52 protein-coding genes, 2 tRNA genes and 2 pseudogenes (1 of these 56 only partly in view) are annotated in these 56,511 nt (G+C 71.0%); 33 read left to right on the top strand and 23 right to left on the bottom strand.

Annotation, left to right across the window (positions count from 1 at the left end; genetic code table 11):
• Positions 1–625 (bottom strand): annotated as a pseudogene (locus ACZ6H8_RS05385) (ABC transporter ATP-binding protein); its annotated part reaches 44 nt to the left of the window's first position; the annotation flags it as partial.
• Positions 626–708: 83 nt separating this feature from the next.
• Positions 709–1,845, bottom strand: a complete 1,137-nt coding sequence (locus ACZ6H8_RS05380; RefSeq protein WP_464145229.1) for an NYN domain-containing protein — start codon at positions 1,843–1,845, stop codon at positions 709–711.
• 177 nt (positions 1,846–2,022) lie between these two features.
• On the opposite strand from ACZ6H8_RS05380, the gene ACZ6H8_RS05375 reads away from it, so the two are divergent.
• From ACZ6H8_RS05375 to ACZ6H8_RS05365, 3 genes are all read left to right on the top strand, one after another.
• Positions 2,023–2,946: a DUF2510 domain-containing protein gene (locus ACZ6H8_RS05375; RefSeq protein ID WP_464145227.1), complete on the top strand. Its 924-nt coding sequence runs from the start codon at positions 2,023–2,025 to the stop codon at positions 2,944–2,946.
• Between the two features lie 101 nt (positions 2,947–3,047).
• Complete coding sequence (locus ACZ6H8_RS05370; RefSeq protein WP_464145225.1) at positions 3,048–3,326, top strand: Fe-S cluster assembly protein HesB; 279 nt, start codon at positions 3,048–3,050, stop codon at positions 3,324–3,326.
• A gap of 140 nt (positions 3,327–3,466) precedes the next feature.
• Positions 3,467–4,300 carry an aldo/keto reductase gene (locus tag ACZ6H8_RS05365; protein WP_464145223.1) on the top strand — a complete coding sequence of 278 codons (834 nt, stop codon included), beginning with the start codon at positions 3,467–3,469 and terminating at the stop codon, positions 4,298–4,300.
• Between the two features lie 118 nt (positions 4,301–4,418).
• Here ACZ6H8_RS05365 and dnaB read toward each other — a convergent pair.
• Both dnaB and ACZ6H8_RS05355 read right to left on the bottom strand, forming a co-directional pair.
• Positions 4,419–5,762, bottom strand: a pseudogene (gene dnaB / locus ACZ6H8_RS05360) (replicative DNA helicase); the annotation flags it as partial.
• Positions 5,763–6,010: 248 nt separating this feature from the next.
• Positions 6,011–6,628: a TetR/AcrR family transcriptional regulator gene (locus ACZ6H8_RS05355; RefSeq protein ID WP_464145220.1), complete on the bottom strand. Its 618-nt coding sequence runs from the start codon at positions 6,626–6,628 to the stop codon at positions 6,011–6,013.
• A 113-nt stretch (positions 6,629–6,741) separates the two neighbouring features.
• On the opposite strand from ACZ6H8_RS05355, the gene ACZ6H8_RS05350 reads away from it, so the two are divergent.
• Complete coding sequence (locus ACZ6H8_RS05350) at positions 6,742–9,279, top strand: MMPL family transporter (protein ID WP_464145218.1); 2,538 nt, start codon at positions 6,742–6,744, stop codon at positions 9,277–9,279.
• Between the two features lie 174 nt (positions 9,280–9,453).
• Here the strand turns inward: ACZ6H8_RS05350 and ACZ6H8_RS05345 are convergent, their stop codons facing one another.
• A complete protein-coding gene (locus tag ACZ6H8_RS05345) occupies positions 9,454–10,296 on the bottom strand; it encodes an HAD family hydrolase (protein WP_464145216.1) in 843 nt (280 codons plus the stop codon).
• Positions 10,297–10,466: 170 nt separating this feature from the next.
• Here ACZ6H8_RS05345 and ACZ6H8_RS05340 point away from each other — a divergent pair, with 170 nt between their 5' ends.
• The 3 genes from ACZ6H8_RS05340 to ACZ6H8_RS05330 all read left to right on the top strand — a co-directional run bounded on the left by ACZ6H8_RS05340 (position 10,467) and on the right by ACZ6H8_RS05330 (position 14,449).
• The gene (locus tag ACZ6H8_RS05340; RefSeq protein WP_464145214.1) at positions 10,467–11,183 is read left to right on the top strand and encodes a GntR family transcriptional regulator; all 717 of its coding nucleotides are present in this window, start codon (positions 10,467–10,469) and stop codon (positions 11,181–11,183) included.
• 108 nt (positions 11,184–11,291) lie between these two features.
• Complete coding sequence (nagE, locus tag ACZ6H8_RS05335) at positions 11,292–13,208, top strand: N-acetylglucosamine-specific PTS transporter subunit IIBC (protein WP_464145212.1); 1,917 nt, start codon at positions 11,292–11,294, stop codon at positions 13,206–13,208.
• Positions 13,209–13,258: 50 nt separating this feature from the next.
• Positions 13,259–14,449: an ElyC/SanA/YdcF family protein gene (locus ACZ6H8_RS05330; protein ID WP_464145211.1), complete on the top strand. Its 1,191-nt coding sequence runs from the start codon at positions 13,259–13,261 to the stop codon at positions 14,447–14,449.
• A gap of 196 nt (positions 14,450–14,645) precedes the next feature.
• Here the strand turns inward: ACZ6H8_RS05330 and ACZ6H8_RS05325 are convergent, their stop codons facing one another.
• The 3 genes from ACZ6H8_RS05325 to ACZ6H8_RS05315 are packed head-to-tail and all read right to left on the bottom strand — an operon-like array spanning position 14,646 to position 17,810.
• The gene (locus ACZ6H8_RS05325; RefSeq protein WP_464145209.1) at positions 14,646–16,166 is read right to left on the bottom strand and encodes a tripartite tricarboxylate transporter permease; all 1,521 of its coding nucleotides are present in this window, start codon (positions 16,164–16,166) and stop codon (positions 14,646–14,648) included.
• Position 16,167: 1 nt separating this feature from the next.
• Positions 16,168–16,794, bottom strand: coding sequence for a tripartite tricarboxylate transporter TctB family protein (locus ACZ6H8_RS05320; RefSeq protein WP_464145207.1), 627 nt, complete (start codon positions 16,792–16,794; stop codon positions 16,168–16,170).
• Positions 16,791–17,810 (bottom strand): tripartite tricarboxylate transporter substrate binding protein, encoded by a 1,020-nt coding sequence (locus tag ACZ6H8_RS05315; protein WP_464145322.1) that lies wholly within the window; start codon positions 17,808–17,810, stop codon positions 16,791–16,793. Before ACZ6H8_RS05315 ends, ACZ6H8_RS05320 begins: the two co-directional genes overlap by 4 nt.
• Positions 17,811–17,979: 169 nt before the next feature.
• Between ACZ6H8_RS05315 and ACZ6H8_RS05310 the strand changes: the two genes are divergently transcribed.
• Positions 17,980–19,215, top strand: a complete 1,236-nt coding sequence (locus ACZ6H8_RS05310; RefSeq protein ID WP_464145205.1) for a sensor histidine kinase — start codon at positions 17,980–17,982, stop codon at positions 19,213–19,215.
• Complete coding sequence (locus ACZ6H8_RS05305) at positions 19,212–19,922, top strand: response regulator transcription factor (RefSeq protein WP_464145204.1); 711 nt, start codon at positions 19,212–19,214, stop codon at positions 19,920–19,922. The genes ACZ6H8_RS05310 and ACZ6H8_RS05305 overlap by 4 nt, the downstream gene beginning before the upstream one ends.
• 59 nt (positions 19,923–19,981) lie before the next feature.
• Here the strand turns inward: ACZ6H8_RS05305 and rplI are convergent, their stop codons facing one another.
• The 5 genes from rplI to ACZ6H8_RS05280 form a co-directional block, all read right to left on the bottom strand.
• Positions 19,982–20,434 (bottom strand): 50S ribosomal protein L9, encoded by a 453-nt coding sequence (rplI, locus tag ACZ6H8_RS05300; RefSeq protein WP_464145202.1) that lies wholly within the window; start codon positions 20,432–20,434, stop codon positions 19,982–19,984.
• Positions 20,435–20,447: 13 nt separating this feature from the next.
• On the bottom strand, positions 20,448–20,702 hold the full coding sequence (gene rpsR / locus ACZ6H8_RS05295; protein WP_092503972.1) for a 30S ribosomal protein S18: 255 nt from the start codon (positions 20,700–20,702) through the stop codon (positions 20,448–20,450).
• A gap of 33 nt (positions 20,703–20,735) precedes the next feature.
• On the bottom strand, positions 20,736–21,281 hold the full coding sequence (locus tag ACZ6H8_RS05290) for a single-stranded DNA-binding protein (RefSeq protein WP_464145201.1): 546 nt from the start codon (positions 21,279–21,281) through the stop codon (positions 20,736–20,738).
• A complete protein-coding gene (gene rpsF, locus ACZ6H8_RS05285; protein WP_464145199.1) occupies positions 21,281–21,661 on the bottom strand; it encodes a 30S ribosomal protein S6 in 381 nt (126 codons plus the stop codon). Before rpsF ends, ACZ6H8_RS05290 begins: the two co-directional genes overlap by 1 nt.
• 156 nt (positions 21,662–21,817) lie before the next feature.
• Positions 21,818–23,287, bottom strand: a complete 1,470-nt coding sequence (locus ACZ6H8_RS05280; protein WP_464145321.1) for a CCA tRNA nucleotidyltransferase — start codon at positions 23,285–23,287, stop codon at positions 21,818–21,820.
• Between the two features lie 90 nt (positions 23,288–23,377).
• Here ACZ6H8_RS05280 and ACZ6H8_RS05275 point away from each other — a divergent pair, with 90 nt between their 5' ends.
• Genes ACZ6H8_RS05275 through trxA form a run of 5 tightly spaced genes read left to right on the top strand, consistent with a single transcriptional unit; the run spans position 23,378 to position 28,826 of the window.
• Positions 23,378–25,402 (top strand): DUF6049 family protein, encoded by a 2,025-nt coding sequence (locus tag ACZ6H8_RS05275; RefSeq protein ID WP_464145198.1) that lies wholly within the window; start codon positions 23,378–23,380, stop codon positions 25,400–25,402.
• Positions 25,399–27,114 (top strand): murein biosynthesis integral membrane protein MurJ, encoded by a 1,716-nt coding sequence (gene murJ / locus ACZ6H8_RS05270; protein ID WP_464145196.1) that lies wholly within the window; start codon positions 25,399–25,401, stop codon positions 27,112–27,114. The genes ACZ6H8_RS05275 and murJ overlap by 4 nt, the downstream gene beginning before the upstream one ends.
• A 14-nt stretch (positions 27,115–27,128) precedes the next feature.
• Positions 27,129–27,512, top strand: a complete 384-nt coding sequence (locus ACZ6H8_RS05265) for a hypothetical protein (protein ID WP_464145194.1) — start codon at positions 27,129–27,131, stop codon at positions 27,510–27,512.
• 52 nt (positions 27,513–27,564) lie between these two features.
• On the top strand, positions 27,565–28,500 hold the full coding sequence (gene trxB / locus ACZ6H8_RS05260; protein ID WP_464145319.1) for a thioredoxin-disulfide reductase: 936 nt from the start codon (positions 27,565–27,567) through the stop codon (positions 28,498–28,500).
• A 14-nt stretch (positions 28,501–28,514) separates the two neighbouring features.
• Complete coding sequence (gene trxA, locus ACZ6H8_RS05255; RefSeq protein WP_464145191.1) at positions 28,515–28,826, top strand: thioredoxin; 312 nt, start codon at positions 28,515–28,517, stop codon at positions 28,824–28,826.
• Positions 28,827–28,904: 78 nt separating this feature from the next.
• Here the strand turns inward: trxA and ACZ6H8_RS05250 are convergent, their stop codons facing one another.
• The 8 genes from ACZ6H8_RS05250 to rpmH all read right to left on the bottom strand — a co-directional run bounded on the left by ACZ6H8_RS05250 (position 28,905) and on the right by rpmH (position 35,467).
• Positions 28,905–29,894, bottom strand: coding sequence for a ParB/RepB/Spo0J family partition protein (locus ACZ6H8_RS05250; protein WP_464145189.1), 990 nt, complete (start codon positions 29,892–29,894; stop codon positions 28,905–28,907).
• Complete coding sequence (locus tag ACZ6H8_RS05245) at positions 29,891–30,724, bottom strand: ParA family protein (protein WP_464145188.1); 834 nt, start codon at positions 30,722–30,724, stop codon at positions 29,891–29,893. Before ACZ6H8_RS05245 ends, ACZ6H8_RS05250 begins: the two co-directional genes overlap by 4 nt.
• 1,886 nt (positions 30,725–32,610) lie before the next feature.
• The gene (gene rsmG / locus ACZ6H8_RS05240; protein ID WP_464145186.1) at positions 32,611–33,240 is read right to left on the bottom strand and encodes a 16S rRNA (guanine(527)-N(7))-methyltransferase RsmG; all 630 of its coding nucleotides are present in this window, start codon (positions 33,238–33,240) and stop codon (positions 32,611–32,613) included.
• Complete coding sequence (locus tag ACZ6H8_RS05235; protein ID WP_464145184.1) at positions 33,237–33,716, bottom strand: Jag family protein; 480 nt, start codon at positions 33,714–33,716, stop codon at positions 33,237–33,239. The genes rsmG and ACZ6H8_RS05235 overlap by 4 nt, the downstream gene beginning before the upstream one ends.
• Complete coding sequence (gene yidC / locus ACZ6H8_RS05230; protein WP_464145181.1) at positions 33,713–34,693, bottom strand: membrane protein insertase YidC; 981 nt, start codon at positions 34,691–34,693, stop codon at positions 33,713–33,715. Before yidC ends, ACZ6H8_RS05235 begins: the two co-directional genes overlap by 4 nt.
• Positions 34,694–34,715: 22 nt before the next feature.
• Positions 34,716–35,003, bottom strand: coding sequence for a membrane protein insertion efficiency factor YidD (gene yidD / locus ACZ6H8_RS05225; RefSeq protein WP_464145178.1), 288 nt, complete (start codon positions 35,001–35,003; stop codon positions 34,716–34,718).
• Positions 35,000–35,323, bottom strand: a complete 324-nt coding sequence (rnpA, locus tag ACZ6H8_RS05220) for a ribonuclease P protein component (RefSeq protein WP_464145175.1) — start codon at positions 35,321–35,323, stop codon at positions 35,000–35,002. Before rnpA ends, yidD begins: the two co-directional genes overlap by 4 nt.
• Before the next feature lie 6 nt (positions 35,324–35,329).
• Positions 35,330–35,467, bottom strand: a complete 138-nt coding sequence (rpmH, locus tag ACZ6H8_RS05215) for a 50S ribosomal protein L34 (protein WP_072314745.1) — start codon at positions 35,465–35,467, stop codon at positions 35,330–35,332.
• A 296-nt stretch (positions 35,468–35,763) separates the two neighbouring features.
• Here rpmH and dnaA point away from each other — a divergent pair, with 296 nt between their 5' ends.
• From dnaA to ACZ6H8_RS05130, 17 genes are all read left to right on the top strand, one after another.
• Positions 35,764–37,173 (top strand): chromosomal replication initiator protein DnaA, encoded by a 1,410-nt coding sequence (dnaA, locus tag ACZ6H8_RS05210; protein ID WP_464145172.1) that lies wholly within the window; start codon positions 35,764–35,766, stop codon positions 37,171–37,173.
• A gap of 589 nt (positions 37,174–37,762) precedes the next feature.
• A complete protein-coding gene (gene dnaN / locus ACZ6H8_RS05205; RefSeq protein ID WP_464145168.1) occupies positions 37,763–38,905 on the top strand; it encodes a DNA polymerase III subunit beta in 1,143 nt (380 codons plus the stop codon).
• 12 nt (positions 38,906–38,917) lie between these two features.
• A complete protein-coding gene (gene gnd, locus ACZ6H8_RS05200) occupies positions 38,918–39,805 on the top strand; it encodes a phosphogluconate dehydrogenase (NAD(+)-dependent, decarboxylating) (protein ID WP_464145164.1) in 888 nt (295 codons plus the stop codon).
• 13 nt (positions 39,806–39,818) lie between these two features.
• Positions 39,819–40,928, top strand: coding sequence for a DNA replication/repair protein RecF (gene recF, locus ACZ6H8_RS05195; protein ID WP_464145162.1), 1,110 nt, complete (start codon positions 39,819–39,821; stop codon positions 40,926–40,928).
• Complete coding sequence (locus ACZ6H8_RS05190; RefSeq protein WP_464145158.1) at positions 40,925–41,422, top strand: DciA family protein; 498 nt, start codon at positions 40,925–40,927, stop codon at positions 41,420–41,422. The genes recF and ACZ6H8_RS05190 overlap by 4 nt, the downstream gene beginning before the upstream one ends.
• Before the next feature lie 98 nt (positions 41,423–41,520).
• Entirely contained in the window at positions 41,521–42,930 is a 1,410-nt protein-coding gene (locus ACZ6H8_RS05185; RefSeq protein ID WP_464145155.1) for a four-carbon acid sugar kinase family protein, read from the top strand.
• 183 nt (positions 42,931–43,113) lie between these two features.
• Positions 43,114–45,099 (top strand): DNA topoisomerase (ATP-hydrolyzing) subunit B, encoded by a 1,986-nt coding sequence (gyrB, locus tag ACZ6H8_RS05180; RefSeq protein WP_464145153.1) that lies wholly within the window; start codon positions 43,114–43,116, stop codon positions 45,097–45,099.
• Between the two features lie 59 nt (positions 45,100–45,158).
• Positions 45,159–47,810 (top strand): DNA gyrase subunit A, encoded by a 2,652-nt coding sequence (gene gyrA / locus ACZ6H8_RS05175; protein ID WP_464145151.1) that lies wholly within the window; start codon positions 45,159–45,161, stop codon positions 47,808–47,810.
• Positions 47,807–48,211, top strand: coding sequence for a DUF3566 domain-containing protein (locus ACZ6H8_RS05170; RefSeq protein WP_464145149.1), 405 nt, complete (start codon positions 47,807–47,809; stop codon positions 48,209–48,211). Before gyrA ends, ACZ6H8_RS05170 begins: the two co-directional genes overlap by 4 nt.
• A gap of 67 nt (positions 48,212–48,278) precedes the next feature.
• A tRNA-Ile gene (locus ACZ6H8_RS05165) sits at positions 48,279–48,355 on the top strand.
• An 11-nt stretch (positions 48,356–48,366) separates the two neighbouring features.
• Positions 48,367–48,439: transfer RNA gene (locus ACZ6H8_RS05160), tRNA-Ala, on the top strand.
• A 211-nt stretch (positions 48,440–48,650) separates the two neighbouring features.
• On the top strand, positions 48,651–49,586 hold the full coding sequence (gene folP / locus ACZ6H8_RS05155; RefSeq protein WP_464145147.1) for a dihydropteroate synthase: 936 nt from the start codon (positions 48,651–48,653) through the stop codon (positions 49,584–49,586).
• On the top strand, positions 49,579–50,325 hold the full coding sequence (locus tag ACZ6H8_RS05150) for a dihydrofolate reductase family protein (protein WP_464145145.1): 747 nt from the start codon (positions 49,579–49,581) through the stop codon (positions 50,323–50,325). Before folP ends, ACZ6H8_RS05150 begins: the two co-directional genes overlap by 8 nt.
• A gap of 216 nt (positions 50,326–50,541) precedes the next feature.
• On the top strand, positions 50,542–51,093 hold the full coding sequence (msrA, locus tag ACZ6H8_RS05145) for a peptide-methionine (S)-S-oxide reductase MsrA (protein WP_464145143.1): 552 nt from the start codon (positions 50,542–50,544) through the stop codon (positions 51,091–51,093).
• Positions 51,094–51,177: 84 nt separating this feature from the next.
• Complete coding sequence (locus ACZ6H8_RS05140; RefSeq protein WP_464145141.1) at positions 51,178–51,996, top strand: MurR/RpiR family transcriptional regulator; 819 nt, start codon at positions 51,178–51,180, stop codon at positions 51,994–51,996.
• Positions 51,997–52,087: 91 nt separating this feature from the next.
• Positions 52,088–52,534, top strand: a complete 447-nt coding sequence (locus tag ACZ6H8_RS05135) for an NUDIX hydrolase (protein WP_464145138.1) — start codon at positions 52,088–52,090, stop codon at positions 52,532–52,534.
• Positions 52,513–53,916 (top strand): threonine/serine exporter family protein, encoded by a 1,404-nt coding sequence (locus ACZ6H8_RS05130; protein ID WP_464145136.1) that lies wholly within the window; start codon positions 52,513–52,515, stop codon positions 53,914–53,916. The genes ACZ6H8_RS05135 and ACZ6H8_RS05130 overlap by 22 nt, the downstream gene beginning before the upstream one ends.
• Before the next feature lie 79 nt (positions 53,917–53,995).
• Here the strand turns inward: ACZ6H8_RS05130 and ACZ6H8_RS05125 are convergent, their stop codons facing one another.
• A complete protein-coding gene (locus ACZ6H8_RS05125) occupies positions 53,996–54,517 on the bottom strand; it encodes a hypothetical protein (RefSeq protein ID WP_464145134.1) in 522 nt (173 codons plus the stop codon).
• Between the two features lie 130 nt (positions 54,518–54,647).
• Here ACZ6H8_RS05125 and ACZ6H8_RS05120 point away from each other — a divergent pair, with 130 nt between their 5' ends.
• Together ACZ6H8_RS05120 and ACZ6H8_RS05115 are read left to right on the top strand one after the other, a co-directional pair.
• Entirely contained in the window at positions 54,648–55,181 is a 534-nt protein-coding gene (locus ACZ6H8_RS05120) for a peptidylprolyl isomerase (protein WP_464145132.1), read from the top strand.
• 40 nt (positions 55,182–55,221) lie between these two features.
• Positions 55,222–56,076, top strand: a complete 855-nt coding sequence (locus tag ACZ6H8_RS05115; RefSeq protein ID WP_464145130.1) for a rhomboid family intramembrane serine protease — start codon at positions 55,222–55,224, stop codon at positions 56,074–56,076.
• A gap of 27 nt (positions 56,077–56,103) precedes the next feature.
• On the opposite strand, the gene ACZ6H8_RS05110 is transcribed toward ACZ6H8_RS05115, so the two are convergent.
• Positions 56,104–56,511: phosphotransferase (locus ACZ6H8_RS05110; RefSeq protein ID WP_464145127.1), on the bottom strand; the 408-nt coding region annotated here is incomplete at its 5' end.

The raw sequence follows: 56,511 nt of genomic DNA, 5'->3' as shown, positions 1-56,511 counted from the left end.
GTGCCGCGACCTGCTCGTCGTGCGTGACGAGCACGAGCGTGCGGCCACGGCCGACGGTCGCCTGCAGCAGCGCCGACATCACCTCGCCGCTCGTCACCGAGTCGAGGGCGCCGGTGGGCTCGTCGGCGAACACGATCGACGCCCCCGTCACCTGCGCACGCGCGATCGCGACGCGCTGCGCCTGCCCGCCCGAGAGCTGGCCGATGCGGCGATCCTCCATGCCAGCGAGCCCCAACGAGCCGAGCCACATCGCCGCCTCCTGCACGGCAGCGGCGCGCTTCGCCCCGACGAGCATGAGCGCGAGCGCCACGTTCTCGACGGCGGTGAGCTCGGGCACGAGCATGCCCTCCTGGAACACGAAGCCGAAGCGCTCGCGGCGCAGCCGGGTGCGCTCGGCATCCGACAGCCGCGCGACGTCGACGACGCCCGTGGGCGTCGCGAGGTGCACGGCACCCACGTCGGGCGTCACGATGCCCGCGAGGGCATGGAGGAGGGTCGTCTTGCCGGAGCCCGACGCCCCCATGATCGCGACGGCCTCGCCGGGCGCGATGTCGATGTCGACGCCCGCGAGGGCTGTCGTCGGTCCATACGTCTTGCGGAGTCCCCGCGCACTGATCGCCTGCATGGTGCAAGCCTCGCCGCGCGGGTGCTGCCGCCGCGTCGGGCGAGCGGACGAGGTCGCCCACGCGACCTCATCCGCTCGGAGGATCAGTCCTTGGACCGCAGGCGGATGAGGCGGGCCTGCCCTGCCTCGCGCATCTGCGTGAGCTGCTCGTGCGCGACGACGAAGTCGGTGAAGGTGCGGTAGCCGAGCGTCTTCTCGTTGAACGACGGATCCATGCGCTTCATCTGCGCCTTCACGACGTTGGCGTGCAGCCACTCGTCGTCGTCCTTGGCGTGGCTCACGCGCAGCGCACGCTCGAGCAGCGCCGCGGCGGCCTCCTCGGCGTCGCCGATCGGGTCGGCGCCGTCCTCGTCGTCGTCATCGTCGAACTCGACGATGTCGCGCTCGGCCGGGCGTGCGGGCTCGACGGGCGGCTTCGTCTGCGCGGCAGGCTGCGTCGTCTCGTCGGTGCCGGCGGCTGCGGGCGCGGCCTCCGCCTCCTGCTCGGCCTTCGGCCTGCGGCGGCGACCCCCGGTCCTCGGCTCGTCGGCCTTGGCCTCGCCCGACTTCGCGTCGTCGGCCTTCGACTCGCTCGGCTTCGCGTCGTCGGCCTTCGCACCCTCCGTCTTGGCGGGCTCTGCACGGCCAGCACCCCGCGGCGGGATGACGGGGCGCTCGACGCCCGGCAGGTCGTCGTAGTCGGCGAACTCGTCGCATGCGGCGGCGAGCGACTTCGACGTCGAGCCGGCCACGCCGATGCCGACGACGAACCGGCCGAGCCGCTTCGCCTTCTGCGCGAGGGCGATGTAGTCGGAGTCGCCAGCCACGATCACGACGTGCGTGATGTCGGGCAGGCGGAAGAGGTCCTCCATCACGTCGACCGCGAGGCGGATGTCGGCGCCGTTCTTGATGCCGCGCGTCGTCGGGAACAGCTGCACGAGGTCGACGGCGCGCGAGAGCAGCTGCTGCCGATAGCCGGCGTTCACCGCCACCGACCAGTCGGCGTACGCCTTCGAGATCACCGGGGTGCCGAACGACGCCGCGTAGTCGAGGATCGCGCCCACGTCGACCGTCGCCTGCTCCATCCGCGTCACGAGCGCGGCATCCGACGACCCGCGCTGCACCGACTTCACGCGCTGCTGGTGGAAGGTACCCCTGCCGTGCAGCTGGTCGTATCGCGAGATCACGATGTTGTCGAAGTCGATGTAGACGGCGACGCGTGAGTCTGCCGGATCGATCATGGTGCCCCTTTCGGCGACCACCAGTGTCGCATCGTCGCCCGCGCCTCGTCGCCGCGACGCCCGGCGAGGCGACTCGTGCCCTCCCAGCGCCGCCGGAGTAGCATCCCCTCGGGCCGTCGGGCAGCGGACGGCCGTCTCGACGTCGCGCAGGCGACGATGCGCATGAGGAGACTCGACGTGAGCACGACCCCCGCCGGCTGGTACCCCGACCCCGAGCGCGAGGGCGCCACGCGCTGGTGGGATGGCGCGCAGTGGGCGCCGTCGCAGGATGCCGCAGGCACCGACGACCGCTTCCGGCCGAGAGACGACGCCGACGCGTCCGGCACGGCAGACACCGCCGGCACCGGCCCGGCCGACGCCGTCGCGCCCGGCACCGCAGACGACGGCCAGTGGTCGCCCACGCCCGGCAACGACTGGGGTCAGCAGTCGTTCACGGCATCCGAGCCGAGCTGGAGCGCGCCCGCCGCATCGGCATCCGCACCGTCGTACGGCCAGGGCACCGACGCATCGTGGGGTCAGCAGGATGCGACGCCCGCATGGCAGCAGGGCACGACGCCCGCGTGGCAGCAGCAGGCGCAGCCGACGCCGCAGTACGGCGCACCCCAGGACGCCTCGCAGGGCGCGCAGCAGTGGAACCAGTACGGCCAGCAGCCGAAGAAGAGCCGCACCGGCCTGTTCGTCGGCATCGGCGCAGGCGTGCTGCTGCTGCTGGTCGTCGTCGGCGGGCTCGGCATCTGGGGCATCTCGAACCTCATCGGCGGCGCCCCGGAGCCGGTCGCGCAGGGTGGGGGCACGGGTGGCGGCGACCTCGAGATCGGCGAGACGTACCGTGTCTCGGTGCCGGTGGGCACGACGACGCAGCTCGAGCTCGTCATCACCGAGCCCGGCTCGTACGCCATCGCTGCGAACACGGCCAACGACGAGGACCCCGTGCTCACGCTCGTCTCGGCGACCGGCGAGGAATGGCGCGACGACGATGGTGGCGGCTACCCGAACTCGCTCATCGAGGAGGATCTCGACGCGGGCACCTACGTGCTGACCGTCGAGGAGTACCAGAACGACGACCCGCTCGAGGTCGACGTCTCGGTGACGCGCCGCTGACGCGAGCAGCAGGCGCGACACGCCCGAGGTCGGCGCCGCGGGGTTGCATCGTGCGCCGATCCTCGGCATCGTGGCGTGCTCGCGATCCGAGAGGAGCATCCATGCTCACCCTGACCGAGACCGCCCAGACCGTCATCACCGGCATCGTCGGCCAGTCCGACGACGCCGAGACCGGAGGCCTGCGCATCAGCGGCGCCGACGGCGACCAGCTGAACGTGGGCGTCGCGCCCGCCCCGGCCGAGGGCGACCAGGTGCTCGACGCCTCGGGCGCCCGCGTCTTCCTCGATGACGCGGCCACCGCCGCGCTCGCCGACAAGGTGCTCGACGCAGCACCCGACGACGCCGGCCGCGTGACGTTCACCATCGCGCAGCAGGTCTGACCGGGCCGTCGGCTCGCGCCGACGTCCGCGACGAAGGGGGCACGGACCGATGGTTCGTGCCCCCTTCGCGTGCCGTGGCACGTCGCGGCCGTGATGCGCGAGCCCTGTCGCTCGCCCCCGCCACACGGCAGCATGGAGCCATGCTGCGCATCCCCACCGTGCCCCTCGCCGACGGCACCGCCTTCCCTGAGCTCGGCTTCGGCACCTACAAGCTCGACGGTGACGACGGCATCGCCGCCATCCGCTCCGCGATCGACGTCGGCTACCGGCTGCTCGACACCGCAGTGAACTACGGCAACGAGGCCGAGGTCGGCGAGACGGTGCGCTCCAGCGGCGTGCCTCGCGACGAGATCCTCGTGACCTCGAAGGTGCCCGGCCGCGACCACGGCTACGACGAGACGCGCGCGAGCGTCGCAGGCTCGCTCGAACGCCTCGGCCTCGACCGCATCGACCTGCACCTCATCCACTGGCCGAATCCCTCGGTCGACCGCTACGTCGACACGTTCCGCGCGCTCGTCGCGCTGCGCGACGAGGGCGTGCTGGGCTCCGTCGGCGTCTCGAACTTCACGGAGGAGATGCTCACGCGCGTCGCCGACGCCACGGGCGTCATGCCCGCCGTCAACCAGGTCGAGCTGCACCCGTACTTCCCGCAGTCGCACCTGCGTGCCTTCCACGCCGAGCACGGCATCCGCACCGAGTCGTGGAGCCCCCTCGCTCGTCGCAGCGAGCTGCTCACCGAGCGGGTCGTCGCCGACGTCGCAGGCACGCACGACGTCACGCCCACGCAGGCGGTGCTGCGCTGGCACACGCAGCTGGGCACGACGCCCATCCCCAAGTCGGCGAACCCAGAGCGGCAGCGAGAGAACGCCGACGTCTTCGGCTTCACCCTCACGGACGACGAGGTGCGCGCCATCTCGGGCCTCGCCCGCGGACGCCTGTGGGACGGCGACCCGGAGCGGCACGAGGAGATGTAGCGGCCGCCGCGCGCTAGAAGCCGCCGCCCGGAGGCGGGCCGCCGATGCCGCCCTGGCCGCCCCCCATGCCGCCCGGCGGCATGGGGGGCGGACCGCCACCGAAGGACGGGCCGTCGCTGGCCATGTCGACGAAGCGCGACAGGTGACCCTGGAACGACACCGCGATCGTCGCCGTCGGACCACCACGGTGCTTGCCCACGATGATGTCGGCCTCGCCGGGGCGGATGTCTGGCGCGTAGGCGTCCTCGCGGTGCAGCAGGATCACCATGTCGGCGTCCTGCTCGAGCGAGCCCGACTCGCGCAGGTCCGAGACGGCAGGCTTCTTGTCTGCACGCTGCTCCGGACCACGGTTCAGCTGCGACAGGGCGACGACCGGCACCTGCAGCTCCTTCGCGAGCAGCTTGAGCGATCGCGAGAACTCCGAGACCTCCTGCTGCCTGGACTCGACCTTCTTGCCGCTCGTCATGAGCTGCAGGTAGTCGACGACGACCATGCCGAGGCCGATCTGCTGCTTCAGGCGACGGCACTTCGCGCGGATCTCGACGAGCGTGAGGTTGGGGCTGTCGTCGATGTAGAGCGGTGCGTCGTTGATGCGGCCGCGCACCTGCGCGAGCGTCGTCCAGTCGCGCGGCTCGATCGTGCCCTTGCGCATCTTGTGGTGGTGGATGCTCGACTCGGCCGAGAGCAGCTTCATCGCGATCTCGGACTTCGACATCTCGAGCGAGAAGAAGCACGTGGGCACGTCGGCCTTGATGGCCGCGGCGCGGGAGAAGTCGAGCGCGATCGTCGACTTGCCGAAGCCTGGACGCGCCGCGACGATGATGAGCTGGCCGGGATGGAAGCCGTTCGTGAGCTCGTCGAGCTGGCGGAAGCCGGTGGGCACGCCCGTCATCTGCCCGTCGAGACCCTTCGCGGCCTCGATCTCCTCGATGGCCGACACCATCGCGACCGACAGCGGCACGTAGTCCTCGGACTGCTGGCCGCCGTTCACGGCGTACACCTCGGCCTGCGCGTTGTTGACGAGGTCGACGACCTCGCCCTCGGCGTTGTAGCCCATCTGCACGATGCGCGTGCCGGCCTCGACGAGGCGTCGCAGCACGGCCTTCTCGGCGACGATCGTCGAGTAGTAGCCGGCGTTCGCCGCGGTCGGCACGACCGACGTCAGCGAGTAGAGGTACTCGATGCCGCCGACGCGCGACAGCTGGGCGGCCTTCTGCAGCTCGTCGGAGACGGCGATGACGTCTGCGGGCTCGCCGTGGGAGTAGAGCGACAGGATCGCCTCGTAGACGAGCTCGTGCTTCGGCAGGTAGAAGTCGGGACCGCGGACGACCTCGATGCAGTCGGCGATCGCATCCTTCGAGAGCATCATGCCGCCGAGCGCGGACTGCTCGGCGAGGACGTCGTGCGGGGGCGTGCGGTCTCGGCGATACTCGTCGACGCCCAGCTCTGCAACGTCGGTCACTGCGCCTCCCGCTCTGCCTCGTTCGCGTCGAACACGTCACTGTAGGAGCCGGGCGTGCAGGTCACCAAGCCGAGCCTGTTGACGACACGCGGTGCGCCTGTGGACGAGATGTGGACAACTGTGGGTGCAACCGCCCACATCGACGCCCGTCCTGTGGAGAACTCTGTGAGAACTCTTCGCCGAATGCGCCATTACCACCCTGTGACCGGGCGTTTCAGTTTCCACAGGAGGCCGGTGGAAACTGACCTTCAGTGCACGTCGAGGGTTGGGTCTGTGAGTGCGACCGGGATGAGGGATGTGGACAGCAGGGTCCAGATCCACGCCGCAGCCTGCGTCGGCGCGGGGCGCGGGCGCATGTGGAGCCACGTCGCGACCGCCGCGATCGCCGCGCCGGACACCGCGGCGACCTCGAGGTCGACCGGCACGACGGTGCCCGGCACGCTGCCCGAGCGACGCGCCTGCTCGACGCCCTCGCGGACGATGCCGTCGATGCGGTCGCGCATGCGCGCCGTCGCGAGCGACGAGCCGTGCGGGCCCAGCACGCGACGGAACAGCGAGGCGTTGGCGCTCGCGTGCTCGAGGAAGACCGTGAGGGTGTCGAGGATCTGCGCCTCGTCGGGCGCGACGCCCGCACCCTGCGCGAGCCGCGTCGCCTGCGACCGCTCGGCCGCCTCGTCGACGGCGCTGTCGATGGCGTCGGCCAGCAGCGTCTCCTTGTCGGCGTAGTGCTGGTAGAAGCTCGATCGGTGCACGCCGGCGCGCGCAGCGATGTCGGCGACGGAGATCGCGTCGAGGGATCGCTCGCGCGCGAGGGCCAGCAGCGCCTGCTGCAGGCTCTGCCGGGTGCGCGCGATCCTGGGGTCCACGGCGACGATCCTGTCATGTCTGCGACAGGTGTCGCTTCTCCGACACGTGTCGGATAGCATCGGGGAGGCCCGACGTCGTGCCGTGCATCCGCTTCCGCCGTCGAAAGGCATCCATGGCACTCCTCCTCGCCCGCCTGGGGCGCTTCGCCGCCCGTCGTGCATGGGTCGTGATCGTCACGTGGGCCGTGCTGCTCGCCGCCGGCGTCGCCGCGTTCCTCGGATTCGGCGGCACGCTCGCGACGAACGTCACGATCCCCGGCACGCAGACGCAGCAGGTCGGCGACGAGATCGCAGAGGAGCTCGGTGGCCAGAGCACCGGCACCGCCAACGTCGTCTTCTCGACCGACGACGGCGGCGCCCTGACCGACGCGCAGCGCACCGGCATCGCCGACCTGCTCGCCGAGATCGGCGACGTCGACTCCGTCGAGACGACGGTCGACCCGTTCGAGACCCAGCAGCAGCGGGCCGACCAGGCGACGCAGCTCGACGACTCCGCCGCGCAGCTCGAGTCGGGGCAGGCCGAGCTCGACGCCGGCCAGGCGCAGCTCGACGCGGGCCAGGCCGAGCTCGACGCGAACGCCACGCAGCTCGAGGCGGCGCTCGCGCAGGCGGCGGGCACGCCCGCCGAGGCGCAGCTGCTCGCGCAGCAGCAGCAGCTGCAGGCCGGTCAGGCCCAGATCGACGACCAGCAGGCGCAGCTCGACGCCGGCCAGGCGGAGCTCGACGCCGGCGCCGAGCAGCTCACAGCCGGTCGGACGCTGCTCGAGGCCTCCGACGCCCTGCAGTTCGTCGCAGACGACGACAGCGCCGCCATCGGCATCATCCAGTTCGACACGAGCGCCTACGAGGTGCCGGCCGAGGACAAGGCGGCGATCGTCGAGCTCATCGACGGTGCCGACATCGACGGCGTCACGGTCGACGCCTCCGCGGAGCTCACCACGAACGTCTCCGACCTCGTCGGCCCCGCCGAGATCATCGGCGTCGTCGTCGCCGCCATCGTGCTGCTCATCATGCTGCGCGCGCTGCTGCCTGCGATGCTGCCGATCGTCTCGTCGCTCATCGGCATCGGCGTCGGCGTCACCTCGGCGCTCGCGCTGTCGGACGTCGTCGAGATGACCTCGATCACGCCCGTGCTCGGCGTCATGCTCGGCCTCGCCGTCGGCATCGACTACACGCTGTTCATCGTCAACCGGCACCGCACGCAGATGCGGCGCGGCCTCGACGTGCGCGAGTCCGTCGCCCTCGCCAACGGCACGTCGGGCACCGCCGTCGTCTTCGCCGGCGCCACGGTCGTCATCGCGCTGCTCGCGCTCAACGTGACCGGCATCGGCTTCCTCGGCGTCATGGGCTCGGTGGGCGCATGGTGCGTCGCCGTCGCCGTGCTCGTCGCGATCTCGCTGACGCCCGCCGTCCTGTCGCTCATGGGCGACAAGGTGCTCACGCGCAAGGAGCGCGCCCGCGTCGCAGCCGACCCGGTGCAGGAGTCGCACCCGAAGCCGATGCGCTCCGGCGTCGCCGTGCTGCGGGTCGTCCTCGCGGTCGCGGCCCTCGCGGTCATCGCCATCCCCGCCTTGTCGATGCGCCTCGGCCTGCCCGACGGCTCGGCGGAGCCGCAGGACTCGACGCAGTACGCCGCGTACCAGACGACCGCCGACGAGTTCGGCGAGGGCCTGAACGGTCCGCTCGTCGTCTCGGCGCGACTCGACGCCCCGCTCGAGGACGACGAGATCGTCACGACGCAGGCGGCGATCGCCGAGGAGCTGCTGGGCATCGACGACGTCGAGGCCGTCGCACCCGTCGGCGTCGGCGAGGACGACGACTTCCTCGTCTTCCAGCTCGTGCCCGCCGAGGGCCCCGCGAGCGTCTCGACCGAGAACCTCGTGCACGCGCTGCGCGACGCCACCCCGATCGACGGCGTCGAGTCGTACGGCGTCGCAGGCACCGCGAGCGGCAACATCGACCTGTCGGAGACGATCGGCGACGCGCTGCCGACGTACGTGGCGATCGTGATCGGGCTGTCGTTCCTCATCCTGCTGATCGTGTTCCGGTCGATCCTCGTGCCGCTCGTGGCGACGATCGGCTTCGCGCTGTCGCTGTTCGCGGCGCTCGGCGCCGTGACGGCCGTGTACCAGTGGGGCTGGCTCGGCGAGCTGTTCGGCGTGCACGACCCCGGCCCTGTGCTGAGCTTCGCGCCCGTGGTGATCACCGGCGTGCTGTTCGGCCTCGCCATGGACTACCAGCTGTTCCTCGTCTCCGGCATGCGCGAGGCGTTCGTGCACGGCTCGCGGGCGAAGGAGGCGGTCGTCGCGGGGTTGCGGAACGGCGCACCCGTCGTCACGGCGGCGGCGATCATCATGATCTCCGTCTTCGGCGGCTTCGTCTTCTCGCACATGGCGATGGTGCGGCCGTTCGGCTTCGGCCTCGCCATCGGCGTGCTGTTCGACGCGTTCGTCGTGCGCATGCTGCTCATCCCAGCCGTCATGCACCTGCTGGGCCGCTCGGCGTGGTGGATCCCGCGCTGGCTCGACCGCATCCTGCCGAACGTCGACGTCGAGGGCTCGAGCCTCGAGCGCGACGCCGGCCGCACGCCGCACCCGACGACCGCGGAGCTCGCGGCCGCCGAGGTGCGCTCGGCGCCCACGAAGGACTGACGGATGCGCGAAGGGCCCCGACCGGATGGTCGGGGCCCTTCGTCACGACCCCGCGGATGTGCGTTTCGCAGGCGATCAGGGTGGTCTGAGGGGCATCTTCCCTCGAACCCCCGGGATCGCCTGCGAAACGCGATCCGAACGGGGCGGGCGCGGCTGACGCAGCGCGGCGGGACGTCAGCGCGTCAGCAGCCGCTCGATCGCCTCGACGACGCCGTGCTCGACGTTCGAGCCTGCGACGTGGCGCGCACGCTCGCGCACCGTCGGATGCGCGTTGGCCATCGCGAACGAGTGCTCGGCGGCGTCGAGCATCTGCAGGTCGTTGAGGTAGTCGCCGAACACGGCCGTCTGCGACGCGTCGATGCCCAGGCGATCCTGCAGCGCACGCACTGCGACGCCCTTGTCGATCGTCCGGGACATGATGTCGACCCATCGGTGGCTCGACACGACGATCTGGTGCGTCGCCGAGAAGGCAGCGAGGCCCGCGGCGACCGCGACGGCGTCGTGGAAGTCGATGACGGCGAGCTTCAGGATCTCGTCGTCGTGCTCGAGCACGTCGTCGACGACCTCGAGCGCCGAGAAGTACTGCCCGGCCGCAGCGACGAACGCCTCGTCGCTGCGTTCGGCGACCGCGCCGCGCTTGCCGCACAGCACGATGCCGAGGTCGGCGCCGTCGGCCGCGAGTCCCCGCAGGGTGCGCACGATCGCGGCGGCGCCCTCGCGCTCGATCGTCACCGACGACAGCTCGACGCCGTCCTGCATGACGATCGAGCCGTTCTCGGCGATGACGACCATGCCCTCGATCGCCGGCTCGAAGAGATCGTGCAGCGCCGCGTACTGCCTGCCGCTCGCAGGCGCGAACACGATGCCGCGCTCCCGCAGCCGCTCGAGCTGGCTCCAGAGCCGGTCCGGCACGGCACCGTGCTCGTCGAGCAGCGTGCCGTCCATGTCGGAGACGATGAGGCGGATGTCGGCGTCGTCGAACGGATGGGCGGTCGCGAGGGCGTCGGTGGACGTCATGGAAGGTGCGTGCTCCTGGCTGCAGGTCGGGGGCCCGTGGCCCGTGGAGGGTCTGCGCCGTCGCAGCCTGAGGTCTGCATCCATGGTCGCATGCGCGATCCACGCCGGCCCCGACACGTTCGAACGTCATCCATGTCGTCCTCACGGGCGACGGTGGGATGCTGGTCGGCATGGCACGGGTGAGCGGGGCGACGGCGCTGCAGGGCGTGCGCGACCGCGTCGCCGCGCTCGCGCCCGGCGAGCTGCTGCCGGCCGAGCGCACCCTGGCTGCGGAGCTCGGCGTCGCCCGCATGACGGTGCGCGCCGCGATCGACGTGCTCGAGCGCGAGGGTCTCGTGCGCACGCGTCGCGGCGTCGGCACCGAGCGCCTCGCTCCCCCGGTGTCGCTGCAGGTGCGACTGCGGTCGTTCGCGAGCGCCGTGCGCGAGCACGGCATGCGACCCGAGACGCGGGTGCTGTCGTATGCGCGCAGCACCGAGCGGCCCGCGGAGGTGTCGGCGCACCTCGCGCTCGCCGACGACGCCGAGACCGTGCATCTGCGCAGGCTGCGCCTCGGCGACGACCGGCCGCTCGCGCTCGAGGACGCCTGGCTGCCCGTTGCCCTCGTGCCCGAGCTCGACAGGGAGGCCGCCGAGGGCAGCCTGTACGAGCTGCTCGAGCGGCTCGACCTGCTGCCGACGGAGGGCGTCGAGGTCGTGACCGCGGCGCTGCCGAGCGCCGAGGAGGTCGAGGTGCTCGAGATCGCCCCGACGTATCCCGTGCTGCGGCTCTCGCGCACGGCCGTGTCGGATGGCGTGCCCGTCGAGTACTCGCGCGTCACGTTCCCCGCCGACCGGTACGAGCTGACCTTCCCGCTCGCCGAGCGGCTCACGCTGCCGCTGGGCTGACGCCTCTCGGAGAGCGAGACCGGATCGAGACCTGCGCTGGTCTAGACCACGGGTGCGACCGCGGGTAGAGTCCCTGCAATCCCCCTCCCCTTCCCATGGAGTCGCACCATGAAGTTCCTTCAGAGGCTCGGCAAGTCGCTCATGCTGCCGATCGCCGTCCTGCCCGTCGCGGCGATCCTCTCCGGCATCGGATTCTGGATCGACACCGCCGCGGGCGAGAACGTCGCATCCGCGTTCTTCGCAGCCGCGGGCGGCGCGCTGCTCGACAACCTCCCGCTGCTCTTCGCCATCGGCGTCGCATTCGGCATGGCGTCGAAGTCGGACGGCACGGCAGCCCTCGCCGGTCTCGTCTCGTACCTCGTCATCACGCGCCTCCTCGACCCCGCGACCGTCCAGGGCCTCACGGGCGCCGCAGACGTCGCCGACGTGAACCCCGCCTTCGGCAACATCGAGAACGCCTTCATCGGCATCCTCGCGGGCCTCATCGGCGCCTTCTGCTTCGACCGCTTCAAGGACGTGCAGCTGCCGACGGCGCTGTCGTTCTTCTCCGGCAAGCGATCCGTCGCCATCGTCACCGCTGGTGCGTCGCTCGTCGTCGCGCTCGTGCTGTTCTTCGTCTGGCCGCTCGTCTTCGGCGGCCTCGTCGCCTTCGGCGAGCTGCTGCTGGGTCTCGGCCCCGTCGGCGCGGGCATCTACGGCTTCTTCAACCGCCTGCTGATCCCCACCGGCCTGCACCACGCGCTCAACTCGGTGTTCTGGTTCGACGTCGCCGGCATCAACGACCTCGGCAACTTCCTCAACAACACCGGCACGTACGGCGTCACCGGCCAGTACATGACGGGCTTCTTCCCCATCATGATGTTCGGCCTCCCCGGCGCTGCCCTCGCGATGTACCTCACCGCGAAGACCACCCGTCGCAAGGTGACCGCCGGCATCCTCATCGCGTCGGCATTCGCATCGTTCTTCGTCGGCGTCACCGAGCCGCTCGAGTTCGCCTTCATGTTCCTCGCACCGCCGCTGTACGTGCTGCACGCCGCGTTCACCGGCATCTCCATGGCGATCGCCGCCATGCTGCCCGTGCGCATGGGCTTCGGCTTCTCGGGCGGATTCATCGACCTCGTGCTCAACTGGGTGAACCCGTTGGCGCAGAACCCGTGGATCATCCTCGTGATGGGCGTGGCCTGGTTCGCCATCTACTTCGTCGTCTTCTACTTCCTCATCAAGCGCTTCGACCTGAAGACCCCGGGCCGGGAGGACGAGGAGATCGGCGTCGAGGGCGGCTCGGGCCCGTCGAAGTTCACCGCGCAGGCGGCCGCCATCCTCGCCGGCCTCGGCGGCAAGGACAACGTCGTCGACCTCGACAACTGCGCCACGCGCCTGCGCATGGAGATCGCCGACGTGTCGAAGGTCGACGACGCCGCCATCCGCCGAGCGGGTGCCGCTGGCGTCATGAAGCCCGGCGGCAGGTCGGTGCAGGTCATCTACGGCCTCGAGGTGCAGTTCGTGAAGGATGCGATGGAGGACCTCATCGCCGGTCGCGTCGAGACGCCGTCTGCCGCGGAGGTCGATGCCGCGGTCGAGTCCTCGGGCGGCTCCGGCGCCTCGACGGTCGCGACCGCCACGGTGCTCACGCTGCGCCAGCCCGTCGAGGGCGCCATCGTGCCGCTGAGCCAGGTGCCCGATGCGACCTTCGCAGACGGCATCATGGGCCCCGGCGTCGCGATCGAGCCGACGGGCGACACCGTCGTGGCACCCGCAGACGGCACCGTCGCGCACGTGTTCCCCACGGGCCACGCCGTCGCGCTCGTGCTGTCCGACGGCGTCGAGCTGCTCGTGCACGTCGGCATCGACACCGTCGAGATGGGCGGATCGGGCTTCGAGACGCTCGTCGCGGTCGGCGACGAGGTCACCGAGGGCACGCCGCTGCTGCGCTTCGACCTCGCAGCCATCCGCGCAGCCGGCCACCCCACCGTGACGCCCGTGATCGTGCTGAACGGCGGCGACACCGAGCTGCGACTGCGGTAGCCCAGCTCGCCGCGAGGCCCCGCCACCCGAACCGAACCGGAGGAGAGAGCATGCGCTCGACCATCACCCGAATCGATCGACGGAGGCGGGGCCTTCGCGCGTCGCTCGCGATCCCGCTCGTCGCCGCGACCGCCATCGCGCTCGTCGGCTGCTCCGACGACGGGGGCGGCGCCGGCGCCGAGCAGACCGACGGCGAGCCGAGCGTCGAGGAGCTCTTCGACGCCGTCGACAACGCCTCGCCCACCTCCGAGCGCGTGCAGGCGCTCACCGACATCGCGATGCACTACTACTGGGACGGCGGCGACCTCACCGAGGTCGAGGAGGAGTTCTTCCAGGGCGTCACGCTGCATGGCGACTACGACGTCGTCGCCGAGGCGATGGGGCAGGCCGTCGAGATCGACCCCTACGACCTCGACCTGCGCTACGGGCTCGCCTCGGCGCAGCTGCTGCAGGACGACGTGGAGGCCGCGATCGCCACGCTCGACGAGATCGTCGTGCTCGACCCCGACGCGTACGACGCGCACCTGCGCGCCGCCGCGTACAGCCGCGCATCCGGCGACGAGGACGGCTACCTCGCCCACGTGGTCGAGCTGCAGCGCATCGACCCCGAGCGTGCCGCCGACGACATCGCGAGCCTCGACGCTGCTGCATCCGCTGCCGACCTCGCGCTCGTCGAGGACGTGCCGACCGACCTGCCGGAGCAGGGCCACGCGTTCGTCGTGCTCGGGTACGCGCTCGCCGACGACGGCTCGATGGAGCAGACGCTGCTCGACCGGCTCGACGTCGCGCTCGAGGCGGCCGAGGCGTACCCGGACTCGACGCTCATCGTCTCCGGCGGCGTGCCGCAGGAGGGCGTGACCGAGGCGAGCGCCATGACCGAGTGGCTCGTCGAGCAGGGCGTCGACGAGGACCGCATCGTGCAGGAGGCCCTCGCGACCGACACCGTCGAGAACGCGATGTTCTCGCTGCGTCTCGCCGCCGACCACGACATCGAGACCGTCACGGTCATCTCGAGCGCATCGCACATGCGTCGCGCCATCACGATCTTCGACGAGGTCGCAGGCTCCCTCGGCCCGGCCATGGGGCTCGACGTCACGGGTGACGAGCTCACGAACGTCGTCGCGATGGACTACGACTCCGCCGAGGAGGCCGCCGAGGTCACGCCCCAGGAGCAGCTCGTGATCTACCGCGACCTGCTGCGCGCCTCCGGCGTGTGGGCCTTCCCCGGCCTGCAGCGCTAGCAGCGCCGTGGGAGCGGGTGCCATCGGCGTCCGCTCCCACAGGTGCGAGCGCGAAACCCAGCCCGCGCGGCGCAGGTCGTGCCGCTCGCGCGCCGGGGCAACGACCCCCTGCTCCAACCCGAGGCCTCCCACCCGCTCCCTGAGGGGCGGGTTGTCGGCGCAGCGCACCCAGCGGGGTGGGAGGCAGCAGCGCGCGTCAGGCGTCGACGAGCTCCCGCCTCGCCCGGCGACGCGCGACGACGCGGCTCCGCACCGTGGCGGCGAGCACGATCGCCAGCACCGCGTACAGCACGACCGGGATGGGGCTCTGCACGAGCACCGTCAGGTCGCCGTCGGCGCTGAGCGCAGCGTCGCGCAGGCTCGTCTCGGCGAGCGGGCCGAGCACCATGCCGATGATGAGCGGCGCGAGCGGCACGTCGAGCGCGCGCATGAGGAACCCGACGATGCCGATGCCCAGCAGCATGAGCAGGTCGAACGTCGAGCCGCTCGTCGCGTAGATGCCGAGCCCGCAGAACACCGCGATGCCCGCGTACAGGTACGCGCGCGGGATGCGCAGCAGCTTCGCCCACACCATCGCGAACGGCAGGTTGATGATGAGCAGCACCACCATCGCGATGAAGAAGCTCGCCAGCAGCGCCCACACGAGATCCGGTGCGCGATCGAAGAGCAGCGGCCCCGGCTGCAGACCGTACTGGCGGAACGCCGCGAGCATGATGGCCGCGGTCGCCGAGATCGGCAGCCCCAGCGACAGCAGGGCGCCCATGGCCATGCCCGTCGTCGAGTTGCCTGCCGCCTCGGGGGCCGCGAGGCCGCGGATCGCGCCCTTCCCGAACTGCGGATCCTTGCGACGCGCATCCAGACGCTTCTCGACGCCGTACGCGAGGAACGTGGGGATCTCCGAGCCACCGGCGGGCACGACGCCGAACGGCAGGCCGATCGCGGTGCCGCGCAGCCACGCAGGCGCCGCCTCGCGCAGCTCCCGCTTCGACAGCCACGGCCGCCCCTTCGGCTCGACGATCCTGCCGTCCTTCAGGTGGCGCGCGAGGCACGCGACGTAGATGACCTCGCCGAGCGCGAGGATCGCGACCGTCACGGTGACGAGCGAGATGCCGTCGAACAGCTCGGGCACGTCCATCGTGAATCGCGGCGCGCCCGAGATGCCGTCGATGCCGATCACCGCGATGCCGAGGCCCACGCACAGCGCGCCCAGACCCTTCAACGCGTCGTCGGTCACGACGGACGACGTCGTGACGAACGCGAACAGCGCGAGCGCGAAGAACTCGGCAGGGCCGAAGCTCGCCGAGAACGACGCGAGCGCCGGCGCGAGGAACACCACGGCGATCGAGGCGATGAAGCCACCGACGAACGCGCCGATCGCCGCGGTCGCGAGCGCCTGCGCCGCCCGACCGTTCAGCGCCATCTTGTGGCCCTCGAACGTCGACGCGATCGCCGATGCCTGGCCGGGCGTGTTCATGAGGATGCCCATGGTGGAGTCGCCGAACAGCCCGCCGAAGTAGACGCCGGCGAACATGATGAACGCCGCGGTCGGGTCGAGCGAGAACGTCACGGGCAGCAGCAGCGCCACCGCCATCGACGAGCCGAGGCCGGGCAGGACGCCGACGGCGGTGCCCAGGAGGCAGCCGACGACGACCCAGATGAGGTTCTGCCACGTGAGGGCTCCTGCGAACCCGTCGGCGAGGAGTGCGAGCACGTCCATGTCAGAACCCCCATCCGACGATGCCGGAGGGCAGCGACAGCTCGAGCAGCATGTCGAACGCGATGTAGCTGAGCGAGCTCACCGTGAGCCCGATGAGCAACGGGCGAAGCCAGCCGTCCGCGCCGAGCCCCTTCGCGACGCCGAGGAACAGCAGACCCGCTGCGACGATCCACCCGAGCACGTCGAGCAGCAGCGCGAAGCCCGCGAACGACAGCACGACCCACGCGAGGGAGCGCACGTCGATGCGCACCTTCCTGTCGGGCTCCGACGTCTGGGCCTGCTCGATCTCGTCGCCGCGCACGTCGAGCAGCACGGCGGCGGCGACGTCGTCTGCCGCCTGCCGCTGCGCTGCGCGGTCTGCGCGCACGAAGCGCACGACGAGCAGCGCAGACAGCAGCAGCAGCGCCGCGACGATGAGCCCGGGGAAGAACTGCGGCCCGGGGAACGAGGTGCCCTCCGGCACCTGCATCGTCACGATGCCGACGATGAGGTACGCGGCGAACGCCGTGAGCAGGGCGGGCACCGTGAGCTCCTTCGCGAGCTCGGCGGCGCGGCCAGGGCCAGCGCGGAACGACAGCCGTTGGCCGACGACCGCCGACGACGCCGTCGGGTTGCTCTGCATCCTCATCGTCCCAGCTCCTCGTACAGCGTCTCGATGCGGTCGCGCTCCTCGTCGAGGAACGACTGCAGGTCGTCGCCCGTGATGATCCGCTCGCTCCAGTGGTATCGCTCCTGCGCGTCGGCCCACTCCGGGGTCTCGAGCGTCTCGAGCACGATGTCGGTCAGGGCCTGCGTCTGCTCGTCGTCGAGCCCGCCGGGGGCTGCGACCATGCGCCAGTTCGTGAGGCTCACGTCGTAGCCCTGCTCGGCGGCGGTGGGGATGTCGATGCCGTCGACGGGCTCCGCTGCGACGAGCGCGAGGGCCCGCAGCCTGCCGGACTCGATCTGGTCGATGTTGTCGGGATACCCGCCCGCCGCCGCGGCGGCCGTGCCGTTCAGCAGGGCCTGGATGGCCTCGCCGCCACCGTCGGACGGGATGTAGCTCGTGTCGGTCGGCTCGATGCCTGCCGAGACGGCGAGCTCGGTCATGACGAGCTGGTCGAACGACCCGCCGCCGGTCCACGGCACCGAGCCTGGCGACTCGGCCCATGCGGTCACGAGGTCGTCGAGCGTCTCGAACGGCGAGTCGGCTGGGACGACGATGACGTCGTACTCCTCGACGGTGACGGCCAGTGGCGTGATGTCATCGTGGGTGGCGGCGGAGCCGAACTGGATCTCGGCGGCGAGCAGCCCCGTGCCGCCGATGAGCAGCGTGTCCGTCTGCCCCTCGAGGCGTGCGACGTTGCCGAGCGCGATCGTGCCGCCGGCGCCGGGCATGTTCACGACCTGCACGGAGTTGACGATGCCGTTCGCGCGCTGCGCCTGCTGCATCGCACGGGCCGCGCCATCCCAGCCGCCACCCGCGGCCGCTGGCGCGACGATCGTCAGCGCACGCGTCGGGTCTCCGCCCGCGGCTGCCGACGTGATCGAGCCGTAGCCCGCGACGCCGATCGACGCTGCGGCGATGACCCCGCCGATGACGCGTCTGGCGGTGCGGCGACCGCGGAGCGTCGCACGCGGTGCCGTCTCTGGCTGCTCATCCATGATCGCTCCCCTCCCGCGCACGTCGTCGTCGCGCAGGTCGAGAAGTACGATGGCAGCCGCCGACGCGACCGCATGGCCGCCGACGGGATTGTGCTCATTGACGCTCACGGCGTCGTCGACGAGGAGGTGCGTCACGGTCAGCCGTTCCTCGCGCGCCGGTCGCATCGCCGTGCTGGCGCTGCCGAGCGTCATCGTGCTCGCCGCGACGGGCATCACGACCGGCATCGCCGCCGCCGTGCAGGAGCAGAGCATCCGCACGGGCGTGGTCGAGCAGGTGTCGGGCGTCGCGAGGAGCCTCGCGACGCTGCCGGAGGTGCAGGATGCGGTGACCTCCGTCGTCGATGCCGGCTCGCCTGACGACCTCGCAGACGACGTCGACCTCCAGGCTGCGACGTCGGCGCTGCAGCCCATCGCGTCGCTCGTCGAGGACTCGGCAGGCGTCTCCTACGTCGTCGTGACCGACGACGAGGGCGTGCGCATCACGCATCCGAGCGCAGCCGAGCGCGGCGAGCTCGTGGAGACGACGACGGAGCTCGTGCTCGCCGGCGAGGAGTTCGTCGGCACCGAGACGGGCCCGTCGGGGCCGACGCTGCGGGCGAAGGTGCCGATCCGCGACGCCGACGGCATCGTGATCGGCATGGTCGCCGTCGGGGTGCTCGAGTCGGAGATCGCTGCCGACCGCGAGCGGGCGTTCGGCGACCTGCTGCCGTGGAGCCTCGGGGCGCTGCTCGCCGCGACGCTCGCGAGCGTCCTGCTGTCGGTCGCGATCGCGCGCAGGCTTCGGCATGCGGACGCCGTCGACGCGGAGGCGACGCAGATGCGCAGGACGACGGATGCGCTGCGCGAGCAGGCGCACGAGTTCGGCACGCGCCTGCACGTCGTGCGCGGGCTCGTCGCGCAGGGGCAGGGCGACGACGCCGTGGCGTACATCGACGCGGTGACGCCGGCGCTCACGCGGACGGCGGGCGCGTCGGCTCCTCGGCGCGGCGCGGTCGCGACGGCGACGATCGAGGCCGTCCGCAGCGAGCTCGACGCGCACGGCGCGCTGCTCGAGCTGCGCGTCGACGACGACGTCGCGCTCGACGACGACGTGCTGCTCGTGCTGACGAACCTGTGCAGGAACGCGGCGGAGGCGGGCGCGACGCTCGTGCGCGCGACGCTGGAGGTGCGCGGCGGCACCGTCGTCATCGCGGTCGAGGACGACGGCCACGGCATCGACCCCGGCGACGCGCACCGCATCTTCGCCCGCGGCTGGTCGTCGCGGCACGATGCGACGGGGCTCGGGAGGGGCATCGGGCTCGACGTCGTGCGCCGCACGGTCGCCGACCGCGACGGGTCGGTCGTCGTGGGGCGCTCGGCGCTCGGCGGCGCCCGCCTCGACGTCGAGATGGCGGTGACGTCGTGACCGCACCCGTCCGCGTGCTCGTCGTCGACGACGACGCGGGTGCGCGAGCGCTGCATGCGCGATGGGTGTCGGCGATGGACGGGTTCGCGGTCGTGGGCTCTGCGGCATCCGGGCGCGCAGCGCTCGGGTTCGTCGCGCACGGCGTCGATCTGGTGCTGCTCGACATGCGGCTGCCCGACATCAGCGGCGTGGAGGTGCTGCATCGCATGCGCATCGCCGGCGCGACGGGCACCGACGTGCTCGTCGTCAGCTCGTCGCGCGACCAGGTGACGGTGCGGCAGGCGCTCGCCGCGCACGTCGTCGGCTACCTCATCAAGCCGTTCGACCGCGAGGTGCTGCAGGCGAGGCTGCTCGCGTACGCGGCGGAGCGGCGCGCGCGCGACGCCGCCGACCGCGACGTGCCGCTCGCGCAGGGTGAGGTGGATCGCCTGCTCTCGACCGGCTCGCTGCGCACCGTGGCACCGGTGCCCACGCCGACGCCGCTGCCGAAGGGGCTCAGCGAGCCGACGCTCGATCGCGTGCTCGCAGCGCTCGACCCCGTGGCGACCGCGTCGGCGACGGAGGTCGCAGCGGCGGCGGGCGTGTCGCGCGCCACGGCCAGGCGCTACCTCGAGCACCTCGTCGCGTCGGGCGCCATCGCGCTCGCGCACCGGTACGGCCGCCGTGGTCGGCCCGAGGTGCTGTACCGGCTCGCACCGTCGCCCTGAGCATGCAGCGAGGGCCGCACCCCTCATGGGATGCGGCCCTCGATGCGTGTCGGTCGCGCCTACTTGGCGGCGACGACCTCGAGCGTGATGCTCGCGACGAGGTCGTCGCGAAGACGCGCCGTCGCCTTGTGCGTGCCCGTGACCTTGATCGGGGTCGGGATGGTGATGACGCGCTTGTCGAGCGAGCCGAGGCCCTGCTCCGACACCGCGTTCGCGATGTCCTGCGTCTGCACCGAGCCGAAGAGACGACCCTCCTTGCCCGCCTTGACGGCGAGACGGAGCGCGGTGGCCTCGAGCTTGAGCTTGAGGTCCTGCGCCTCCTCGATCGTCGCGTGCTCGCGCGCGGCGCGGGCCGACTTGATCTGCTCGACCTGCTTCTCGCCACCGCGGGTCCACGGCGTCGCGAAGCCCTGCGGCACGAGGTAGTTGCGGGCGTACCCGTTCTTCACCTCGATGACGTCGCCTGCGATGCCGAGGCCGGAGACCTCGTTCGTGAGAATGACCTTCGCCATGTCAGATCCTTCCTCAGCGCCCGGCGCCGGAGTACGGCAGGAGCGCCATCTCGCGGGCGTTCTTGATCGCCTTCGCGATGAGACGCTGCTCCTGCACCGATGCGCCGGTGATGCGACGGGCACGGATCTTGCCGCGCTCCGAGATGAACTTCTTCAGCGTCGCGACATCCTTCCAGTCGATGACGCCGACGGTGATGGCCTTCGCCGGTGCGACCGGCTTCCCGCCCTTGGGTCCACGACCCCGGCGGCCCTGCGGCTTTCCAGCCATAGTGCTTCCTGCTCTCTTGTCTTGCTGACGGCCCTAGAAGGGCGTCTCGTCGTTGTAGGAGGTGCCGGGTGCGCCCCAGACGTCGCCGCCCTGGCCCCCCTGCGTCGCGCCGGAGGGCTGAGCAGCGGGCTGACCCCACGGCTCGTCCGCGACGGCGCCCTGCTGCTGACCGCCACCGGCGAACTGGCCGCCGCCGCGGTTGCCGCCGCCGCCACCCTGCGAACGGGTGACCTGCGCGGTCGCGTAGCGGAGGCTGGGGCCGATCTCGTCGACCTCCAGCTCGATGACGGTGCGCTTCTCGCCCTGCTGCGTGTCGAACGACCGCTGCTTCAGGCGACCCTGCGCGATGACGCGGCTGCCCTTGGTGAGGCTCTGCGAGACGTGCTCGGCGAACTCACGCCACACCGACGCGCGGAGGAACAGCGCCTCGCCGTCCTTCCACTCGTTCGCCTGACGGTCGAACGTGCGCGGGGTGGAGGCGATGGTGAAGTTCGCGACGGCGAGACCGCTCTGCGTGTAGCGCAGCTCGGGGTCGGCAGTGAGGTTGCCGACGACCGTGACGATCGTCTCGCCAGCCATCAGGCTGCCTCGGGCGTCGTCTTCGCCGGACGCGCTGCTGCGCGTGCTGCCTTGGCCTCGTCCTTCGCGGCCTTCTCGGCGCGCTGGGCGATGACCTCGTCACGACGGAGGACCTTCGTGCGGATGACGGCCTCGGACAGACCCAGCTGTCGGTCGAGCTCGCGCGTCGCCTCGGGCGTCGCGGTGAAGTCGATGACGGCGTAGATGCCCTCGGTCTTCTTGTCGATCTCGTATGCGAATCGACGACGGCCCCAGATGTCCACGTTCTCGATCTCGCCCTCTGCGGTGCGGATGACACCGAGGAACTTCTCGAGAGACGGGGCGACGGTGCGCTCGTCGATGGCCGGGTCGAGGATGACCATCAGCTCATAGGGATGCATGCTTCACCCACCTCCTTCGGACTCGAACGGCTGCAGACGTTCTGCAGCAGGAGGGTATGCATGCTGCCCGGCGTGGCCGGACAACCTGCCAAGACTAGCGCAGCGACGGCATGCCGCGCCACACCCGCGTCGCAGGCCGCGACGAGCGGTCGATCGTCAGTCGGCCGGGCGCTGCGCCCACCACTCGCGCAGCAGCGCCTCGGCGCGCTCGGGGCCCAGCTGCCCGTGCTCGATGCGGGCGTCGAGCAGCATCCGGTACGCCTCGCCCACCGCACGCGACGGACGGATGCCGAGGATCGCCATGATCTGCTCGCCGTCGAGGTCGGGTCGCATCGCGTCGAGCTGCTCCTGCTCCTGCAGCTCGGCGATGCGGTGCTCGAGGTCGTCGTAGGCGAAGTCGAGCCGCTCCGCCTTCTTCCGGTTGCGCGTCGTGACGTCGGATCGGGTGAGGATGTGCAGGCGCTCGAGCTGCGGCCCCGCGTCGCGCACGTAGCGGCGCACGGCGGCGTCGGTCCACTGCGCGTCCATGTAGCCGTAGAAGCGCAGGTGCAGCTCGACGAGCCGCGCGACGGCCTTCACGGTGTCGTTGTCGAAGCGCAGCGCCTTCAGCCGCTTCGCCGCGAGTCGCGAGCCGACGACGTCGTGGTTGTAGAAGGTGACGGCGCCTGCCTCCACATGCCGCGTCGCAGGCTTGCCGATGTCGTGCAGCAGCCCCGCGAGGCGCGACACGACGTCGGGCGCGGAGCCCGGGTTGCGCGACGCCTCGAGCGCGATGCCCTGCCGCAGCACCGTGAGCGAGTGCTCGTACACGTCCTTGTGATGCGCGTGCTCGTCGACCTCGAGCCGCAGCGCCGGCACCTCGGGCAGCACGTGGTCGAGGATGCCCGCATCCGTCAGCAGGCGAAGCCCGCCCGTCGGGTCGGAGGTCGACAGCAGCTTCACGAGCTCGTCGCGCACGCGCTCGGCGCTGATGTGGTCGATCGTCGCCGCGGCATCCGCCATCGCCTGCTGCACCCGGTCGACCACGACGAACCCCAGCTGCGCCTGGAAGCGCGCGGCGCGCAGCATGCGCAGCGGATCGTCGCGGAACGAGTCCTCAGGCGCCTGGGGCGTGTCGAGCACGCCGGCGAGCAGATGCTCGAGGCCACCTCCGACGTCGACGAGCCGCGGCGCGACGCGCTCCACCGGCCCTCGAGCGGCAGCGTCGCCGTCGACGCGCGCCACGAGCTGCAGCGCCATCGCGTTCACGGTGAAGTCGCGCCGAGCGAGGTCGTCCTCGAGGCGGTCGCCGAACGTCACCTCCGGCTTGCGCGAGCGCCGGTCGTACACGTCGGCCCGGTAGGTCGTGACCTCGACGGTCTCGCCTGCGATGCGGCACGCGATCGTGCCGAAGTCGCGCCCCACGTCCCACTGCGCATCCGAGATGCGGCGCACGATGCGCAGGATGTCGTCCGCTCGCGCGTCGGTCGTGTAGTCGAGGTCGGTCGTGGCCCTGCCCAGCAGCGCGTCGCGCACCGGCCCGCCCACGAGCGACAGCTCGAAGCCGGCTGCGGCGAACGCATCGGCGAGCACCGTCGTCGGCTCGGATGCCGCGACGTCCTGCAGGCGTGCGGTCGCCTCGGCCATGCTCGTCACGGTCAGCCATCCTGCCAGCACCCGCCGCCGCGCGTCGCCGCTCGGGGCGACGATGCAGCGCAGCGCTCGTAGACTGTCGGCATGCTCGCGGCGGGTGGGCGCGTGCAGCGCGCGCTGGCGATGACGATCGCCTCGCTCGGCGCGCTCGGAGCCGTGGCCCTCGCGCCGACGACGGCGGCCGCTGCGGTCGACGATGCGAATCCCTCGGTCGCCCCCGTCGATCCGGTGCTCGAGACGGGGCAGGACCTCGTGGTCGAGGTCGGCATCGGCACCGACGCGACCGACGACCTCGACGTCGACGTGCTCCTCGGCTCCCGAGCCCTCTCGACCCGCACCGCGTTGACGCAGTGGCTCGAGGGGACCTCGTCGCCCGGGCTCGCGACCGTCGCGACCGCGACCATCCCGGCCGGCGCGTCGAGCGTCGAGGTCACCGTGCCGGCCGACGACCTGCCGTGGGCGGACTCCACGAACGGCGCGATGCTGCTCGCCGCCGACGTGGAGGGTCTCGACGACACCCTCCGCTCGCTCGTGACGCTCGACCTGCCCGACGGCGCCTCGACGCGTCTGGCGATGTCGATGCAGGCGACGACGCCAGCCACCGAGTCCGGGCTCCTCGGTGCCGACGAGCTCGCCGCGGCGGTCGCCGATGGCGGCGTCCTCGCCGAGCAGCTCGCCGTCGCCGAGCGCGGCGTCGCGTTCGGCATCGACCCCGTCGTGCCCGCGAGCATCGCAGCGCTCGGCGACGCCGCGCCCGACGAGGCCGTCGCATGGCTCGACGCGGCGCGCGCCCTGCCGCAGACGTACGCGCTGCCCTACGGCGGCGCCGACCCCGTGGCGCTCGCGCGCTCCAGCGTGCCGGCGCCGACCATCGCGGGCATCCCGGACGCGACGGGGGCCGTGCTGCCTGCCACGCTCGCCGAGGTGCCCACGACGCTCGCACCCGTCGTCGACGCCACGGCATCGTCGGTCGACGCCGCCCTGCTCGCGACGCTCGCGGCGGGCTCGACCGTCGTCGTCGACACCGACGACCTCGACGAGACGCTCGACCGCCTCACCCCCAGCGCGCACGTCGCCGTCGGCAGCGCATCCGTGCTCGCCGCCGACGCCGAGCTGCAGCGACTCGTGCGCGCCGCGGTCGATCCCGACGCCGCATCCTCCGGCGACGGCATCGCCCGCACGATGGCGCTGCTGGCGACCATCACGCGCGAGGCGCCCGCCGTGCAGCGCACGCTCGTGGCGGCGCTGCCGACGGACGCCGACCCGACCGCCGCCCTCGCGCTGCAGGAGGCGATCGGATCGGTCGACTGGGTCGAGCCGACCGGCATCGCCGTCGCGCTCGGCGACACCGCCCGCGACGGCGCCCTCGTCTCCTCCCCCGCGACGCAGGACGAGCTGGATGCCGCAGCGCGCATCGAGGCGATCGTCGACGCCATGGCGATCGCCGAGTCGGTCACGACGGCGCTCGACGACCCCTCGACCCTCATCGCCACCGTGCGCCTCCAGGCGCTCGCAGCCATCGCCACCGCGACGCGCGACGACGACGCGGGCGCCCTCGACCGCTTCGTGGCGCTCATCGCCCCGCTGCGCGCTCCCGTGACGATCGTCGAAGGCGGCGACACGGCACTGCTGGGCAGCCCCGCCGAGCTGCAGGTGACGCTCGAGAACGCCCTCGACGTCGACGTCACCGTGCTGCTGTCCGGCCGCACCGGCACGAACGCCGTCTCGCTGCCAGACGAGCCCATCGAGGTCGCCGTGCCCGCGGGCGGACGCGTGCGCGTGCCGATGCCCGTCGACGTCGTCGCGGCAGGCGACGGCGTCGTGCGACTGGAGGTGACCACGCGCGACGACGTCGTGCTCGACACCGCCGCGCTGCGCATCACCGCGCAGCCGGCCTTCGAGACGATCCTGCTCGTCGTCGTCGCCCTCGCCGCCGCGCTGCTGCTGGGCTTCGGCATCCTCCGCTCCATCCGCAAGCGGCGGGCCGGCACCGCACGAGGCGACATCGACCCGAGGACCGAGCAGCTCGCCGTCGCCGAGGCGCGCGACGCCGGCGCTGCCGAACGGCGCGAGGACTCCACACCCACCGACCCCCCGGGAGCACGATGACCGACGCCACGAACGAGGCGGCGGCGGCCGAGACGCCTCCTGGCACTCGGACCGCGAGCGTGCAGCGATCGAGCGCCATCCTCGCCGCCGGCACGATGGTGTCGCGCCTGCTCGGGTTCGTGAAGGCTGGCTTGCTGGCCGTCGTCATCGGCAACACGGGATCGCAGGCGGCTGCGTCGTTCGGTCTCGCCAACCAGCTGCCGAACAACGTCTACATCCTCGTCGCCGGCGGCGTCATGTCGGCCGTGCTCGTGCCGGCCATCGTGAAGGCCAGCCTCGGCGACGACGGCGGCCAGGCGTTCGTGCGCAAGCTGCTGACCCTCGGCGGCACCATCTTCCTGCTGCTCGCGCTCATCGCGACCCTCGCGGCTCCCGTCCTCGTGAACCTGTACGCGTCGAGCGGCGACGACGGCGGCTTCACGAGCGAGCAGATGGCCCTCGCGATCGCCCTCGCCTACTGGTGCCTGCCGCAGATCTTCTTCTACGCGCTGTACACGCTGCTCGGCGAGATCTTCAACGCCCGCGGGCAGTTCGGCCCGTACACCTGGGCGCCCGTGCTCAACAACGTCGTCTCGATCGCCGGTCTCGTGCTCGTGCTGCTGCTGGTCGGCGACCGCACGATCGACCCCGCGGCGTGGACGCCCGATCGCGTCGCACTGCTCGGCGGTGTCACGACCGCGGGCGTCGCGGTGCAGGCCCTCGTGCTGGTGCTGCTCTTCCGGCGCACGGGCATGACCTTCAAGCTGGACTTCGGGTGGCGTGGCGTGGGGCTGCGCGCCACGGGCCAGCGCGCTGGATGGCTGTTCGGCGTCGTCGTCATCGGCCAGATCAAGGGGCTCGCGCAGTCGCGCGTCGTGACCCTCGCCGACCCGGACGGCGCGAACCTGTTCACGATGCAGAACGCATGGTTCGTGTTCTCGTTGCCGCACTCGGTGATCGCGGTGTCGATCGCGATCGCGTACTTCACGCGGATGTCGCACCACGCGTCGAGGGGCGACCTCGTGGGCATCCGCGCCGATGTGAGCGGAGCGCTGCGCGGCGTCGGGATGCTCACGACCATCAGCGCCGTCGTGCTCGCCGTCGTCTCCGTGCCGTTCTGGCGCTACTTCGATGCATCGTTCGAGGACATGCTGCAGTCGTCGTTCGTGCTGTGGGCCATGCTCATCGGCCTCGTGGCCTTCAGCGCCGAGTACGTGCTGCAGCGCGTGTACTTCGCGCTCGAGGACACCAGGACGCCGTTCCTGTACGCGTTGTTCGGCATGCTCGTGACGTTCACCCTGCTGTGGGCCTGCACCCTGCTGCCCGGCCTCTGGGTCGTCGCGGGCGCGTCGTTGGCCGTCACGATCGCCAACCTCGTCTCCTGCTCCGTCTGGATCTGGCTCGTGCGGCGCAAGATCGGCGCGTTCGGCTTCCGTCTCATCGCCAAGCGGCACCTGCAGTACCTCGCATACGCGCTCATCGCCGCGATCCCCGGCGTGCTCGTCGTCTGGGGGCTCGGGGGCTTCCGCGCCGACGGGTGGGCGACCTCTGCCACGGCACCCGCGCTCGTGACCTCGACGCTCGCAGGCCTCGCGATGGCGGTCGTCTACTTCGGCCTGCTGTTCCTCACGCGCAACCCCGACTTCCGGTCGACCCTCGACCTCGTGCTGTCGCGCTTCACAGGCCGCCGCCGTAGCGTGGGCGGCGACGGCGCAGCAGCCCGTCGGGACTGACCTCAGGAGGCGACATGCCGCATCCGCTCGCCAGGCTCGTGGCGCCCGTCATCGTCGGCGTCGCCGCCGGCATCGGTGCCGTCGTCGCCCAGGCCGTGCTCGTTCGCCGCGCACCCGCGCAGCCGTCGCTGGGCGCACCCGAGCGTCCGCTCGCGTTCCACGGCTGGTGGTCGTCCGACGAGTCCTCCCCCATGGCGTACGCGCACCCCGCCGTCGTGTTCGTCGACGGCGCCACGGGCACGATCGTCGACTCGTGGGATCGCCACCGCCGCTCGCGCGTCGCGAACCCTCGCATCGTCGGCTCCGAGCCGCTGCAGACCGACGCCGTCTCGGTGCTCGACGCGACCACCGGCGACGTGCTCCAGTCGCTGCCCGTGGAGGGAATGGCCCGGGGCTAGCATCGGTTGACGAGCAGTGAGCGCCAGCGTGGCGCGTGAGCGAAAGGCACCCGTGCACGACGTCATCATCATCGGATCCGGCCCCGCCGGGTACACCGCGGCCATCTACGCCGCCCGCGCGAACCTCGCACCGGTGGTGCTCGCGTCGAGCGTCGAGGCCGGCGGCGACCTCATGACGACGACCGAGGTCGACAACTTCCCGGGCTTCCCGGAGGGCGTCATGGGTCCCGACCTCATGTTCAACATGCAGCAGCAGGCCGAGCGCTTCGGTGCCGACGTGCGGCTCGACGACGTCACCGAGCTCGAGCTCGACGGCCCCGTCAAGCGGGTGCATGTCGGCGACGAGGTGCTCGAGGCCCGCACCGTCATCTTCGCGACGGGCTCCGCGTACCGTCGCCTGGGCCTGCCTGGCGAGGACCGCCTCTCTGGCCACGGCGTCTCCTGGTGCGCGACGTGCGATGGGTTCTTCTTCAAGGAGAAGCACCTCGTCGTCGTCGGCGGCGGCGACTCCGCCATGGAGGAGGCGACCTTCCTCACGAAGTTCGCCGCGACCGTCACGATCGTGCACCGCTCGGAGACGTTCCGCGCGAGTGCCGCGATGCTCGACCGCGCAGCGGCCGACCCGAAGATCTCGTTCCTCACGAACGCCGTCGTCACCGACATCCTCGGCGAGACGGCCGTGCAGGGCATCGCGGTGCGCGACACGGTGACGGGCGAGACGCGCGAGCTGCCGATCGACGGCGTGTTCGTCGCCATCGGCTCCGACCCGCGCACGCACCTCGTGCACGGCAAGCTCGACCTCACGACCGAGGGCACCATCGCCGTCGATGGCCGCTCCTCGCGGACGAACGTCCCCGGCGTCTTCGCCGCAGGCGACGTCATCGACCCCACGTACCGTCAGGCCATCACGGCCGCCGGCTCGGGCACCGTCGCGGCGCTCGATGCCCAGCACTACCTGGCTGAGCTGCCCGAGGCAGTTCCGGCCTGAGAAGGAGGAATCCCATGAAGAACGTCACGACCGACTCGTTCCAGGCCGACGTGCTGGAGGCCGACAAGGCGATCCTCGTCGACTTCTGGGCTGAGTGGTGCGGCCCGTGCCGTGCCGTCGGCCCCATCCTCGAGCAGATCGACGGCGAGACCGAGAAGCTCGACGTCGTCAAGGTCAACGTCGACGAGAACCCCGACCTCGCGATGCGCTACGGCATCACCTCCATCCCCGCGATGAAGGTGTTCGTCGGCGGCGAGGTGAAGAAGGAGCTCATCGGCGCGAAGCCGAAGGCCGCCCTCGAGGCGGATCTCGCAGCCTTCCTCTGATCGACCACGCATCCCGCGAGGGATGCACGAAGGGCCCCGGGTCGCACCCGGGGCCCTTCGTCGTGTGCGGCGCAGACGCTACGGCGCGAGGCTGACGGCGTCGCCGAACGGCTGCTCTCCCAGCTCGCTCAGGATGCGGTTGAGGTCGGCGACGGTCGCGAAGTCGACGACGATCTGACCCTTCGAACGGCCCAGGCTCACGCGGACCCGCGTGTCGAGACGGTCGGTGAGGCGCTCGGCGACCTCGTCGAGCCCTCGCTGCACGCCTCCCCGCTGCGGACGACGCGGCACGCGCGCCTGCGCGACGCTCGCAGCGTGCTCGGCGGCTCGAACTGAGAGTTCCTCGTTTACGATGCGGTCGGCGAGGCGCGCCATCGCGTCCTCGTCGTCCACCGAGAGGATCGCCCGTGCATGACCGGCGCTCAGCACACCTGATGCGACGCGCGTCTGGATCGTCTCGGGCAGACGCAGGAGGCGAATGGTGTTCGAGATCTGCGGGCGGCTCCGACCGATGCGCCTCGAGAGCTCGTCCTGCGTGATCGAGAAGTCCGACATGAGCTGCTGGTAGGCGGAGGCCTCCTCCAGCGGGTTCAGGTCTGCTCGGTGGAGGTTCTCGAGCAGCGCGTCCCGCAGCATCTCGTCGTCGGGCGTGTCCTTGATGAGCGCGGGCACGGACGCCTTGCCTGCGCGCCGCGAGGCACGCCAACGACGCTCGCCCATGATGAGCTCGAACCGATCGGCCGACCCTTCGAGCGGGCGCACGACGATGGGCTGGAGCACGCCGAACTCACGGATGGAGTGCTCGAGCTCCGACAGGTCGTCCTCGTCGAAGACATCTCGCGGCTGCGCACGGTTGGGCACGATCGCGTCGAGCGGCAGCTCGGCGAGCCGAGCGCCTGGCACCGCGGCCAGCTCTGCGCCATCGGCAGCCCTCGCTGCCGGGAAGAACACGTCGACCGGGCGATCGCGCATGGGATCGGGCTGCCTGGCGTCGTCGACGTCAGCGGGAGCCGGTGCCGTGGGGATCAGGGCGCCGATGCCCCGTCCGAGACCGGTTCGCTTGCTCATGCTGCTCCTCGTTGTGCGATCTCGGCGGCCGCCTCGCGGTAGGCGAGCGCGCCGGGAGAGTTCGGGTCGTACGCGAGCACCGTCTGACCGAAGCCAGGTGCCTCCGAGATCCTGACGGTCCTCGGGATGATGGTCTGCAGCGCGACGTCGCCGAAGTGCGAGCGCACCTCGTCGGCGACCTGCTTCGAGAGCAGCGTGCGCCCGTCGTACATCGTCAGCAGCACCGTCGAGAGCGACAGGGAGGGGTTGAGGTGCGCCTTGATGCGCTCGATCGTGTCGAGCAGCTGGGTCACGCCCTCGAGGGCGTAGTACTCGCACTGGATCGGCAGCAGCACCTCGGTGGCGGCCGTGAAGGCGTTGATGGTGAGCAGGCCGAGCGATGGCGGGCAGTCGATGAACACGTAGTGGATGGGCTCATCCCGTGACGCGAGGTACTGCTGCAGCGCGGCACGGAGCCGGAACTCGCGGCGCTCGAGGGGGGCGAGCTCGAGGTCTGCGCCTGCGAGATGGATGGTCGACGGCACGCCGAAGAGCCCTTCCGAGTCGGCGCTCGGCTGCACGGCGTCGGCCAGGGCGGTCTCGTCGACGAGGACGTCGTACGTGCTCGTGACGTCGGCGTTGTGAGGGATGCCGAGGGCCGTGGATGCGTTGCCCTGCGGGTCCAGGTCGACGACGAGCACGCGTGCACCCGCGCGGACCAACGACGACGCGAGGTTCACGGCCGAGGTGGTCTTGCCCACGCCACCCTTCTGGTTGACGACGGCGATCACCCTGGTCTCCGTGGGGAGCGGATGCGCCGCATTCGCCAACGCCGAGCGTCGCTTCGCCATGTCCGCCATCTCGCGCGCGATCGGCGTGGTGTCGAATCGACCCGTCGTCTGCACCGGAACCCCGTCCTCTCTCGGTCGTGTTTCACGTGAAACATCACGCACGCGTCCGTTGTCCCATGGTCATCTTCCGGCATCGGACGCTGCTTCGCCAACTCGACCGGCGCGTCCTCGCACGAGCCGACCTGTGGAGAGCTGTGGATAACCTCGCCGCGCGCAGCAGGAGCTCGTCAGCGCCGTGCCAAGCACCCACAGATCCCGTTCTGCCGCGTGTTTGCAGGGATCTCAGGTCAGTGGACCCTGCGACGACGCCGCTCATGGTCGCGCGAACGCGCGACGTTCTCCACAGTTCTCCACAGGTCGGGGGATGAATCGTTCGATCATCATGCGATCTCATGCGCCGCTCGCGGCCTTCCCGGCGCCCGCCGCACCACCAGGCTCGTCCGGGTCCCTCGCCGAGACGCACGCTCGCGATTGCAGCGCTCCTCGGCGTCGGGAGCGCGTCGTCCCACCGATGTTTCACGTGGAACATCCACCACCCCGCCAGCGGGACCTGCGAATCACGCGCGCCGAACGTCCGGCTCCAGACCGAGCGCGCCCTCGCACCGTGGCGCTGCTCCCGCCTGTCGTCGCGCTGCATGCGGCCGCGCATCGCACGGACTCGCTGTCGTCTCGGGAACCAGCCCCGCCGCTCACGCGTGTAGAACCGGCCGCCCCCTCGCGTCGCCCCGGTGAGATGGTGCAGATGCCGAGAGGGCGCCCATCGACGGGTGCTCGCGGCGGCCGGGCAGCCATCGCACACATCGAAGCACGACCCGCAGGCTTCCCGCGCGCCCGGCGGTCAGATCGTCGCAGGGTCTCGTCGACGACGAGCTCGCACGCGTTCGATCGATGTTCCACGTGAAACATCGCGCGGTGGACGACGGCTGCACTGCACTGTCCGACGACGGATGCGGCACGTGCCGGGACGACAACCCGCCGGCCTGCAAAGTCATCCGCGGGCGCTCGACGCAACGACGGCGACGTCACCCAGCACCAGCACCCTCGCTCGCTGACGATGAACGAGGAACGTCATGGACATCGCCGCCAGCACCCACGACGCGGCCCGGGCGCACGTGGGTGGCTCGAAGGTTCGTGCTCGCTCGTGGGCGACGACCTGGGCTCGAGCGTGCACCACCGATGTTCCACGTGAAACATCGTGCCGGCCTCGCACACATGCGGCAGCATCCGTGCCGTGCGGCGCCGCGCACGCGTGACGACCGCGAGTGCTCACGCATCGCCGCACGCACTCGACGAGGACCCACACGCGCACCATCGACGCCACGATGCGGCGCGGGGGACCGACGGGTCGCGCGCCACAGCCGCGGGGATGCACGTCGACGCAGCGGAACGTGGATCGGATCGCCCGACGAAGCTCCAGCAAGCACCACGATGCGGCGGGCACTACGGAACGCTGGCACCGCGTGGCTCCGACACCTCGTCACCCACGGGCGACGCCCACACCGCGAGAGCGAGGCGTGCGGCCATGCACGACCCGTGCACCCGACGCGGCACCAGGCTGCCCTCCGAGGTCGACGCCTCGCGCGCTCGAGCACGGACGGGCGCGGCATCCGACCGGCGTGCATAGGCACCCAGCATCCCCGGACGTCGCCGACTCGCACCCGGCCCGCCGCGGGTGGACTGCCGGTCCGTGCCAGCGAAGCCGCGACGACCACGACACCAGCGACCCCACCCCGTCGCGTACGACGGCGCTCACAGCGCAGCCCCACCGACAGCGCGACACCCGGATGCGAAGACCCACGACGCAACGCGACGCGCACCACAGCGAGCGCTTGGTGCACGGAGCCGATCGGCCCGCTGACCGGGCCGGAGGCCCGCGGCTCAGGGGGTCAGCCGCGCACGGTCGCGCGGAACACGCGCGTCACCGTGCCATCGCCGGCGTCGAGCTCGACGACCTCCGGCGTTCCCACGCGATGCTTGCGCAGCACCTTCTCGGCCGCCACGATCTCGTCGTGCACGCGCGCGCCCTTCAGCAGCACGAGCTCCCCACCGTCTGCGACGAGCGGCGCCGTCCACGGCACCAGGGTGCGCAGTGCCGACACCGCGCGCGCCGTCACCTGATGGAACGCCCGCGTGCCGTGCACCTCCTCGGCACGAGCGCGCACGACCTCGACGTTCGTCAGCCCCATGCGCTCCGTCTCGGAACGCAGCCAGTCGCACCGGCGCTCCATCGGCTCGATGAGCGCCATCGACACGTCGGGACGCGCGATCGCGAGCACGAGACCAGGAAGCCCCGCACCCGATCCGACGTCGGCCACGAGACCATCACGGCGCAGCAGGGGAGCCATCACGACAGAGTTGAGGATGTGTCGACTCCACAGCTGGTCGAGCTCACGCGGGCCGATGAGGCCGAGCGTCTCGCCATGCTCGGCCAACGACGCAGTGTACGAGCGTGCGAGCTCGATCCGCTCGCCGAACATCACGGCGGCGGCCGGCGGCTCCTGCTCGACGAGCGTCACCTCGGCACGACGACCGCGTGCCGGTCGCGCCCCTCGCCCTCGGACTCCGAGTGGTAGCCCGCCTCGGCGACGAGGTCGTGCACGAGCTTGCGCTCGTACGACGACATCGCGGGGAGCGTGGCACGAGCCTCGCCAGCCTCGATCGCCGCGACGGCGCGCTCCACGAGCGCACGCAGCTCGCCGGTGCGCGCATCCTGGCTGCCCGCGACGTCGAGCACGACGCGCGAGAACTCGCCGGTCTGCGACTGCACCGCCAGGCGCGTCAGATCCTGCAGCGCCGACACCACCTCGGGCGCGCTGAGGGCAGCGAGCGACGGGTCACCCTGCTCGCCCACCTTGAGGGTCGTACGCGTGCCGACCTCCTCGATCTCGATGTCGCCATCGACGTCGACGATGTCGAGGAGTCCCTCGAGGTAGTCCGCTGCGATCTCGCCCTCGTCGGGCTCCGTCGCCACCTGCGGCTGCTCGTCGGTCACTTGCCGCCCCCTTCGCGCTTCGCCTTCGTCGTCTTGCGCTTCGGCTGCTGGCGCTGCGTGTTGAGGATCACGGGTGCCTCGTCGACCGTGGACGCGGACTCGCCGTCGCTCTCCTCTGCGACGCCCATGCGCTGCCGCTTGCGCGCCAGGCGAGCCTCACGTGCGAGCGCGGCGTCGGAGCCGGGGTTCGGCAGACGACTGATGATGATGAGCTGCTGCACGAGCGTGAACAGGTTCGACACGAGCCAGTAGAACATCGTGGCGAGCGGGAACGCCCACGCCGACACGAGCAGGAACACCGGGATGATGTACAGCAGCACACGCTGCTGCTTGTACATCGGCGACTCCTTCATCTGCGGAGTCTGGTTCTTCGACATGATCTGCAGCTGCGTGTAGAACTGCGTGGCGCACATGATGACCGTCATGAGGATCGCCGTGAAGATCACCGCGACCTCACCGCTCTCGAAGCCCTGCTGCATCGTGCGGTGCAGCGGCACGATGTCGAACAGCGATGCGTTCGAGAACTGCACCGCGAGGTCGCGCGTCATGAAGCCGACGCCGGGGTTCTGCCTGTTCGCCTCGGTCAGCACCGTGACGAGACCGAAGAAGATCGGCATCTGCACCAGCAGCGGCAGGCACGATGCGAACGGGTTCGTGCCGGCCTTGCGGTACGCCTCCATCGTCTCGCGCTGCATGGCCTCGCGAGAGAACTGGTCCTTCTTGCCTCGGTACTTGTCCTGGATCTTCTTGATCTCGGGCGCGACCTCGAGCGCCTTGCGCGAGGAGTGGATCTGGCGCACCGTCAGCGGGATCATCGCCGAGCGCACGATCAGCGTCAGCGACGCGATCGACAGCACCCAGATCAGGCCGGACGTCGGGTCCATGCCCAGCACCGTGAGCACTTCGTGCGCCCCCGCCAGGATGGCCTCCAGGACCCACTTGATGGGCCACATCAGCAGGCCGATGATGTCGGGCATCAGCGATTCCTCTTCTTCTCGGTCATCGGGTGGCTCCGGAGACGAAGCCGAGGCGCGAGGTGGTCATCGTGCGACTCGGCGACGGGATGTCGTCGACCCCGCCCGCTGCCCACGGGTGACAGCGGATGATGCGGCGTGCACCCATCCACATGCCTCGCACGGCACCGTGCTGCTGGATGGCCTGCAACGCGTAGGACGAGCAGCTGGGGTAGTACCGGCAGACGTCGCCATACAGCGGCGACACCACCGTGCGGTACGCGACCAGGATCGCGATGCACACGTTGCGCGGGATCAGCACGAACGCGCTCATCGTGACCTCAGCAATGGTTCGAATGCACCCGCGAGCGTACCGTAGTCGGCTATGCCGGCAGCAGGAAGCGCCCGCACGACCACGTCGACGGGCGGCTCGATGGGCATCGCGTGCCGCACGATCTCCGACATGCGCCGCCGCACGCGGTTGCGCACGACGGCATTGCCCACCTTCTTGGACACGACGAAGCCGAAGCGGCTGACGCCTGCTTCGGCTTCGGTGACGTGGAGCACCGCGACGGGGGAGGAGATCCTGCGCCCCTTGCGGACGATGCGCCGGAAGTCCGCCGCGTGCACGACGCGGTTCGGCTTCGGCAGCACCGCGGCTCAGGCGGAGAGCTCGGTGCGCCCCTTGCGGCGACGCGCTGCGAGGATGCCGCGGCCGGCACGCGTACGCATGCGGAGGCGGAAGCCGTGCTTCTTGGCGCGGCGGCGGTTGTTCGGCTGGAACGTGCGCTTGCTCATGAGATGTCTCCGTGGGTGTCGGCCGGGGGCCGGAAGTCGTCGTGCCTCGCGAGAGGCAACCTGGCGATCATACGCGATGCTGCGATGAAGGGTCAACCGAGGCTCGAACCGTGTCGCACGCCACGCCGTCGTCATTCTGATGCGACTTGCAAGGAGTGCGCTATGCGTGCAGAATCGGTGAATCCTCCCGCCGGAGCTGCCATCGATGCGGCCAGCGCGCGAGCGAGCACCGCATCCATCCACCTGTGGACAACGGTGTGGACAACCCCACGCACCCCACGGGACGGAGCCTGTTCATGAGCGGTGGCGTCGACGCCAACCGGCTCTGGGCCGCAGTGCTCGCCACGCTCGCGAACGATCCACGCATACCACCCTCTGTCCGGGGATTCCTCGACCTCGTGGAGCCGCAGGGCACCATGGGATCGGTGCTCTACCTCGACGTGCCGAACGACCTGACGCGCGACATGATCGAGCAGCGGCTGCGCATCCCGGTGACCGAGGCCATTGTGGAGAACGCTGTGGAGATCACGTCGTTCAAGATCGTCGTGAACCCCGAGCTCGAGCTCGGCCACGCGCTCGACGAGGCGCCGGAGACGGCCGGCCCCTACGTGCAGCACGACGTCATCTCGGCACCGTCCGAGGCGGCACGCCCGACGCCGGGACCACGAGTCGACTCCCGCCTCAATCCGAAGTACGTCTTCGACAACTTCGTCATCGGCGGCTCCAACCGCTTCGCCCACGCCGCAGCGCTCGCCGTCGCCGAGGCGCCCGCGAAGGCGTACAACCCGCTGTTCATCTACGGCGAGTCCGGCCTCGGCAAGACGCACCTCCTCCACGCCATCGGCCACTACGCCGAGAACATGTACCCCGGCATCCGGGTGCGGTACGTGTCGAGCGAGGAGTTCACGAACGACTTCATCAACTCGATCGCGAACAACCAGGGCCAGGCCTTCCAGGCCAGGTACCGCGAGGTCGACGTGCTGCTCATCGACGACATCCAGTTCCTGCAGGGCAAGGAGTCGACGCAGGAGGCGTTCTTCCACACGTTCAACACCCTGCACGATCACGACAAGCAGGTCGTGATCACCTCCGACGTCGCACCCAAGCACCTCACCGGCTTCGAGGCGCGCATGGTGTCGCGGTTCGAGTGGGGCCTCATCACCGACGTGACCGCCCCCGACCTCGAGACCCGCATCGCGATCCTGCGCAAGAAGGCGCAGGCCGAGCGCATGGACGCGCCCGACGACATCCTCGAGCAGATCGCGCAGCGCGTCACCACGAACATCCGCGAGCTCGAGGGCACCCTCATCCGCGTCACCGCGTTCGCGAGCCTCAACCGGCTGCCTGTCACGATGGAGCTCGCGCAGACGGTGCTGAAGGACCTCTTCGCCGCGACGAGCGAGGTCGTCATCGGCCCGAGCGACATCATCACCCACACCGCCGGCTACTTCCAGCTGACCGAGGAGGACCTTTACGGGTCGTCGAGGTCGCAGACGGTCGCGCTCGCCAGGCAGATCGCCATGTACCTGTGCCGGGAGATGACGAGCCTGTCGCTGCCGAAGATCGGTCAGCTGTTCGGCAACCGCGACCACACCACGGTCATGTACGCGAACAAGAAGATCGAGCGGCTCATGAAGGAGAAGCGCTCGGTCTACACGCAGGTGACCGAGCTGACGGCTCGCATCAAGCAGGCTCCCGCTCGCTGACCCCCTCCGTCGCTGCGCGCCGGGATCGTGGTCGCCGGGTGCGGGCTCCCTTCGAGGCTCGCTGCGCTCGCACCTCGAGGAGCGGTCGGGGAGGCGAGCAGGAGCCACCGGCTGCAGGGATCGCCTCTTCGCGCGACGCGCCACCACCCGGCCCTTGAGGTGCGAGCGCAGCGAGCCTCGAAAGGGCGCACCGCGCTCGACCGCAGAGCACCCATGCCACGACGCTCGCCGCACCGCGCTCGAACCACAGGTCGCAGCCTGTGCAGTTCGTGTTGGCGGGGGTGTGCGCCGCGCCGCTCACCCTGTGCACAACGAGCAGGGGGGCTGTGGAATGACATTCCTGTCATTCGGATCCGATCGCACAGGGCACCCCTCGCACCGCACAGGCGCTCCACATCTCACACGCGTGTAGTTCCCATGGGATGACAGGAATCCTGGCATCCCTCCACACCTTCCACACCGGTTATGACCATTAGGAGAGAGAGATGACATTCCACTCCCCGATGACCTTCGCCGGCCGGCTCGGCGACGCAGCCGAGGGGCCCCGTCGCTATGACACAATGACCGGGCTGGATCGAAGGAGTGCGCCGTGAGGTTCGTCATCCACAGGGATGTCTTCGCAGAGGCCGTGTCGTTCGCGGTGAAGCTGCTGCCGCAGCGCTCGACGCTGCCCATCCTCACGGGTGTGCGGATCGAGGCCGCTGCAGGCAAGGTCACGCTCTCGACGTTCGACTACGAGGTCTCGGCCACGACGTCGGTCGACGCGGACGTCGACGACGAGGGCACGGTGCTCGTCTCGGGTCGACTGCTCAGCGACATCGCAGGCCGCCTGCCGCAGCGCGAGATCGTCGTCGAGGAGGCAGACGGCATCGTCAAGGTGCAGTGCGGCTCTGCCAAGTTCACGCTGCTGAAGATGCCGATCGAGGAGTACCCGACGCTGCCGGAGGTCGTCGGTCGCACGGGCGTCGTCCCGGGCTCGGCCTTCGCAGAGGCCGTCGCACAGGTCGCGGTCGCGGCCTCGCGCGAGGACGTCACCCCCGTCATCACCGGCGTGCAGCTCGAGGCGGCCGAGACCTCGCTGTCGCTCATCGCCACCGACCGCTACCGCGTGTCGGTGCGCAGCATCCCGTGGGATGCCGGATCCGACACCGAGGCGCTCACGGCCCTCGTGCCCGCACGCACCATCGCAGAGGTCGGCCGCACGTTCGGCTCGTCGCCGCAGATCTCGGTGACGATGTCCGAGCAGGGCGAGCGTCAGCAGATCGCCTTCTCGGCAGGCGACAAGACGGTCACGAGCCTGCTCATCAAGGGCAACTACCCGCCTGTGCGCCGCCTGTTCCCCGCGGAGACGCCGCACCACGCCGTGCTGAACACGGCCGAGCTCGTCGAGGCGACGCGTCGCGTGCAGCTCGTGCTCGAGCGCGAGGCCGCACTGCGCTGCACCTTCGAGGACGGCCAGGTCACCCTCGAGGCGATCGGCTCGGAGCAGGCGCAGGCGCAGGAGTCGGTCGACGCCGTGCTCACCGGCGACGACATCGTGCTGTCGATCAAGCCGCAGTTCCTGCTCGACGGCCTGGGCGCGACGCACTCGGAGTTCGTGCGCGTCGCCTTCACCCGCTCGGAGTCGACGAACAAGCCGGGCCCCATGCTCATCACGGGGCAGACGTCGCGCGACGACGCCGGCGCCTCCAACTTCCAGTACCTGCTGCAGCCCAACCTGCTGCTGCGCTGATCGGAGCATCTCGTGACGCAGCTCGGCCTCATCGGTCTCGGCAAGATGGGCGGCAACATGCGCGATCGCGTGCGTGCCGCCGGCATCGAGGTCGTGGGCTACGACCGCAACCCCGAGGTGACCGACGTCGCGTCGGTCGAGGAGCTCGTGTCGTCGCTGGCCGCGCCCCGCACGATCTGGGTCATGGTGCCCGCCGGCGAGATCACGGCATCGGTCGTCGCCGACCTCGCCGAGCGCCTCGAGCCCGGCGACCTCGTCATCGACGGCGGCAACTCGCGCTTCACCGAGGATGCGCGGCACGCCGAGCTGCTCGCTGCGCGCGACATCCACTTCGTCGACGTCGGCGTCTCGGGTGGCGTGTGGGGTCTCGAGAACGGCTACGGCCTCATGGTGGGCGGCGACGTCGCCGACGTGGAGCGCACCATGCCGATCTTCGACGCGCTGCGTCCGGAGGGCCCTCGCGAGGAGGGCTTCGTGCACGCGGGCGGCGTCGGCGCGGGCCACTACGTGAAGATGGTGCACAACGGCATCGAGTACGGCCTCATGCAGGCGTACGCGGAGGGCTTCGAGCTGCTCGAGAAGTCGCCGATCGTCACGAACGTGCCCGGCTCGTTCAAGGCATGGCAGCGCGGCACCGTCATCCGCTCCTGGCTGCTCGACCTCATGGTGCGCGCGCTCGACGCCGACGACGACCTGTCGGACATCGAGGGCTACGTCGAGGACTCGGGCGAGGGCAGGTGGACGGTCGAGGAGGCCATCGCGAACGCCGTGCCGCTGCCGGTGATCTCGGCCGCGCTCTTCGCACGGTTCGAGTCGCGACAGGACGACAGCCCGGCGATGAAGGCGGTCGCGGCGCTGCGCAACCAGTTCGGCGGCCACGCGGTCAAGCCGGCGGAGTGAGCGTGGCGGCGTCATGCACGTGAGCCGCCTCGAGCTGACCGACTTCCGCAACTACGAGCGGGCGACGGTCGACCTCGAGCCGGGCGTCACGTTGCTCATCGGCCGCAACGGCCAGGGCAAGACGAACCTCGTCGAGGCCCTCGTCGTGGCCGCGACCGGTGCGAGCCATCGCGTCTCGCACGATGCAGCGCTCGTGCGCGCCGGCGTCGAGCAGGCGTACGTGCGCACGAGCCTCACGAACGGCGAGCGCACGATCGGCGTCGACCTGCAGATCGTCGCGAAGGGCTCGAACAAGGCGCAGGCCTCCGGGCACCCCGTGCGCATGAGCGAGCTGCCGCGGTATCTGCGCACCGTGCTGTTCAGCCCGGAGGACCTCGCGCTCGTGCGCGGCGATCCCGGTGGGCGCAGGCGCATGCTCGACCAGCTCATCGTGCAGCGCAGTCCCCGCATGGGCTCGGTCATGAGCGACCTGGAGCGCGTGCTGCGGCAGCGTTCGAGCCTGCTGAAGTCGGCGCGCGCCTCGCGCCTCAAGCCCGAGGACCTCACGACGCTCGACGTGTGGGACGAGCGCCTCGTCGCGCTCGGCCTCGAGGTCGAGCGCGCGCGCCTCGCGCTCGTCGACGAGCTGCAGCCGCGCGTCGCCGACGCGTACCGCACGGTCGCGGGCGACGAGCACGTCACCGAGATCCGCCTCGTCTCGGAGGTGCCGACCGACGAGGCGGCCTACGCCGAGGCGCTGCGTGCGCGCAGACGCGACGAGCTCGACCGCGGCGTGAGCCTGCTCGGGCCCCACCGCGACGACCTCGACCTCGTGCTCGGCGGCCTGCTCGCGCGGCACTACGCGAGCCACGGCGAGTCGTGGTCGTACGCGCTCGCGCTGCGGCTCGCTGCGGCCGAGCTCATCCGCCACGATGCCGCAGGCGACCCCGTCGTCATCCTCGACGACGTGTTCGCCGAGCTCGACGCAGGCCGCCGGGAGCGGCTCGCCGTGGCGGTGTCGAGCTTCGAGCAGGTGCTCATCACCGCCGCGGTCGACGACGACGTGCCAGACGTGCTCGCCGGGCGTCGCATCCGGATCGCCGCGGGCGTCGTCGTCGAGGACTCCGCGGACGGTGCGGCGTGAAGGATCTCGACGCCGAGCGCGACGAGCCCGAGCGCGTGTGGATGCGCATCCGCGCCAGGTTCGGCGATCCGTCGATCACGACGAAGGACGGCAGGCGGCGCACGCGGCGCGCGATCGGCTCGGAGCCCTTCACCTCCGGCCGCGACCCGCTGGGGCTCGGCGGGGCGCTCGATCGGCTCGTGAGCGAGGCGGGATGGCAGGGCGAGATGGCGCAGGGCGGCGTGCTTTCCGAGTGGCCGCGCATCGTCGGCGCCGAGAACGCCGAGCGGACGCACCCGGAGGGCATCGAGGAGGGGCTGCTCGTCGTGCGCTGCCAGTCGACGGCGTGGGCGCAGCAGATGCGGCTGCTGCGCGCCGACATCACGACGCGCATCGTGCAGGCGTTCCCGGAGGCGGGCATCGTCGGCATCCGCTTCGTCGGGCCCGAGCAGCACTCGTTCCTGCGCGGCCCGCGCACGGTGCGCGGCCGCGGCCCGCGCGACACGTGGGGGTGAGCGGCGAGCGATCGGCGCGCGCTTCCGGCACTGCCTAGGCTGGTCGAGGTCGTGCAGGCTCCTCCGCCTGCGATCACACCCGTCCTCCGAGGAGTCCCGTGCACGTCGACGAGCTGCTGACCGGTGCCCCTGGGCCGTTGACGATCACCGCCGCCGAGGTCGCGGCCGCGCTCGATCCCGCGCTCGTGCAGATCGTGCTCGACGACGACCCCACGGGCACGCAGTCGGTCGCGGATCTGCCCGTGCTGACGCGCTGGGAGGCCGACGACCTCGACTGGGCGATCGGCACGGGCGCTCCCGCCGTGTACGTGCTCACGAACACGCGCTCGCTGAGCGAGGACGACGCCGCTGCGCGGAACCGCGAGGTCGTCGCGGTCGCGCTCGCGGCCGCCGAGCGCGCCGGTCGCCGCGCATCGTTCGTCAGCAGAGGCGACTCGACGCTGCGCGGCCACTTCCCGCTCGAGGTCGACGTGCTGCGCGCGGCGATCGTCGATGCCGGTGGCACGGCGCCCCACCTCACGATGCTCGTGCCCGCGTTCCCCGACGCGGGCCGCATCACGGTCGACTCCGTGCACCACTGGGTCGTCGACGGCGAGGCGACGCCCGTCGGCGAGACGGCGTTCGCCGCCGACCCCACCTTCGGCTTCGCATCGTCGTCGCTGCGCGACTGGGTGGAGGAGAAGACCGGCGGGCGCGTCGTGGCCGGCGACGTCGCACCGCTCACCCTCGACGTCATCCGAGCGGGCACCCATGCGGTCGTCGCGTTCCTGCGCGCGCTGCCTGCGGGCACGGTCGTGGCGGTCGACGTCGTCGACGAGGCCGACATGCGGCAGGTCGCCCTCGCGCTGCATGCGCTCGAGCGCGAGGGCATCGGTGCCCTCCTGCGCGTCGGACCGCCGTATCCGCGAGCCCACATCGGCCAGGAGATCGCGACGCCCGTCGAGCCCGGCGACGTCGCGTTCGCGAACGACCGAGGCGGCCTCGTGGTCGTGGGGAGCCATGTGCCGCTCACGACGCAGCAGCTCGAGGCGCTGCGCGAGGCGCGACCCGACACCGTGACGATCGAGCTCGACGTGCGGGCGCTCATCGGCGACGATCGCGACGCGCACCTGGCCGAGCGGACGGCAGCGGTCGCCGAGGCGATCGAGCACGGCACGGTCATCGTGCACACGACGCGGGAGCGCATCGACGGGGCAGACGGCGACGCGAGCCTCGACATCGCCCGGCGCGTGTCGTCGGGCGTCGTGGAGCTCGTGCAGCGCGTGCTCGAGGCTGCGCCGCCGCGCTTCGTCGTCGCGAAGGGCGGCATCACCTCGAGCGACGTCGCCTCGGAGGCCCTGCGCATCCGCAGAGCCCGCGTCGCGGGCCCGATGCTGCCGGGCATCGTCTCGCTGTGGCAGCCAGACGGTGGCCCGGCCGACGGCATCCCGTACGTCGTCTTCGCCGGCAACGTGGGCGACGCGGGATCGCTCGCCCGCGTCGTGGCGACGCTCGCCGACCGCTCGTGACGCGCAGGCCCGTCGTGCCGCGCCAGACCTGAGCATCCGTCACGGCTGCACGCCGATTCCGCCTGTCGCGAGATCCCTCCCCAGACGGCTCGTCGACCGCAGCGCACCCCATATAACAAGGTAGAATCGACGGGTTGCGCGCGCGAGCGCGCGCGAGGCGATGCCGAGGGAGATGCACGACGCATGACGGACGAGACGCGCGACGAGTACGGGGCCGACCAGATCCAGATCCTGGAGGGCCTGGAGGCCGTCAGGAAGCGTCCTGGCATGTACATCGGCTCGACGGGACCTCGCGGCCTGCACCACCTGGTCTACGAGGTCGTCGACAACTCCGTCGACGAGGCCCTCGCCGGATACTGCGACACCATCGTCGTGACGATGCTCGCCGACGGCGGCCTCCGCGTCGTCGACGACGGTCGCGGCATCCCCGTCGACCCGCACTCCTCCGACCCGTCGAAGTCGACGCTCGAGGTCGTGCTGACCGTGCTGCACGCAGGCGGCAAGTTCGGCGGCGGTGGCTACGCCGTCTCCGGCGGCCTGCACGGCGTGGGCTCGTCGGTCGTGAACGCGCTGTCGTCGACGCTCGACGTCGAGATCCGCCGTCAGGGCTTCGTCTGGCGGCAGTCGTACGCCGTCGGCGAGCCGCAGGGCCCGATCGTGCGAGGCGAGGCGACGGAGGAGACGGGCACGACGATCACGTTCTGGCCGAGCGCCGACATCTTCGAGACGACCGAGTTCGACTACGACACGCTCGCGAAGCGGTTCCAGCAGACGGCGTTCCTCAACAAGGGCCTGCGCGTCACGATCATCGACGAGCGCGCCGAGCACGGCGACGAGGCGGACGACGGCACGACCGAGCCGCGCAAGGAGGAGTTCTACTACGAGAACGGCCTGCGCGACTACGTCGAGCAGCTCAACCGCACGAAGAAGGTCGACCTCGTGCACGACGAGATCATCGACTTCGAGTTCGAGGACGTCGAGCGGCGCATCGCCGTCGAGATCGCGATGCAGTGGACGAACGGCTACCAGGAGGCCGTCTACACCTACGCGAACGTCATCAACACGCATGAGGGCGGCACGCACGAGGAGGGCTTCCGTGCAGCGCTCACGAGCCTCGTGAACCGCTACGCGCGCGCCTCGAACCAGCTGCGCGACAAGGACGAGAACCTCTCGGGCGAGGACGTGCGCGAAGGCCTCACCGCCATCGTCTCCGTGAAGCTCGGCGAGCCGCAGTTCGAGGGCCAGACGAAGACGAAGCTCGGCAACACCGAAGCGAAGTCGTTCGTGCAGAAGGTCGTCAACGAGCAGCTCGGCGACTGGTTCGAGCGCAACCCGTCGTCGGCGAAGGAGATCGTGCGCAAGGCCATCCAGGCCGCCACGGCCCGCCTCGCGGCTCGCAAGGCGCGCGAGCAGACGCGCCGCAAGGGTCTGCTCGAGTCGGGCGGCATGCCCGGCAAGCTCAAGGACTGCCAGTCGCGCAATCCCGCGGAGTGCGAGATCTTCCTCGTCGAGGGCAACTCGGCAGGCGGCTCGGCCGTGCAGGGCCGCGACCCGCGCACGCAGGCGATCCTGCCGCTGCGCGGCAAGGTGCTCAACGTCGAGAAGGCGCGCCTCGACCGCGCGCTGCAGAACATCGAGATCCAGTCGATGATCACGGCCTTCGGCGCCGGGCTCGGCGAGGACTTCGACGCCGACAAGGTGCGGTACCACAAGATCGTCCTCATGGCCGATGCCGACGTCGACGGCCAGCACATCACGACCCTGCTGCTCACGCTGCTGTTCCGCTACATGCGGCCCCTCATCGACCGCGGCTTCGTGTACCTCGCGGCGCCCCCGCTCTACAAGATGAAGTGGACGCAGGGCGACCCCGACTACGCGTTCTCCGACCGGGAGCGCGACGAGCTGCGCAAGATCGGCGAGGACGCGGGCCGGCGCCTGCCGAAGGCCAACGACGGCGGCATCCAGCGCTACAAGGGCCTCGGCGAGATGAACTACAACGAGCTGTGGGAGACGACGATGGATCCCGACACCCGCATCCTCAAGCAGGTCACGCTCGAGGACGCCGCCGTCGCCGACACCGTCTTCTCGACCCTCATGGGCGAGGACGTCGAGTCGCGACGCACCTTCATCCAGCGCAACGCGAAGGACGTGAGGTTCCTGGACATCTAGGCGCTCGCCTGCCGTCCACGAACTCCCACGATCGACCCCACGAGAGCTGACGAACGACGATGACCGACACCACCACCAACGAGCCGAACCACGGCCGCATCGAGCAGGTCGACCTGCAGCTCGAGATGCAGCGGTCGTACCTCGACTACGCGATGAGCGTCATCATCGGGCGCGCGCTGCCCGAGGTGCGCGATGGGCTCAAGCCCGTGCACCGTCGCGTGCTGTACGCGATGTACGACGGCGGCTTCCGGCCCGACAAGGCGTTCTCGAAGTGCGCCCGCGTCGTCGGCGACGTCATGGGGCAGTACCACCCGCACGGCGACTCGCCCATCTACGACACCCTCGTGCGGCTCGTGCAGCCGTGGGCGATGCGCCACCCGCTCGCGCTCGGCCAGGGCAACTTCGGCTCCGCAGGCAACGACGAGGCCGCGGCACCTCGGTACACCGAGACGAAGATGGCGCCCATCGCGATGGAGATGGTGCGCGACATCGACGAGGACACCGTCGACTTCCAGGACAACTACGACGGCTCCACGCAGGAGCCCGTCGTGCTGCCTGCGCGCTTCCCGAACCTGCTGGTCAACGGCTCCGTCGGCATCGCCGTCGGCATGGCGACGAACATCCCGCCGCACAACCTCCGCGAGGTCGCCGAGGGCGCGATCTGGCACCTCGAGCACCCCGAGGCCACGCAGCAGGAGCTGCAGGATGCGCTCATCGCGCGGATCAAGGGCCCCGACTTCCCCACGGGTGCGCAGATCCTCGGCACGCGCGGCATCCAGGAGGCGTACCGCACCGGCCGCGGCTCCATCCGCATGCGCGCCGACGTCGCCGTCGAGGAGATCCACGGCCGTACGTCGCTCGTCGTGACCTCGCTGCCGTACCAGGTGAACCCCGACACCCTCGCGGTGAAGATCGCCGATCTCGTGAAGGACGGCAAGATCTCGGGCATCGCCGACCTGAAGGACGAGACGTCGGGCCGCACGGGCCAGCGCCTCGTCGTCACGCTGAAGCGCGACGCGGTCGCGAAGGTCGTGCTCAACAACCTGTACAAGCACACGCAGCTGCAGGACAACTTCTCGGCGAACATGCTCGCGATCGTCGACGGCGTGCCGCGCACGCTGCCGATCGACGGGTTCATCACCCACTGGGCGGCGCACCAGGTCGAGGTCATCGTGCGTCGCACGCAGTACCGTCTGCGCGAGGCCGAGAAGCGCATGCACATCCTGCGCGGCTACCTCGCCGCGCTCGACGCGCTCGACGAGGTCATCGCGCTCATCCGCCGCTCGCCGAACGCCGACGAGGCGCGCACGGGCCTCATGGATCTGCTGTCGATCGACGACGTGCAGGCGCGCGCGATCCTCGAGCTGCAGCTGCGCCGTCTCGCGGCGCTCGAGCGGCAGCGCATCCACGACGAGGCGACCGAGCTGCAGGCGAAGATCACCGACTACGAGGACATCCTCGGCGACACGGCACGCCAGCGCTCCATCATCGTCGACGAGCTCACCGAGATCGTCGAGAAGCACGGCGACGACCGCCGCACGCACATCGTGCCCGGCGGCGACGGCGACGTGTCGATGGAGGACCTCATCCCCGAGGAGCAGATGGTCGTCTCGCTCACTCGCGGCGGCTACGTGAAGCGCACGCGCATCGACAACTACCGGGCGCAGCACCGAGGCGGCAAGGGCGTGCGGGGTGCGCAGCTGCGCGCCGACGACCTCGTTGCGCACTTCGAGGTCACCTCGACGCACCACTGGCTGCTGTTCTTCACGAACCTCGGCCGCGTGTACCGCTCGAAGGCGTACGAGATCGTCGAGGCGGGCCGCGACGCGAAGGGCCTGCACGTGGCCAACCTGCTCGCGATGCAGCCCGACGAGACGGTGCAGCAGGTGCTCGCGGTGCGCGACTACCAGGCTGCCGAGTTCCTCGTGCTCGCGACTCGCGAGGGCCAGGTGAAGAAGACGCGTCTCGAGCTGTACGACACGAACCGCACCGGTGGCATCATCGCCATCGACCTGCGCGACGGCGACCAGCTGGTGTCGGCGATGCTCGTCGACGAGTCCGACGACATCCTCGTCGTGTCGCGCGGCGGCAAGGCTGCCCGCTTCCACGCGTCGAACGACGTCCTGCGCCCCATGGGCCGCTCGACCGCGGGCGTGAAGGCCATGAACCTCATCGACGGCGACACCGTGCTGAACGCGATGGTCGTCGGCGACGACGGCTACGTGTTCGTGGCGACGTCGAAGGGCTACGCGAAGAAGACGCACGTGTCGCAGTACCCGGCGAAGGGTCGTGGCACGCAGGGCGTCATCACCTACAGCCGCGGCGAGCACGACCGCGGAGAGCTCGCGGGGGCGATCATCGTCGCCGAGACCGACGAGGTGCTCATGATCCGCGCGAGCGGCAAGGTCGTGCGGTCGGCGGCGAGCGAGGTGACGGCGACGGGCCGCAGCGCGATGGGCGTGCGATTCGCGTCGATCAGCGACGCCGACCCGATCCTGTCGATCGCCCGCAACGAGGAGGAGGCCGCCGAGGAGGCTGCGGAGGAGGCTGTCGAGGAGGCAGCAGCCGAGGGCCTGCCTGCGGGCTCGCTCGCCGCGGCCGGCATCGCGGTCGACGGCGACGTCGATGCGGCATCCACCGACGATGCGACTATCGTGGACGGGTCCAGCGACACGGAGGCGTCCGCTGAGGGCGACACGGAGGAAGCATGAGCATCGCGGAGCGACTGCAGGGCAAGGGCCCCAAGCGGTCCGGCGGCAAGCAGGTGCGCCTGCGGCTCGTCTGGGTCGACTTCTGGTCGGCGCTGAAGCTGTCGGCGATCGTCGGCGTGATCGCGGGCATCGTGCTCGTCGTCGTCACGTTCGTGCTGTGGTCGCTGCTGAACCTGCTCGGCCTGTTCGGCCGCATCGACGAGGCGCTCGCCGACATCCTCGGCGACTCGTCGTTCTCGGTGATGACGTTCCTCTCGCTGCCGCAGGTGCTGCTGTTCACGGTGATCGTGGCGCTGCTGAACTTCGTCGTCGTCACGGTGCTCGGCGCCGTGTTCGCGACGCTCTACAACCTGTCGGTGCGGTTCACGGGCGGTCTGCTCGTGGGCTTCTCCAACCAGTAGTCGAACGGCGGATGCACGGCGTGCAGCAGCACGCCCGACGCATGGTAATGTTGCTGATCGTGCGCGCGGGGCTATAGCTCAGGCGGTTAGAGCGCTTCGCTGATAACGAAGAGGTCCATGGTTCGAGTCCATGTAGCCCCACCACGCGCGACACTGGGGCCTTAGCTCAGTTGGTAGAGCGCCTGCTTTGCAAGCAGGATGTCGGGAGTTCGATTCTCCCAGGCTCCACCCCTCGACGCCCGTCCGAAGCCCGGACGGGCGTCTTCGCGTCCCGGCTGCATCGAGACGGTCAGCCGCCGCCCGCAGCGGCTGCACCCGCGCCGGCGCTCCCGGCTGCCGGGCGTCGTGCTGCGATGGTGCGGCGCGTTGCGCCACGGCACGTCCGCAGCCAAGATCAGACCTGTCGGCGTCGTCTGAAGCCTCCGGCGCGAGGGGGACCATGACCGAGCTCGACCAGCACGATCCGTACGTGCCACCGATCGCGCACCCGTTGCGCGCGATCGGCACCCACACGTTCGACTTCGGCAGGCAGGTCGCCGTCATGGCGATCGTCAACCGCACGCCCGACTCGTTCTACGACCAGGGGCGCACGTTCCCGCTCGACGCCGCCGTGCGCGCGTCGCTCGAGGCCGTCGCGGCCGGTGCCGACTGGGTCGACATCGGGGGCGTGCCCTTCGCGCCCGGGGAGGCGCTGCCCGTCGACGTCGAGGTCGAGCGCATCGTGCCCGTCGTGCGCGAGCTGCGTGCGGCATCCGACGTCGTGATCTCGGTCGACACGTTCCACGCCGCCGTCGCCGAGGCTGCGATCGCCGCGGGGGCCGACGTCATCAACGACACGACGGCGCTGCACGACCCCGGCCTCGCACGGGTCGTCGCCGACTCGGATGCGACGCTCGTCATCACCCACTCGCTCGCAGCGCCAGAGGGCTCAGGGCCGCGCACGCAGTTCGCGATGCCGCAGTACGACGCCGTCGAGGAGGAGGTCGCCGCGATGCTGCGCGACCGCGTCGACCAGGCCGTCGCAGCCGGCGTGCGGGAGGACCGCATCGTGCTCGACCCTGGCTTCGACCTCAACAAGAACACGGTCGACACCCTGCGCCTGGCACGTCGCCTGCCGGTCGTCGCCGCGCTCGGCTTCCCCGTGCTCGCGGCGATGTCGAACAAGGACTTCATCGGCGAGGTGCTCGAGGCCGAGCGGCCCGACCGCGTCGACGGCTCCCTCGCCGCCGCCGTCTTCGCCATCACCCGCGGCGCCCGCATCGTGCGCGTGCACGAGGTGGCGCGCACGCGCGACGCCGTGCGCATGGCCGAGGCCCTCATGGGGTGGCGTGAGCCAGAGCATCCCGTGCACAACATGGGCGCCGCCAATGACTGAGCCGACGCTCGACCGCCTCCTCCCGACCGCCGCGATCGATCTCGACGACGACGCGCTCGCCGCCGACCTCGCGGGCGTTCCCGCGCGGTGGACGCGGCTCACGATGATCGCGTCGCTCGACGGCGCCACCGCCCACGACGGACGCTCGGGCGGGCTCGGCGACGACGCCGACCGGCGCGTGCTCGCCGCAGCCCGCCGCGTGGCCGACGTCGTGCTCGTCGGTGCCGGCACCGCGAGGTCGGAGGGATACGAGCAGCTCGAGCTCGACGCCGGCAGCGTCGCCTGGCGCACGGCACGGGGCCTCGACGCGCATCCCGTGCTCGCGCTCGTCTCCGGCAGCCTTCGCCTCGACCCGACGCATCCGATGCTGCGCGACGCGCCGCGGCGTCCGATCGTGCTCACGACCGACGCTGCCGCAGCCGACGCGGATGCCGCGCTCGCCGCCGTCGCCGACGTCGTGCCCGCTGGCCTCGAGCGCGTCGACGCGCGCCGCGCCGTCGAGGCGCTGCGCGCGCTCGGCCTGCAGCGCATCCAGTGCGAGGGCGGACCGTCGTGGGCGGCGGCGATGCTCGCCGCCGACCTCGTCGACGAGACGTGCTTCACGCTCGCGTCGCGCATCGAGGGCGGACCCAGCCGCCGCATCGGGCAGGCGGACGACACGATCGCCCACCCCATGCGGATCGCGTCGCTGCTGCGCGCGGGCGACACGCTCGTCGTGCGGTCGGTGCGCGCGCGCTGAGCCGGGGCGGGCTCCCTTCGAGGCTCGCTGCGCTCGCACCTCACGGAGCGGTTGGCAGAGCGGCTCGGTGGGGTGGTGTGGCGGAGCGTCGGGGGACCGGCTCGGTGCGGGTGGGCGCCATCCGGGATCAGAACCGGATCCGAACGCGTTGTCCACGGTGTGACGCCGCGGCCCATCTGGCCGTAGCATCGCGACCGACCACGAAGGAGCATCGAGATGACCGACACCGGCACCATCACGCAGACCCCCGGCCTCGAGACGGCCGTGCTCGCAGGCGGCTGCTTCTGGGGCATGGAGGACCTCGTGCGCAAGCGCCCCGGCGTCGTCGCCACCCGCGTCGGCTACACCGGCGGCAGCAACGCGAACGCGACGTACCGCAACCACCCCGGGCACGCCGAGGCGCTCGAGATCGTGTTCGACCCCGCGCGCACGTCGTATCGCGAGCTGCTCGAGCTGTTCTTCCAGATCCACGACCCGTCGACGCTGAACCGGCAGGGCAACGACGTGGGCACCAGCTACCGCTCGGCGATCTTCCCGGTCACGCCCGAGCAGGAGGCCATCGCACGCGACACGATCGCCGACGTCGACGCCTCGGGCCTCTGGCCGGGCAAGGCCGTCACGACGATCGAGGCCCTCGGCCCGTTCTGGGAGGCCGAGCCCGAGCACCAGGACTACCTCGAGCGCATCCCGAACGGCTACACGTGCCACTTCGCACGCCCCGGCTGGGTGCTGCCGCGCCGCGAGGCGACGAGCCAGCAGGCCGTCTGACCCGTCGGATGCACGGCGGCGTGCGGCCGCTAGGCTCCGAGCCACCGTGCTCGGCGCCCGCCGCTGGCCGGACGAAGGAGCGCCGTGGAGCCATCGAACGCCATCCTGGCGAGACTGCGCGCGAACGAGGCCAGGCTCGACGCCGAGGAGCGCCGCGTCGTGCAGGTCATCGTCGCGCGGCCCGCGGAGGTCGCGACCTGGTCGGCAGCGCAGCTCGCCGACGCAGCGCAGGCGTCGTCCGCAGCGGTGCTGCGTGCGTGTCGCAGCGCCGGCCTCCCCTCCTTCCAGCGTCTGCGGCTCGAGCTCGCACGCCCCCAGCACGCCTCGAGCGGGGAGGGGGTGCCAGCGACGGGTGCGCCGTTCGACGCCGCGATCGACGCGCTGCGCCTGGCACGCGACGCCGTCGACGCGTCGGACATCGAGCAGGCCGTCGACATGCTCGCGGGCGCAGCGCGACTCGTGCTCGTCGGCACCGGCTTCTCAGGACCGGGGCTGCAGGATGCCGCGCTGCGCATCGCGGCCCTCGGGCGATCGGTCGAGGCGCCGGTCGACGTCGTCGCGCAGCAGCTCGCGATGCGTGCCCTCGGGGCCGAGGACGCGGTGCTCGCGGTGAGCCACTCGGGAGCGAACGCCCACACGCTCGCCGCCTGCCGGGCGGCAGCGGACCGCGGCGCGGTCGTCGTCGCCATCACGACCTTCGGGTCCTCGCCCATCCTCGTGGCCGCGACCCTCGCGATCGTGACCCCGCCCGCGGCAGGCGGAGCCGAGATCGACCCGTTCCTCTCGCGCCTCGCGCATCAGGTCGTGCTGCAGGGCATCCACGGCGGCCTGGCGCGCCGCCTGGGTGCGCGCACGGCCGCCGACATGCGCGACGTCGTCGCAGCCGAGCTCACCGACGACTGACGAGCCCAGACCCGCGCCCGCTCCCTGCACGACGACGAGCACGCTCGCCAGGCCGGTGCTGGAGGGGCCGCGACGCGGCTAGGCTCTCTGGATGCGCATCCGAGCCGCCGCATACTGCGTGATCCGCCGAGGCGCAGGCGCAGACGAAGAGCTGCTGCTGTCGCATTGGCGCGACGGCAGCCGCCACGGCTGGACGCTGCCTGGCGGCGGCATCGACCCCGGCGAGCATCCCGAGCACGCCGCGGTGCGCGAGGTGCTCGAGGAGACGGGGTTCCACGCCAGGCTCACGGGCCTGCTGGGCGTCGACTCGATCGTCATCCCCACGTCGGATCGCCTGCGCGGCGAGCGCGAGCCGCTGCACGGCGTGCGCATCGTCTACTCGGCCGAGATCACCGGCGGCGAGCTGACCGCCGAGGTCGACGGATCGTCCGACGACGCCGGCTGGCACCGCATCGCAGACGTGCCGAGCCTGCGCCACGTCGGCCTCGTCGACGTCGCGCTCGGCCTGCTCGACGGATGGCGGCCGACGGCCTCATGACCGACCGTCGCCGCGGCCTCGTGGATCGGCTGCTCGGCATCGTGCGAGCCGACCCCGAGCTGCCGCACACCGAGATGCTCAAGGTCGTCGACCGCGAGATGGCGCTGCGCGTGCTCGACCTCGCCGTGCGCGTCGCGGAGGCGATGCTCACCACCGGCGCCTCCGCGAACGACGTCACGCTCGCGTGCACGCGCATCGCCGCCGCCTACGGCGTGCGACCGCTGTACGTCGACGTCACCTACAACTCGATCACCATCTCCTGGCAGCGCACGATCGACCGCGAGCCGACCACGCTGCTTCGGGTCGTGCGCGCGCCCTACGCGGATCACGCGAAGCTGCAGCGCCTCCAGGCGCTGCTCGTCGACATCGAGGCCGGGCTCCCGCTCGACGAGGCCGCGGCGCGGTTCGATCGCGTGCGACGCACGGCGTTCACGTATCGGCCGATCGTGGTCGTCGCGGCGCAGGGCCTCGTCACGGTGGGCGTGTGCATCTTCATGGGCGCGAGCTGGCTGCTCACGGTCATCGCGTTCCTCACGGCCGTGCTCGCTGCGGTGACGCAGCGCGGCATGGCCCGCATCCGCATCCCGCTGTTCTTCTCGCAGGTGATCGGCGCCCTCGTCGTCACGGCCGTCGCGGCCGCGACGGCGGCGGCCGGGGAGGTGGGCTTCGGCCCGTTCGTCGACATGCGCCCGTCGCTCATCGTCGCGGCCGCGATCGTGCTCATGCTGTCGGGCATGTCGGTCGTCGCCGCCGCACAGGATGCGATCGACGGCTTCAGCCTCACGGCGCAGGGTCGCGTCATGGAGATCGTGCTCTCGACCGTCGGCGTCGCCGCGGGCGTGCTCGGCGGCCTGCACCTCGCATCGCTCGCCGGGTTCTCGATCCCGATCGCGACGGCCTTCCCGCTCGGCACCGTCGCGCAGCAGCTCACGGGCTCGATCCTCATCGCCATGGCCGTCGCCATCTTCTTCGGCTCGAGCGTGCGCACGATGGTGCTGAGCGCCGTGCTGGGTGCGCTCGCGTGGGGCGGATGGTGGATCGGGCTCGGACTCGGGCTCGGACCCCCCGTCTCGAGCGCGTTCGGTGCGCTCGTGACGAGCTTCGCGGGGATCCTCGTCGCCCACCGTCTGCACGTGCCGTCGATCGCCGTCACCACGGCGGCGATCGTGCCGCTCGTGCCCGGCTACGCCGTCTTCAGCGGACTCGTCCTGCTCGTCGACGCCGAGTCGACCGCGGGCCTCGTCGCCGGCGTCGTGCAGCTCGCGGGCGCTGGCGCGATCGGCCTCGCGCTCGCCGCCGGCGCATCGCTCGGGCTCCTGGCGGGCGCCCCCGTGCGCGACACGGTCGAGTCGGTGGTGCGCGGCAGGCCGCGCCTGCGCTGACGTCGACGGGCACGCTGCACGCACGAAGGCCCCCACCTCACGGTGGGGGCCTTCGTCGCTCGAGCGTCGCTCGCGTCGATCAGACGCTGGGGTCGACGTCGTCGGAGTCGGGGATCCAGAGGTCGTCGTCGGCGCGCAGCGTCTGCCACGCCGCGTAGGCGGCTCCGGCGACCGCGACCGTGCCGACGCCGATGAGCACCCACTGCAGCGCGCTCGGGCCGCTCTTCTTGGCGGGCTTGACCTCGGGCAGGCGCAGGCGCTGCACGTTCGAGATCGCGTCCTTGACGCGCTGGTCCTTCGCGATCTGCGCGTACGCGGCGAACGAGCCGAGCCCGCTCGCGACGGACGGCAGCACCTTGTCGTTCCAGCCGTGCGTCACGCCGGAGACCGCGTCGCGGCCCTTGTCGACGCCGCGCTGCGCGTAGCGGCGCGCCTCGGGCACGAGCGTCTCGTTGCCGTAGGCCTTCGCCTGATCGGCTGCCTGGCCGGCGAGGAGGCTGGCGCGCTCCCCGACGTCACGCTGCACCGACCACAGCTTCTCGGCCTGCTTGCGGAGCTTCTTGATCTCCTTCTCGCGCTTGCGAGTGAGCGTCAGCGACATGATTGCCTCCCGGGTCGTGTCTGTGCAGCATCCTGGCACGGACTCCTGACCAGCGCATGTGCGGCGAGCATGGGTTTCGCTGACGTCGAACGGATGCTATCGGCGTCGCCGTGCATGCGAGGATCGACGCATGGCGCTCCACACCGCAGTCGCGACGATCTCCACGACCCTCGGCGACATCAAGGTCAACCTGCTCGGCAACCACGCACCCAAGACGGTCGAGAACTTCGTCGGCCTCGCCACGGGAGGCACGGAGTGGAAGCACCCCGGCACCGGCGAGACCCAGTCGACCCCGCTGTACGACGGCACGATCTTCCACCGCATCATCCCCGAGTTCATGATCCAGGGCGGCGACCCGCTCGGACAGGGCATCGGCGGCCCCGGCTACCAGTTCGACGACGAGATCCACCCCGAGCTCACCTTCGACGCCCCGTACGTCCTCGCGATGGCCAACGCCGGCATCCAGGGCGGCCGCGGCACGAACGGCTCGCAGTTCTTCATCACGACCGTGCCCACGCCGTGGCTGCGCGGCAAGCACACGATCTTCGGCCTCGTCGAGGACGACGAGAGCAAGAAGGTCGTCGACGCCATCCAGGCCGTCGACACCGACGGGCGCGACAAGCCCCTGCAGGACGTCTCCATCACGGGCGTCACCGTCGAGTGACCCACCACCAGCCCTGCCTCGGCGCCGGGATGCGTGCGGCATGACCGACGCACCCGGCGCCGAGGCGTGCTACCGGCACCCGAGCCGCTCCAGCTGGACCCTGTGCCAGCGGTGCGGTCGCACCATCTGCGGGCAGTGCCAGATCCAGGCTCCCGTGGGCGTGCAGTGCCCCGAGTGCGTGCGCGAGGGCAAGGTGACGTCGATGACGGCGCACCGCGAGCAGCGCCGGCGCTCGTACGGCGGACCCGTCAAGCAGGGCGTGCGCCGCTGGCTCGGCATGCCGGCGCCCGTCACGACCGCGATCATCGCGCTCACCGCCGTCGTGGGGGTCGCGCAGATCCTGCTCGGCGACCAGCTGCAGTACATCCTCGGCTTCTACGCGCCCCTCGCCGTCACCGAGCCGTGGCGCTTCGTGACGTCGGCGCTCGTGCACGCCGGCATCCTGCACTTCCTGTTCAACATGCTCGTGCTGTTCATGGTCGGACCCAACGTCGAGCGACGCATCGGCAGGCTGCCGTTCCTCGCCGTGTACCTCGTGACGGCCGCCGGTGGCAGCATCGCCGTGTCGCTGCTGTCGCCCGGCACCCTCGTCGTCGGCGCGAGCGGTGCGATCTTCGGGCTCTTCGGCATCTACATCGGCCTGCAGCGCATGCTCGGCGGCCGCTTCGACCCGCAGATCCTCATCATCGTCGGCATCAACCTCGTCATCGGCTTCGTGTTCCAGGGCGTCTCCTGGCAGGCGCACGTCGGCGGCCTCGCCGCGGGCCTCGCCCTCGGCTTCTGGATGGGGTCGAACCTGCGCGGACGTGAGACGAAGCGGGCGACGTGGATGCCGATCGTCGTCGTCGCCGCGGCGATCGTCGCGCTGTGGCTCGTCGTGCTCTTCGTGCTCTGACGCGCCCGACCACGGCAGGCGCGCGCCTCAGAGCGCGGCGTTCCACCGATCCAGTCGCCTGCGGAGCACCGTCGCGGTGATCTCGGGCCTGCCGATGCCGGCGTAGTTCGGCGCCCAGTCCTCGACCCGGTCCTCGGCGCGGGCGCCCGCGTGGACGTCCCACGCGTGGATGTCGTCGATCGTGACGCCCGCGGCGCGCTCGTAGGCGTGGAGCATCGCATCGGCCGCCTCGGGGGAGCCGAGCAGCACGAGGTCCTGCCTGCACCACGCCACGTCGACGCCGCGCGGACCCCGGCTGCCGCTCGACCAGTCGACGATCCCCGTGAGCGTCTCGCCGCGCCAGACGGCGTTGCCGCTCCAGAAGTCGGTGTGCAGCAGCACGCCCTCGTCGAGGCGCAGGTCGCTCCACCACTCGCGCGACCTGCGCGCGAGGGG

This window comes from Agrococcus sp. AC640b (assembly GCF_979255995.1).
The sequence above is the reverse complement of the archived record's forward strand: the minus strand, read 5'-3'. Positions and strand labels throughout refer to the sequence as shown.

Bases quoted from the DNA above. Each gene is read 5' to 3' on its own strand.
- ACZ6H8_RS05380 (WP_464145229.1), bottom strand. From the start codon at position 1,845: ATGATCGATCCGGCAGACTCACGCGTCGCCGTCTACATCGACTTCGAC.
- ACZ6H8_RS05370 (WP_464145225.1), top strand. From the start codon at position 3,048: ATGCTCACCCTGACCGAGACCGCCCAGACCGTCATCACCGGCATCGTC.
- ACZ6H8_RS05365 (WP_464145223.1), top strand. From the start codon at position 3,467: ATGCTGCGCATCCCCACCGTGCCCCTCGCCGACGGCACCGCCTTCCCT.
- ACZ6H8_RS05350 (WP_464145218.1), top strand. From the start codon at position 6,742: ATGGCACTCCTCCTCGCCCGCCTGGGGCGCTTCGCCGCCCGTCGTGCA.
- ACZ6H8_RS05345 (WP_464145216.1), bottom strand. From the start codon at position 10,296: ATGACGTCCACCGACGCCCTCGCGACCGCCCATCCGTTCGACGACGCC.
- ACZ6H8_RS05340 (WP_464145214.1), top strand. From the start codon at position 10,467: ATGGCACGGGTGAGCGGGGCGACGGCGCTGCAGGGCGTGCGCGACCGC.
- nagE (WP_464145212.1), top strand. From the start codon at position 11,292: ATGAAGTTCCTTCAGAGGCTCGGCAAGTCGCTCATGCTGCCGATCGCC.
- ACZ6H8_RS05330 (WP_464145211.1), top strand. From the start codon at position 13,259: ATGCGCTCGACCATCACCCGAATCGATCGACGGAGGCGGGGCCTTCGC.
- ACZ6H8_RS05325 (WP_464145209.1), bottom strand. From the start codon at position 16,166: ATGGACGTGCTCGCACTCCTCGCCGACGGGTTCGCAGGAGCCCTCACG.
- ACZ6H8_RS05320 (WP_464145207.1), bottom strand. From the start codon at position 16,794: ATGAGGATGCAGAGCAACCCGACGGCGTCGTCGGCGGTCGTCGGCCAA.
- ACZ6H8_RS05315 (WP_464145322.1), bottom strand. From the start codon at position 17,810: ATGGATGAGCAGCCAGAGACGGCACCGCGTGCGACGCTCCGCGGTCGC.
- rplI (WP_464145202.1), bottom strand. From the start codon at position 20,434: ATGGCGAAGGTCATTCTCACGAACGAGGTCTCCGGCCTCGGCATCGCA.
- rpsR (WP_092503972.1), bottom strand. From the start codon at position 20,702: ATGGCTGGAAAGCCGCAGGGCCGCCGGGGTCGTGGACCCAAGGGCGGG.
- ACZ6H8_RS05290 (WP_464145201.1), bottom strand. From the start codon at position 21,281: ATGGCTGGCGAGACGATCGTCACGGTCGTCGGCAACCTCACTGCCGAC.
- rpsF (WP_464145199.1), bottom strand. From the start codon at position 21,661: ATGCATCCCTATGAGCTGATGGTCATCCTCGACCCGGCCATCGACGAG.
- ACZ6H8_RS05280 (WP_464145321.1), bottom strand. From the start codon at position 23,287: ATGGCCGAGGCGACCGCACGCCTGCAGGACGTCGCGGCATCCGAGCCG.
- ACZ6H8_RS05275 (WP_464145198.1), top strand. From the start codon at position 23,378: ATGCTCGCGGCGGGTGGGCGCGTGCAGCGCGCGCTGGCGATGACGATC.
- murJ (WP_464145196.1), top strand. From the start codon at position 25,399: ATGACCGACGCCACGAACGAGGCGGCGGCGGCCGAGACGCCTCCTGGC.
- ACZ6H8_RS05265 (WP_464145194.1), top strand. From the start codon at position 27,129: ATGCCGCATCCGCTCGCCAGGCTCGTGGCGCCCGTCATCGTCGGCGTC.
- trxA (WP_464145191.1), top strand. From the start codon at position 28,515: ATGAAGAACGTCACGACCGACTCGTTCCAGGCCGACGTGCTGGAGGCC.
- ACZ6H8_RS05250 (WP_464145189.1), bottom strand. From the start codon at position 29,894: ATGAGCAAGCGAACCGGTCTCGGACGGGGCATCGGCGCCCTGATCCCC.
- ACZ6H8_RS05245 (WP_464145188.1), bottom strand. From the start codon at position 30,724: ATGGCGAAGCGACGCTCGGCGTTGGCGAATGCGGCGCATCCGCTCCCC.
- yidC (WP_464145181.1), bottom strand. From the start codon at position 34,693: ATGCCCGACATCATCGGCCTGCTGATGTGGCCCATCAAGTGGGTCCTG.
- yidD (WP_464145178.1), bottom strand. From the start codon at position 35,003: ATGAGCGCGTTCGTGCTGATCCCGCGCAACGTGTGCATCGCGATCCTG.
- rpmH (WP_072314745.1), bottom strand. From the start codon at position 35,467: ATGAGCAAGCGCACGTTCCAGCCGAACAACCGCCGCCGCGCCAAGAAG.
- dnaA (WP_464145172.1), top strand. From the start codon at position 35,764: ATGAGCGGTGGCGTCGACGCCAACCGGCTCTGGGCCGCAGTGCTCGCC.
- recF (WP_464145162.1), top strand. From the start codon at position 39,819: ATGCACGTGAGCCGCCTCGAGCTGACCGACTTCCGCAACTACGAGCGG.
- gyrB (WP_464145153.1), top strand. From the start codon at position 43,114: ATGACGGACGAGACGCGCGACGAGTACGGGGCCGACCAGATCCAGATC.
- gyrA (WP_464145151.1), top strand. From the start codon at position 45,159: ATGACCGACACCACCACCAACGAGCCGAACCACGGCCGCATCGAGCAG.
- ACZ6H8_RS05170 (WP_464145149.1), top strand. From the start codon at position 47,807: ATGAGCATCGCGGAGCGACTGCAGGGCAAGGGCCCCAAGCGGTCCGGC.
- folP (WP_464145147.1), top strand. From the start codon at position 48,651: ATGACCGAGCTCGACCAGCACGATCCGTACGTGCCACCGATCGCGCAC.
- ACZ6H8_RS05150 (WP_464145145.1), top strand. From the start codon at position 49,579: ATGACTGAGCCGACGCTCGACCGCCTCCTCCCGACCGCCGCGATCGAT.
- msrA (WP_464145143.1), top strand. From the start codon at position 50,542: ATGACCGACACCGGCACCATCACGCAGACCCCCGGCCTCGAGACGGCC.
- ACZ6H8_RS05135 (WP_464145138.1), top strand. From the start codon at position 52,088: ATGCGCATCCGAGCCGCCGCATACTGCGTGATCCGCCGAGGCGCAGGC.
- ACZ6H8_RS05130 (WP_464145136.1), top strand. From the start codon at position 52,513: ATGGCGGCCGACGGCCTCATGACCGACCGTCGCCGCGGCCTCGTGGAT.
- ACZ6H8_RS05125 (WP_464145134.1), bottom strand. From the start codon at position 54,517: ATGTCGCTGACGCTCACTCGCAAGCGCGAGAAGGAGATCAAGAAGCTC.
- ACZ6H8_RS05120 (WP_464145132.1), top strand. From the start codon at position 54,648: ATGGCGCTCCACACCGCAGTCGCGACGATCTCCACGACCCTCGGCGAC.
- ACZ6H8_RS05115 (WP_464145130.1), top strand. From the start codon at position 55,222: ATGACCGACGCACCCGGCGCCGAGGCGTGCTACCGGCACCCGAGCCGC.